53 protein-coding genes and 2 riboswitches (1 of these 55 cut by a window edge) are annotated in these 55810 nt (G+C 69.2%); of the genes, 25 read left to right on the forward strand and 28 right to left on the reverse strand.

From position 1 onward, the window contains the following. A partial coding sequence (locus N1032_RS13730; RefSeq protein WP_259539693.1) for a phosphotransferase occupies window positions 1-1182 on the reverse strand: 1182 nt, incomplete at its 3' end. A 61-nt stretch (window positions 1183-1243) separates the two neighbouring features. Here N1032_RS13730 and N1032_RS13735 point away from each other — a divergent pair. From N1032_RS13735 to arfA, 5 genes are all read left to right on the forward strand, one after another. Further along, window positions 1244-1624 carry a GntR family transcriptional regulator gene (locus N1032_RS13735; protein WP_259539694.1) on the forward strand — a complete coding sequence of 127 codons (381 nt, stop codon included), beginning with the start codon at window positions 1244-1246 and terminating at the stop codon, window positions 1622-1624. Further along, a complete protein-coding gene (locus N1032_RS13740; protein ID WP_259539695.1) occupies window positions 1621-2511 on the forward strand; it encodes an ABC transporter ATP-binding protein in 891 nt (296 codons plus the stop codon). Before N1032_RS13735 ends, N1032_RS13740 begins: the two co-directional genes overlap by 4 nt. Further along, window positions 2508-3293 carry a hypothetical protein gene (locus N1032_RS13745; protein WP_259539696.1) on the forward strand — a complete coding sequence of 262 codons (786 nt, stop codon included), beginning with the start codon at window positions 2508-2510 and terminating at the stop codon, window positions 3291-3293. Before N1032_RS13740 ends, N1032_RS13745 begins: the two co-directional genes overlap by 4 nt. 185 nt (window positions 3294-3478) lie before the next feature. Further along, entirely contained in the window at window positions 3479-4486 is a 1008-nt protein-coding gene (locus N1032_RS13750; RefSeq protein ID WP_259539697.1) for a LacI family DNA-binding transcriptional regulator, read from the forward strand. Between the two features lie 121 nt (window positions 4487-4607). Then, on the forward strand, window positions 4608-6128 hold the full coding sequence (gene arfA / locus N1032_RS13755) for an arabinosylfuranosidase ArfA (RefSeq protein ID WP_259539698.1): 1521 nt from the start codon (window positions 4608-4610) through the stop codon (window positions 6126-6128). Between the two features lie 49 nt (window positions 6129-6177). Here arfA and N1032_RS13760 read toward each other — a convergent pair whose 3' ends face one another. The 3 genes from N1032_RS13760 to N1032_RS13770 all read right to left on the reverse strand — a co-directional run bounded on the left by N1032_RS13760 (window position 6178) and on the right by N1032_RS13770 (window position 9860). After that, window positions 6178-8055 (reverse strand): ABC transporter ATP-binding protein, encoded by a 1878-nt coding sequence (locus tag N1032_RS13760; RefSeq protein WP_259539699.1) that lies wholly within the window; start codon window positions 8053-8055, stop codon window positions 6178-6180. Window positions 8056-8160: 105 nt separating this feature from the next. Then, on the reverse strand, window positions 8161-8376 hold the full coding sequence (locus N1032_RS13765) for a hypothetical protein (RefSeq protein WP_259539700.1): 216 nt from the start codon (window positions 8374-8376) through the stop codon (window positions 8161-8163). An 86-nt stretch (window positions 8377-8462) separates the two neighbouring features. After that, window positions 8463-9860: an MFS transporter gene (locus tag N1032_RS13770; protein ID WP_259539701.1), complete on the reverse strand. Its 1398-nt coding sequence runs from the start codon at window positions 9858-9860 to the stop codon at window positions 8463-8465. A 166-nt stretch (window positions 9861-10026) separates the two neighbouring features. Between N1032_RS13770 and N1032_RS13775 the strand changes: the two genes are divergently transcribed. Beyond that, window positions 10027-10839 (forward strand): ribokinase, encoded by an 813-nt coding sequence (locus N1032_RS13775; RefSeq protein WP_259539702.1) that lies wholly within the window; start codon window positions 10027-10029, stop codon window positions 10837-10839. A gap of 406 nt (window positions 10840-11245) precedes the next feature. On the opposite strand, the gene ribH is transcribed toward N1032_RS13775, so the two are convergent. The 5 genes from ribH to N1032_RS13800 all read right to left on the reverse strand — a co-directional run bounded on the left by ribH (window position 11246) and on the right by N1032_RS13800 (window position 15808). Next, complete coding sequence (gene ribH / locus N1032_RS13780; RefSeq protein ID WP_259539703.1) at window positions 11246-11722, reverse strand: 6,7-dimethyl-8-ribityllumazine synthase; 477 nt, start codon at window positions 11720-11722, stop codon at window positions 11246-11248. Between the two features lie 24 nt (window positions 11723-11746). Beyond that, entirely contained in the window at window positions 11747-13054 is a 1308-nt protein-coding gene (ribA, locus tag N1032_RS13785; RefSeq protein ID WP_259539704.1) for a GTP cyclohydrolase II, read from the reverse strand. Next, window positions 13051-13695 (reverse strand): riboflavin synthase, encoded by a 645-nt coding sequence (locus tag N1032_RS13790; RefSeq protein WP_259539705.1) that lies wholly within the window; start codon window positions 13693-13695, stop codon window positions 13051-13053. The genes ribA and N1032_RS13790 overlap by 4 nt, the downstream gene beginning before the upstream one ends. Window positions 13696-13698: 3 nt before the next feature. Next, on the reverse strand, window positions 13699-14739 hold the full coding sequence (gene ribD, locus N1032_RS13795; protein WP_259539707.1) for a bifunctional diaminohydroxyphosphoribosylaminopyrimidine deaminase/5-amino-6-(5-phosphoribosylamino)uracil reductase RibD: 1041 nt from the start codon (window positions 14737-14739) through the stop codon (window positions 13699-13701). Between the two features lie 79 nt (window positions 14740-14818). Further along, window positions 14819-14980: riboswitch (FMN riboswitch) on the reverse strand. A gap of 66 nt (window positions 14981-15046) precedes the next feature. Beyond that, entirely contained in the window at window positions 15047-15808 is a 762-nt protein-coding gene (locus N1032_RS13800; protein ID WP_259539708.1) for a polyprenol monophosphomannose synthase, read from the reverse strand. A 155-nt stretch (window positions 15809-15963) separates the two neighbouring features. Between N1032_RS13800 and N1032_RS13805 the strand changes: the two genes are divergently transcribed. Next, entirely contained in the window at window positions 15964-16473 is a 510-nt protein-coding gene (locus N1032_RS13805; protein ID WP_259539709.1) for a GtrA family protein, read from the forward strand. 46 nt (window positions 16474-16519) lie between these two features. On the opposite strand, the gene N1032_RS13810 is transcribed toward N1032_RS13805, so the two are convergent. Continuing rightward, window positions 16520-16945 (reverse strand): RbsD/FucU family protein, encoded by a 426-nt coding sequence (locus N1032_RS13810; protein ID WP_259539710.1) that lies wholly within the window; start codon window positions 16943-16945, stop codon window positions 16520-16522. 107 nt (window positions 16946-17052) lie between these two features. Beyond that, window positions 17053-17151: riboswitch (glycine riboswitch) on the forward strand. A gap of 155 nt (window positions 17152-17306) precedes the next feature. On the opposite strand from N1032_RS13810, the gene N1032_RS13815 reads away from it, so the two are divergent. Further along, complete coding sequence (locus tag N1032_RS13815; RefSeq protein ID WP_259540170.1) at window positions 17307-18764, forward strand: L-serine ammonia-lyase; 1458 nt, start codon at window positions 17307-17309, stop codon at window positions 18762-18764. A 97-nt stretch (window positions 18765-18861) separates the two neighbouring features. Further along, entirely contained in the window at window positions 18862-19980 is a 1119-nt protein-coding gene (locus tag N1032_RS13820) for an FUSC family protein (RefSeq protein WP_259539711.1), read from the forward strand. Between the two features lie 27 nt (window positions 19981-20007). Here N1032_RS13820 and trpS read toward each other — a convergent pair whose 3' ends face one another. From trpS to N1032_RS13865, 9 genes are all read right to left on the reverse strand, one after another. Continuing rightward, entirely contained in the window at window positions 20008-21018 is a 1011-nt protein-coding gene (gene trpS / locus N1032_RS13825) for a tryptophan--tRNA ligase (protein WP_259539712.1), read from the reverse strand. A gap of 34 nt (window positions 21019-21052) precedes the next feature. Continuing rightward, entirely contained in the window at window positions 21053-21889 is an 837-nt protein-coding gene (locus N1032_RS13830) for an exodeoxyribonuclease III (protein WP_259539713.1), read from the reverse strand. 52 nt (window positions 21890-21941) lie between these two features. Continuing rightward, a complete protein-coding gene (locus N1032_RS13835; protein WP_259539714.1) occupies window positions 21942-23189 on the reverse strand; it encodes a YihY/virulence factor BrkB family protein in 1248 nt (415 codons plus the stop codon). 105 nt (window positions 23190-23294) lie between these two features. Beyond that, entirely contained in the window at window positions 23295-24170 is an 876-nt protein-coding gene (locus N1032_RS13840; protein WP_259539715.1) for a type IV toxin-antitoxin system AbiEi family antitoxin domain-containing protein, read from the reverse strand. 243 nt (window positions 24171-24413) lie between these two features. After that, entirely contained in the window at window positions 24414-25181 is a 768-nt protein-coding gene (locus N1032_RS13845; protein ID WP_259539716.1) for a succinate dehydrogenase iron-sulfur subunit, read from the reverse strand. Beyond that, window positions 25182-26999: a succinate dehydrogenase flavoprotein subunit gene (gene sdhA / locus N1032_RS13850; protein WP_259539718.1), complete on the reverse strand. Its 1818-nt coding sequence runs from the start codon at window positions 26997-26999 to the stop codon at window positions 25182-25184. A 14-nt stretch (window positions 27000-27013) separates the two neighbouring features. Further along, a complete protein-coding gene (locus tag N1032_RS13855) occupies window positions 27014-27466 on the reverse strand; it encodes a succinate dehydrogenase hydrophobic membrane anchor subunit (RefSeq protein ID WP_259539719.1) in 453 nt (150 codons plus the stop codon). Then, window positions 27466-27885 carry a succinate dehydrogenase, cytochrome b556 subunit gene (gene sdhC, locus N1032_RS13860; protein WP_259539720.1) on the reverse strand — a complete coding sequence of 140 codons (420 nt, stop codon included), beginning with the start codon at window positions 27883-27885 and terminating at the stop codon, window positions 27466-27468. Before sdhC ends, N1032_RS13855 begins: the two co-directional genes overlap by 1 nt. Before the next feature lie 198 nt (window positions 27886-28083). Continuing rightward, the gene (locus N1032_RS13865; protein ID WP_259539722.1) at window positions 28084-29247 is read right to left on the reverse strand and encodes a glycosyltransferase family 4 protein; all 1164 of its coding nucleotides are present in this window, start codon (window positions 29245-29247) and stop codon (window positions 28084-28086) included. Between the two features lie 127 nt (window positions 29248-29374). Here N1032_RS13865 and N1032_RS13870 point away from each other — a divergent pair, with 127 nt between their 5' ends. The 9 genes from N1032_RS13870 to N1032_RS13910 all read left to right on the forward strand — a co-directional run bounded on the left by N1032_RS13870 (window position 29375) and on the right by N1032_RS13910 (window position 39605). Beyond that, window positions 29375-30493: a mannose-1-phosphate guanylyltransferase gene (locus N1032_RS13870; protein ID WP_259539723.1), complete on the forward strand. Its 1119-nt coding sequence runs from the start codon at window positions 29375-29377 to the stop codon at window positions 30491-30493. A 47-nt stretch (window positions 30494-30540) separates the two neighbouring features. Beyond that, the gene (locus tag N1032_RS13875; RefSeq protein ID WP_407933044.1) at window positions 30541-31614 is read left to right on the forward strand and encodes a BMP family lipoprotein; all 1074 of its coding nucleotides are present in this window, start codon (window positions 30541-30543) and stop codon (window positions 31612-31614) included. Window positions 31615-31805: 191 nt separating this feature from the next. Continuing rightward, window positions 31806-32876: a BMP family lipoprotein gene (locus tag N1032_RS13880; RefSeq protein WP_407933045.1), complete on the forward strand. Its 1071-nt coding sequence runs from the start codon at window positions 31806-31808 to the stop codon at window positions 32874-32876. Window positions 32877-32983: 107 nt separating this feature from the next. Further along, window positions 32984-34522 carry an ABC transporter ATP-binding protein gene (locus N1032_RS13885; protein ID WP_259539726.1) on the forward strand — a complete coding sequence of 513 codons (1539 nt, stop codon included), beginning with the start codon at window positions 32984-32986 and terminating at the stop codon, window positions 34520-34522. Continuing rightward, on the forward strand, window positions 34519-35862 hold the full coding sequence (locus tag N1032_RS13890) for an ABC transporter permease (RefSeq protein ID WP_259539727.1): 1344 nt from the start codon (window positions 34519-34521) through the stop codon (window positions 35860-35862). The genes N1032_RS13885 and N1032_RS13890 overlap by 4 nt, the downstream gene beginning before the upstream one ends. Then, window positions 35859-37202 (forward strand): ABC transporter permease, encoded by a 1344-nt coding sequence (locus N1032_RS13895; protein ID WP_259539728.1) that lies wholly within the window; start codon window positions 35859-35861, stop codon window positions 37200-37202. The genes N1032_RS13890 and N1032_RS13895 overlap by 4 nt, the downstream gene beginning before the upstream one ends. A gap of 10 nt (window positions 37203-37212) precedes the next feature. Further along, on the forward strand, window positions 37213-37674 hold the full coding sequence (locus tag N1032_RS13900) for a cytidine deaminase (RefSeq protein ID WP_259539729.1): 462 nt from the start codon (window positions 37213-37215) through the stop codon (window positions 37672-37674). 13 nt (window positions 37675-37687) lie between these two features. Next, complete coding sequence (locus N1032_RS13905; RefSeq protein ID WP_259539730.1) at window positions 37688-38980, forward strand: thymidine phosphorylase; 1293 nt, start codon at window positions 37688-37690, stop codon at window positions 38978-38980. A 106-nt stretch (window positions 38981-39086) separates the two neighbouring features. Continuing rightward, complete coding sequence (locus N1032_RS13910) at window positions 39087-39605, forward strand: DinB family protein (protein ID WP_259539732.1); 519 nt, start codon at window positions 39087-39089, stop codon at window positions 39603-39605. A gap of 114 nt (window positions 39606-39719) precedes the next feature. Here N1032_RS13910 and uriH read toward each other — a convergent pair whose 3' ends face one another. Continuing rightward, window positions 39720-40667 carry a uridine-preferring nucleoside hydrolase UriH gene (gene uriH, locus N1032_RS13915; protein ID WP_259539733.1) on the reverse strand — a complete coding sequence of 316 codons (948 nt, stop codon included), beginning with the start codon at window positions 40665-40667 and terminating at the stop codon, window positions 39720-39722. Window positions 40668-40757: 90 nt separating this feature from the next. Here uriH and N1032_RS13920 point away from each other — a divergent pair, with 90 nt between their 5' ends. Genes N1032_RS13920 through N1032_RS13930 form a run of 3 tightly spaced genes read left to right on the forward strand, consistent with a single transcriptional unit; the run spans window position 40758 to window position 43880 of the window. Continuing rightward, window positions 40758-41954 carry an adenosylhomocysteinase gene (locus N1032_RS13920; protein ID WP_259539734.1) on the forward strand — a complete coding sequence of 399 codons (1197 nt, stop codon included), beginning with the start codon at window positions 40758-40760 and terminating at the stop codon, window positions 41952-41954. 4 nt (window positions 41955-41958) lie between these two features. Continuing rightward, entirely contained in the window at window positions 41959-42762 is an 804-nt protein-coding gene (locus N1032_RS13925; protein WP_259539735.1) for an IclR family transcriptional regulator, read from the forward strand. Beyond that, on the forward strand, window positions 42759-43880 hold the full coding sequence (locus N1032_RS13930) for an adenosine deaminase (protein ID WP_259539737.1): 1122 nt from the start codon (window positions 42759-42761) through the stop codon (window positions 43878-43880). Before N1032_RS13925 ends, N1032_RS13930 begins: the two co-directional genes overlap by 4 nt. Window positions 43881-43997: 117 nt before the next feature. Here the strand turns inward: N1032_RS13930 and N1032_RS13935 are convergent, their stop codons facing one another. The 3 genes from N1032_RS13935 to N1032_RS13945 all read right to left on the reverse strand — a co-directional run bounded on the left by N1032_RS13935 (window position 43998) and on the right by N1032_RS13945 (window position 46497). After that, the gene (locus N1032_RS13935; protein ID WP_259539738.1) at window positions 43998-44405 is read right to left on the reverse strand and encodes a glyoxalase superfamily protein; all 408 of its coding nucleotides are present in this window, start codon (window positions 44403-44405) and stop codon (window positions 43998-44000) included. Between the two features lie 62 nt (window positions 44406-44467). Then, window positions 44468-45289 carry an ABC transporter permease gene (locus tag N1032_RS13940; RefSeq protein WP_259539739.1) on the reverse strand — a complete coding sequence of 274 codons (822 nt, stop codon included), beginning with the start codon at window positions 45287-45289 and terminating at the stop codon, window positions 44468-44470. Beyond that, a complete protein-coding gene (locus N1032_RS13945) occupies window positions 45286-46497 on the reverse strand; it encodes an ABC transporter ATP-binding protein (RefSeq protein WP_259539741.1) in 1212 nt (403 codons plus the stop codon). Before N1032_RS13945 ends, N1032_RS13940 begins: the two co-directional genes overlap by 4 nt. A 60-nt stretch (window positions 46498-46557) precedes the next feature. Here N1032_RS13945 and N1032_RS13950 point away from each other — a divergent pair, with 60 nt between their 5' ends. Genes N1032_RS13950 through N1032_RS13960 form a run of 3 tightly spaced genes read left to right on the forward strand, consistent with a single transcriptional unit; the run spans window position 46558 to window position 48305 of the window. Continuing rightward, the gene (locus N1032_RS13950; RefSeq protein WP_259539742.1) at window positions 46558-47553 is read left to right on the forward strand and encodes a helix-turn-helix transcriptional regulator; all 996 of its coding nucleotides are present in this window, start codon (window positions 46558-46560) and stop codon (window positions 47551-47553) included. A 15-nt stretch (window positions 47554-47568) separates the two neighbouring features. Next, window positions 47569-48036, forward strand: a complete 468-nt coding sequence (locus N1032_RS13955; protein ID WP_259539744.1) for a PTS sugar transporter subunit IIA — start codon at window positions 47569-47571, stop codon at window positions 48034-48036. Further along, window positions 48033-48305: a PTS sugar transporter subunit IIB gene (locus N1032_RS13960; protein ID WP_259539745.1), complete on the forward strand. Its 273-nt coding sequence runs from the start codon at window positions 48033-48035 to the stop codon at window positions 48303-48305. Before N1032_RS13955 ends, N1032_RS13960 begins: the two co-directional genes overlap by 4 nt. 94 nt (window positions 48306-48399) lie before the next feature. Here N1032_RS13960 and N1032_RS13965 read toward each other — a convergent pair whose 3' ends face one another. The 4 genes from N1032_RS13965 to N1032_RS13980 all read right to left on the reverse strand — a co-directional run bounded on the left by N1032_RS13965 (window position 48400) and on the right by N1032_RS13980 (window position 53855). Further along, window positions 48400-49368 (reverse strand): cation diffusion facilitator family transporter, encoded by a 969-nt coding sequence (locus N1032_RS13965; RefSeq protein ID WP_259539747.1) that lies wholly within the window; start codon window positions 49366-49368, stop codon window positions 48400-48402. Continuing rightward, a complete protein-coding gene (poxB, locus tag N1032_RS13970; RefSeq protein WP_259539748.1) occupies window positions 49368-51101 on the reverse strand; it encodes a ubiquinone-dependent pyruvate dehydrogenase in 1734 nt (577 codons plus the stop codon). The genes N1032_RS13965 and poxB overlap by 1 nt, the downstream gene beginning before the upstream one ends. A 52-nt stretch (window positions 51102-51153) precedes the next feature. Next, on the reverse strand, window positions 51154-52914 hold the full coding sequence (locus N1032_RS13975) for a phospho-sugar mutase (RefSeq protein ID WP_259540172.1): 1761 nt from the start codon (window positions 52912-52914) through the stop codon (window positions 51154-51156). Between the two features lie 107 nt (window positions 52915-53021). Continuing rightward, window positions 53022-53855 (reverse strand): purine-nucleoside phosphorylase, encoded by an 834-nt coding sequence (locus N1032_RS13980; protein WP_259539749.1) that lies wholly within the window; start codon window positions 53853-53855, stop codon window positions 53022-53024. Between the two features lie 108 nt (window positions 53856-53963). Here N1032_RS13980 and N1032_RS13985 point away from each other — a divergent pair, with 108 nt between their 5' ends. Continuing rightward, window positions 53964-55400: an NAD(P)H-quinone dehydrogenase gene (locus tag N1032_RS13985; RefSeq protein ID WP_259539750.1), complete on the forward strand. Its 1437-nt coding sequence runs from the start codon at window positions 53964-53966 to the stop codon at window positions 55398-55400. Between the two features lie 72 nt (window positions 55401-55472). Here N1032_RS13985 and N1032_RS13990 read toward each other — a convergent pair whose 3' ends face one another. Then, window positions 55473-55810: the 3' end of an acetyl/propionyl/methylcrotonyl-CoA carboxylase subunit alpha gene (locus N1032_RS13990; protein WP_259539751.1), read on the reverse strand. The gene runs 1456 nt beyond the window's last position; 338 of the gene's 1794 nt are visible here — the last part of the coding sequence; its start codon lies beyond the right edge, outside the window; the stop codon is at window positions 55473-55475.

A 55810-nucleotide genomic window follows, 5' to 3' on the forward strand; every position in this document is an offset into this window, starting at 1 on the left:
GCCGCCATCGGCGACCGCGCCGCCATCGGCGACCGCGCCGCCATCGCCGACCGCGCCGCCACCGCCGACCGCGCCGCCATCCGCCCCCGGCCCTCCGGCGGCCGCCACCGCCAGCGCGCCCCGCAGGTGCGCGGTCAGCACCGGCAGGGGCAGGCTCGTCGCCACGTCGAAGATGCGGTGCTCGTGGGCGAAGTTCGCTCGGGTGTAGCTGTTGTCGGGGTCGGTCGCGGCGGCGTGACGGGCGCTCACCACCAGCATCGTCGCGCGTGCCACCACGAGGGGCCAGAACGCGTCGACCTCGGCGTCGGAGAGCGGGCGCCGAGCGTGGAACGCGCGCACGGCGGGCAACACCGACACCGGCGTCGCGCTGCGGTGATGCAGCAGCGACGAGCAGGTCACCGCGATCTCGCCCACCGCCCAGGAGTGCATCACGTCACCGAAGTCGATGATGCCCACGGGCTCCGGCTGCCCGGCCGGGTTGGTCAGGGCGACCACGTTGTCGTCGGTGAGGTCGCCGTGGATCACCTGGCGAGGCAGGTCGTCGCGCACGGCGCCGATCGCGGCCCAGGCCTCGTCGAACGCCGCCTGCAGGCGCGCGGCGAGTTCCGAGTCGTCGACGAACGGCATCAGGTCGGTGACGAGGCGCTGGGCGTTCCGCAGGTCCCACTCGAGGTCGCGCTCGGTTCCCGGGTGTTCGAACCCGTCGAGCGCGAGCACCGACCGCGCCGCGAACGACCCGAGGGCCTCGGCCGCGGCCGGTCGCAGATACCGCGAACCCGACAGGGGAGTGCCGTGCAAGAATGACAGCAGGCGCACGTGCAACGTCTGATCCGCGAGTTGCACCGAGCTCACGAGTCCGCCGTTCTCGGTGGGCCGGGTGCGAGGAGCCGCGACATCCGGAGTTCTCGACACGAATCGGGCCGCGGCGAGCGACTGCGCCTCGAGCTCGTCGACCCGCGCCGAGGGGTTGGCGAACTTCAGAACGAACCGACCACGGCTGCCCGCGTCGACGAGGAAGTTGGCGTCTTGCTGGCTGCCGAGCGCTGTCACCTCGAGCGACTGCCCCGGGCCCGCGGTCAGGCCGAATTCCTCGGCTGCCACCCGCATCGCGAGCGCGACCGGAACCACGGGCGCGGGCGTGATCGCCACGGCGAACGAGCGGGCGCCGTCTGAGGAGGTCACTCCATGATCATCGCATCCCTTGACAGATCGGCCCAAGCCTGGTTGGTTAGTTACATGAGTAATGAACCAGCCAAGGATCGCCGTCGTGGATGACTCACGGCCGATCTTCGTTCAGATCGCGGAGCTGATCGAGAACGACATCATCGGGGGAGCCCTGCCGGAAGAGACGCAGGTTCCCTCGACCAACGACTTCGCGGCGTTCCACCGCATCAACCCCGCCACGGCGGGCAAGGGCGTGAACCTGCTGGTCGACGAGGGAATTCTCTACAAGAAGAGGGGGATCGGCATGTTCGTCGCCGAAGGAGCCCGAAGCCGGCTCGTGGCCAAGCGCCGCGACCAGTTCCAGAACGAGTACGTGCGGCCACTGGTGACCGAGGCCGGCAAGCTCGGCATCACCGAGACCCAGCTCGTCGAGATGATCAGAGAGGAAGGCGCCGAATGAGCGCGGTAGTCGAGGTCTCGCACCTCACGAAGAACTTCAGAAGCGTCACCGCCGTCGACGACGTGAGCTTCACCGTCGAGGAGAACATGATCTACGGCCTGCTCGGCCGCAACGGCGCCGGCAAGACGACGCTCATGCAGCTGCTCACGGGGCAGGACTTCGCGACCCGCGGCGACATCCGCGTGTTCGGCGAGAATCCAGTCGAGAACGCCCCGGTGCTGCAGCTCGTGAGCTTCATCAAAGAGAGCCAGAAGTACCCCGACGATTTCAAGCCCAAGCACGTGCTGAAGAGCGCACCGTGGTTCTTCCCGTTCTGGGACGCCGACTTCGCCGAGCGACTGATCGACGACTTCCGGCTGCCGCTGAACCGGCGCATCAAGAAGCTCTCGCGCGGGCAGCTCTCGTCGATCGGCGTCATCGTCGGTCTGGCGTCACGCGCGCCGCTCACCTTCTTCGACGAGCCCTACCTCGGGCTCGACGCGGTGGCCCGGCAGATCTTCTACGACCGCCTGCTCGAAGACTACGGCGAGCACCCCCGCACCGTCATCCTGTCCACGCACCTGATCGACGAGGTCTCGAACCTGCTCGAACACGTGCTCGTGATCGACGAGGGCAAGATCATCGTCGATCAGGATGCCGACACCCTCCGCGGCTCGGCTACCACCGTGGTCGGCACCCGAACGGCGGTCGACGCCTTCGTGGCCGACCGCGAGGTGCTGCACCGCGACTACGTGGGCGGACTGGCATCCGTCACGGTCGGCCGCCTCGGCCAGGCCGAGCGCCTCGAGGCGGCTGACGCCGGCCTCGAGCTCTCGCCGGTGTCGCTGCAGCAGCTGATCGTCAGAAAGACGAACGTCTCCCAGAAGGAATTCGAGCAGAGCGCATGACCATTCAGACCGAACCCACCGCCCCCGCGGCATCCGATCGCCTCGGCGGCAGCCGCATCATCGCCGTGCTGCGGCTCAACTTCGTCAACCGGTTCGCCGTTCTCGGGCTGCCCTGGATGATTCTCGGATTCATCTTCGTGGTGAACCTGGCTATCTGGTGGATCATCTTCTCGTCGGTCAGCGACCCGGCCGACCGAGCGGATGTCTCGGAGGGCCTGCAGTACAGCGGCGCATCGTTCTACATCTTCGTCTACATGGCCGTGGTGGGGGTGCAGGCCATCGCCATGACCTTCCCGTTCGCCCTCGGCTACAGCGTGACCCGGCGAGACTTCTGGCTCGGCACGGCGCTCACCTTCGTGGTGCTGTCGGCCCTCTACAGCGCCGGCATGACGCTGCTCGCCGCCATCGAGGTCTGGACGAACGGCTGGGGCTTCGGCGGCCGCATGTTCACGGCGCTCTACTTCGGCGGCACGGAGGCGCCGTGGTTCGAGCGGTTCTTCCTGTTCTTCGCGGCGTTCTTGTTCTTCTTCTTCGTCGGCGCCGCGATCGCCGCCATCTATCAGCGGTGGCGCGTGAACGGCATGGTGGTGTTCACTGCCGTGCTCACGCTGGCGCTGGTCGCGGTGGTCGGCGTGATCACCCTCAGCAACAGCTGGCCGGCGGTGGGCGAGTGGTTCGCGGTGAACGGGCCGGCCGGAGTGGTGGCGTGGAGCCTGCTGCCCACGGCGGTGTCGGCGCTCGCCGGGTTCCTGCTGCTGCGCCGGGCGACGCCGAAGACCTGATGCGGTTAGCGGATGCAGAAATAACGAGGAGCGACGTCGAAGAGGGCGTCGCTCCTCGGTATTTCTGCATCGGCTAACCGAATGAGGTGGTCGCGGTGCGGCGGGCGGGCGATTGCAACGTTGTAGACTCCCGATCGAGCGATCGAGCGATCGAGCGATCGAGCGATCAAGCGAGAGGGGCCGCCGTGACCGTGACCCTGCGCGAGGTGGCCGCGGCCGCAGGGGTGTCGATCAAGACCGTCTCCAACGTCATCAACGGCTATGCCCACATCAGCGCCCGCACCCGCGAGGCCGTCGAGAAGGCGGTCGCCGACCTCGGCTACCAGCCCAATCTTTCGGCCCGCGGCCTGCGCTCGGGCCGCACGGGGGCGATCGGCCTCGTCATCCCCGACCTCAAGAACCCCTACTTCGCCGAGCTGGCGGGCTCGGTCATGCGGGCCGCCTCGCAGCACGGGCTCGCCGTCTTCGTCGAGCAGACCGGCGGCGACCGCGCACAGGAGCTCGCCGTTCTCGCCAGTCCTCGCATGCGCATGGCCGACGGCATCCTGTTCAGCGTCACCGGCCTCGATCAAGCGGATGCCGCCACCGTCGCCTTCCCCGTGACCACCGTGCTGCTCGGCGAGCGTATCTTCGGCGCCGGGGCCGACCACGTGACCATGAAGAACGTCGAGGCCGCCCGCGCCGCGACCGAGCATCTCATCGAGCTCGGCCGCTCGCGGATCGTGGCGCTCGGAGCTCGCCCGCACGAGGTGTCGGGGTCGGCCGGGCTGCGACTGCGGGGCTACCGCGAGGCGCTCGAGGCAGCCGGCATCCCTTTCCGTGACGAGCTCGTGGTCGACGCGACCCCGTGGCACCGCGCCGACGGTGCGCGCGCGGTGCGCGAGCTGCTCGCGGCGGGCACGGGCTTCGACGCGGTGTTCGCGTTCAACGACACGCTCGCGTTCGGCGCCATGCGGGCGCTCGGCGACGCCGGCCTCGGGGTGCCCCGCGACGTGGCGATCATCGGCTTCGACGACGTCGACGAGGCGCGCTACTCGATGCCCGCGCTCACGTCGATCGACCCGGGGCGCGACGAGATCGCCGAGACGGCGGTGCGCTTGCTGGCCGCCCGCATCGGAGGCGACAGCACGGAGCCGTTCGTGCTGCACGAGGCGGCGTTCCGGATCGTGACGCGCGAGTCCACCGGCGGTTGAGCGGTCTTGACAGCGTCGGCAGCGGCCGCCATCATCGGTTTACAACGTTATAGGTAAACGTTGTAAACACGCGAAGCCGCGACTCCCGGCTCGCCGATCGACCACGAAGGGCGCGGACGACATGCCGGAAGCCACCATCCTCCTCGACCCCCTGCACGCCGTCGGGCCGGTGCGGCGGCGCACGTTCGGGTCGTTCGTCGAGCACCTCGGGCGATGCGTCTACGACGGGCTCTACGAGCCGGGGCATCCCACGGCCAACGACGACGGGTTCCGGCTCGACGTGGTCGAGCTGGTGCGCGAACTCGGGTCGAGCACCATCCGCTACCCCGGCGGCAACTTCGTGTCGGGCTACAAGTGGGAAGACGGCGTCGGCCCCCGTGAGCAGCGCCCGGTGCGCCGCGACCTGGCCTGGCACTCGCTCGAGTCGAACCAGGTCGGCACCGACGAGTTCGCCCGCTGGTGCGCGCTCACCGGTTCCGAGCTCATGCTCGCGGTCAACCTCGGCACCCGCGGCACGGCCGAGGCGCTCGACCTGCTCGAATACGTCAACCACCCCTCGGGAACGGCGCTCAGCGACCAGCGCATCGCGAACGGAGGCACCGAGCCCTACGGCGTGCGCATGTGGTGCCTCGGCAACGAGATGGACGGGCCGTGGCAGGTCGGCCACCTCTCGGCCGACGACTACGGCAAGATCGCGTCGCGCACGGCGTCGGCGATGAAGATGGCCGACGACTCGCTCGAGCTCGTGGTGTGCGGGTCGTCGGGCTCGTCGATGCCGACCTTCGGCGAGTGGGAGCGGGTGGTGCTCGAGCACACCTACGACAGCGTCGACTACATCAGCTGCCACGCCTACTACCAGGAGCGCAAGGGCGACCTCGGGTCGTTCCTGGCGTCATCCGTCGACATGCAGTTCTTCATCGACACCGTCATCGCCACCGCCGATCACGTGAAGCACCGGCTGCGCAGCACCAAGACGATGCTGCTCTCGTTCGACGAGTGGAACATCTGGTACCTCGACGAGCACCAGGCCTCCGACGAGGTCAACGACGAGTGGCGCTTCGCTCCCCGCCAGCTCGAAGACGTGTACTCGGCCGCCGACGCCGTGGTGCTCGGCTCGCTGCTCATCACGCTGCTGAAGAACACGGACCGGGTGGCGTCGGCGAGCCTCGCCCAGCTGGTGAACGTGATCGCGCCCATCATGACCGAGCCCGGCGGCGACGCCTGGCGGCAGACCACGTTCCATCCGTTCTCGATCACGAGCCGGCTGGCCGCCGGAACGGTGCTGCGGCCCGTCATCGACAGCCCGCGCTACGACACCGCCGTCTACGGCGAGGTCGACCTGATCGACTCTGTCGCGACCTGGGATGCCGCCACCGGGCGAGGCGCGGTGTTCCTCGTCAATCGCGACCAGACCTCGGAGCGCACGGTCACGATCGACGCGTCGAGCCTCGGCGCCGCACAACTCGTCGAGAGCCTCACCCTCTCCGACGACGACGTCTATGCCAAGAACACGCTCACCGACCAGAACCGCGTCACCCCTCACCCCAACGCGACCGCAACGCTCAGTGCCGGCATCCTCACCGTGACGCTCCCCCCGGTCTCCTGGACCGCCCTCTCCTTCCGCCGAGTTGCGCCAAAGTGACCACTTCCCCTGCGGGGAAGGTCACTTTGGCGCAACTCGGCGAGGGGGGTTAGACGAGGAGCTGGTGCTTTGCGAGGTCGCGGTAGAGCGGGGTGGATGCCACGAGCTCCGAGTGCGTGCCCACGCCCACGACCCGGCCGTGGTCGACCACCACGATCTGGTCGGAGTCGACCACCGTCGACAACCGGTGTGCGATCACGATCAGCGACCGGTTCTCGGCCACGGCGTCGATCGCCCCGCGGAGCATCTGCTCGTTGAGCCCGTCGAGCGACGACGTCGACTCGTCGAGCAGCAGCACCGGGGGAGCCGACAGCAGCGCGCGGGCGATCGCCAGCCGCTGGCGCTCGCCGCCCGAGAGCATGACCCCGTCTTCACCGACCGCCGCCGAGAGCCCCTCGGGCGAGCGGGAGAGCACCTCGCCGAGGTTGACGGCGTGCAGCACGGCGATGCACTCCTCGTCGGTCGCCTCGGGCGACGCGAGCAGCAGGTTCTGCCGGATGCTGCCGGCCAGCACCGGCGCATCCTGCTCCACGTAGCCGATCTGGGCCCGCAGCTCGGTGCGGTCGAGCTGCCGCACGTCGACGCCGCCGAAGCGCACCGCCCCTGACGTGGGGTCGTAGAAGCGCTCGATCAGCGCCAGAATGGTCGACTTGCCCGCACCCGACGGCCCCACGATGGCCGTGCGCTTGCCGCGGCCGGCCGCGAAGCTCACGCCGTGCAGCACGCCGGTCTCGACCTCTTCGGCCACGCTGTCCTGCGACGACGAGTCGCCCGGCTTCGCCTCTTCGTCATAGGCGAAGTGCACGTCGACGAACTCGATCGCCGGCGCATTCGGTGACGCCGAGCCCGGCGCCGCGAGGGCGGCCAGCGCCCGGTCGTCCTGCCCCTCGACGGGCAGGTCGATGATCTCGCGGATGCGCCCGAGCGCGCCGAGCGCCTGGTTCACCGAGTTGAGGGCGCCGAACGCCTGGCCGAGCGGCATGATCATCATGAACAGGAACAGGATGAACGACACCAGGCTCGCGATGGTGATGGCGCCCGACGCCACACGGAACCCGCCGACTCCCAGCACCACCAGCAGCGACACCTGCAGCGCGATGCCCGAGATCGGCACCACGAGGGCCGAGATCTTCGCGACCTTCACGCCCTGCTCCCACGCGCCCTGGGCGTCTTTCTCGACGGCCGCGATCTCGCGCTCGGTGGCGTTCGACGCTCGCACCGTGCGGATGGCGCTGATCGAGCGCTCGACGGCCGCCGCCAGGTCGCCCACCTTCTCCTGCTGCTTGCGGCTCGCGGTGCGGATGCGGCCCGAGATGAGCACCACGGTCACCACCGAGATGGCGATCACCAGCACGGTGAGGCCGAGCAGCACCGGGTCGATGATGAGCATGGCCACCAGCGCGCCGATGAACACCAGCGACCCGCCGATCGCGTCGACGAGACCCTGCGTGATGACGGCGTAGAGCAGGGTGGAGTCGGAGCCGACGCGCGACACCAGGTCGCCCGTGCGCCGGGTGTCGAACTCGCTGATCGGCAGGCGCAGCATGCGCCGCACGAGCTGCTGGCGGGCCGAGAGCACGACGCTGGTGCCGGTGCGCTGCAGCAGGTAGTGCTGGAACCCGCTGATGATTCCGGATGCCACGACCAGCGCCACCAGGGCCCACACCAGCATTCCCAGCGGCTCGTTCTGCTGCACGACCGTGATGACCTGGCTCACGAGGAGCGGTTGGGCGAGGCTGGCGGCCGCGCCGATGATGCTGAGCACGATGACCACGCCCAGCACCTTCTTGTGCTCGAGCAGGAAGGGCAGCAGCTGGCTGAACTTCGCGCGCGGCCCGTCGTCGGGTTTGCGGCCGCGGCCGAACGGGCTGCGGGAGCGCGCCGGCTTGTCGGCTTCGCGCGGGGCGGGCGACGTGGTGGTGGTCATGCTCTTCTCTCTGTGGGTTTCTCTCTGTGGGTTCCGGAGCTTCGGGGGGTTCGATGCGGTCAGGGACGGGGCACGGATGCGCGCCAACCGGCGCGGTCGCCGGGCTCAATGCCGGCCGTAGCGCTTGTGCACGGCCTGCCGCGAGACTCCGAGGGCCAGGGCGATCAGCTGCCAGGAGGCATTGGCGTTGCGGGCGCGGCGAACGGCGACGGCCTCGACCCGGTCGAGTTCGCGGCGCAGACCGGCGACCGCGCGCAGCGCGACGATCGGGTCGTCGCTGCCCGCCGCCGCGGCCAGGGTGTGTACGTCGGTGACATCCATGTCGTCAACCGTAGTTGACAAAAACGGCCCTCGTCAACTCAGGTTGACGAGGGCCGTTCCGCCGCGAGCGAACGCGGTCGTCGAGCTCAGTTCAGGTTGTTGTCGAAGTCGACGTCTCGGGTCTCTTTGCTGATGAACAGGGCGCCCAGGGTGATGAGCGCCATCAGCGACAGGTAGTTGCCCACGAGAGCGGGGCTGCCGTCGGCGGCCTGCCAGAGCGCCACCGCGATGAACGGCGCCACCGCCGCACCGAGGATCGACGCCACGTTGTAGCTGATCGCCGACCCGGTGTAGCGCACGTTGGCGGGGAACAGCTCGGGCAGCTCGGAGCCCATGGGCCCGAAGGTCAGTCCCATCAGGGTGAACCCGATGATGAGCAGCGCCATCACGCCGACGAAGCCGCCGCCGAACAGCGGCACGAACAGCAGGCCGAAGGCGGCGATGCCGATCGTGGTCCAGATGAGGGTGTTGCGGCGGCCGAAGCGCTCCGCCAGAGGGCCCGCCACGAGGGTGAAGATGCCGAAGAACACGCAGCCGACCACGAGCATGATCAAGAAGTCGTTGCGGCCGTAGCCGAGGCCGGGAACGAAGGTCGACGGGTCGAACGGCTTGCCCGCGGCATCCGCTGCCGCCTGCGCGGCCTCGACCGACGAGGCCGTGGTGCCGAAGGTGAGGGTGAACGTGGTCATCAGGTAGAACAGCACGTACGTGGCCAGCATGATGAAGGTGCCGAGGATGAGCGGGCGCCAGCTGGTCTTGAAGACCCGGGCGAGCGGCAGCTTGGCCACCTCGCCCGCGTTGACGACCTTCGTGAACGCCGGGGTCTCGACGAGCTTGAACCGCACGTAGAGGCCGATGATGACGAGCACGGCGCTCGCGAGGAACGGCACCCGCCAGCCCCAGGCCAGGAAGTGCTCGGGGTCGAGGGTGGTGCTCAGCACCAGGAAGACCACGTTCGCGATGATGAAGCCGATTGGCGCGCCCAGCTGCGGGAACGTGCCGTAGATGGCGCGCTTGCCCTTCGGGGCGTTCTCGGTGGCCAGCAGCGCCGCGCCCGACCACTCGCCGCCGAGGCCGAGGCCCTGGCAGAAGCGGAAGAGCACGAGCAGGCCCGGCGCGAGGATCTCCCAGCCCGGGGTGAGACCGGTCGGCAGGGCGCCGATGAGCACGGTCGCGATGCCCATGGTGAGCAACGACGCGACGAGCGTCTTCTTGCGGCCGATGCGGTCGCCGAAGTGGCCGAACAGGATCGAGCCGATCGGGCGGGCGACGAACGCGACGCCGAACACGGCGAAGGACTGCAGCAGCGAGATGGTGGGGTCGGCGTTTGCGAAGAACAGGGTGGGGAACACCAGCACGGCGGCGGTCGCATAGACGTAGAAGTCGTAGAACTCGATCGAGGTGCCGATGAGGCTCGCGAGGATCACCCGCCCGCGGGTGTTGCTGGGAGTGGCGGGAGGGGCGTCGAGCACGGTGGAGGACATAGGCGTAAGGGCTTTCGGATGGCAGAAGTCGGAGCCGCTCAAGCGAAGTGGCGCCGGTCGGGCACAGCAGGGCGTCGGCGTCGGCAATGATCGCGAGGATCACTCGCAAACCGTCAGTTTACGCTGCCTTAGGATGCTCTGGGAACGTCTTTCGAAGGAGCAACGCGTGGGCAGAGTGGTCGTGGTCGGTTCGCTGAACATCGATTCGGTGGTCGAGGTGGCGCGGCATCCGCTGCCCGGCGAGACGCTGCTCGGAGGAGACCTCGTGAAGCACTTCGGCGGCAAGGGCGCGAACCAGGCCATCGCGGCCGCTCGCGCCGGCGCCAAGGTGGCGTTCGTGGGCCGGGTCGGCGACGACGCCGACGGCGACGCCTACCTGCGCCGGCTCACCGGCTACGGCATCGACACCACGCACCTCTCACGCACCGCCGGGGTCGCCACCGGACACGCGGCGATCGCCGTCGACGCCCACGGCGAGAACACCATCATCGTGTCGCCGGGCGCGAACGGGCGCGTCACCGTGGCCGATCTCGCGTCGCTCACCACCCTCTCGCCCGATGACGTGCTGCTCGCCTCGCTCGAGGTCGACACGGATGTCGTGGCCGAGGCCGCGCGCATCGCCGCGTCTCGGGGAGCCCGCGTCATCCTGAACCTCGCCCCCTACGCCGGGCTGCCCGGCGACGTGCTCGACCTCGCCGACCCGGTGGTGGTGAACGAGCACGAGAACGAGCTGCTCGCCGCCGACGGTTACACCCCGCGGTCGGTGCTCGTCACCCTCGGCTCGCGGGGATCGCGCTGGGGCGACACCGTGGTTCCGGCGGGTGCCGTGACCGAGGTCGTCGACACCACGGGCGCCGGCGACTGCTTCTGCGGCACCCTCGCGGCCGGGCTGGCGGCGGGTCTCGCGGCCGCCGACGCGATGGAGGCGGCGTCGGCCGCCGCGGCGCTGTCGGTGGGGTGGGTGGGGGCGCAGGGCTGAGTTTGCTGCCGCGGGCGCCGTGCTTCGCGCGGCGTCCGCGGGCGGCGCCGGTCCCTGCCCGGCGCCGCGCGGCATGTGAGCGCGCGGTCGCTGCGCGGCCACGCGCTCACCTTGGGTCGTCGAGTGGGGCCTGTTGCGGGCGCCCTCGTCCCCCCGTACTTCCGCTGCGCGTCGCCTTGACGCGCGCCCCGTGCGCTCGCGCGGCCCGTCCCCTCCCCTCCCCTCCCCTCCCGCGAGTGGGCACTATTGGCGCCAAGAGCGACGTTTTGTCGCCATTAGTGACCACTCGGCGGAGGGGCCTTCTCTGCGAGTGGGCACTTTTGGCGTCAAGGACGGGGTTTTGGCGCGGAAAGTGACCACTCGCGGGAGGGGAGGGGAGGGGAGGGGTAGTGCCAGGCGCGGGGCGTTAGCGGGGGGTGCGGAGGTGGCGGAGGGTGAGGGCGGTGGCGATGGCGGCCTCGGCGGCTTCGCGGCCCTTGTCTTCTTTCGAGCCGGGGAGGCCGGCTCGGTCGAGGCCCTGTTGTTCGTCGTCGAGGGTGAGCACCCCGAAGCCGACGGGCTTGCCGGTGAGGATGCTGACCTGGGTGAGACCCGAAGTGGCGGCATCCGACACGTATTCGAAGTGCGGGGTGCCGCCACGGATGATGACGCCGAGCGCCACCACCGCGTCGGCCCCGGCCTCGAGGGCGGCCTTCGACACGACGGGCAGCTCGAAGCTGCCGGCCACGCGCACCTCGCTCACCGTCACGCCGGCCTCGGCCAGGGTGCGGCGGGCGCCGGCCAGCAGTCCGTCGGTGATCTGCTCGTGCCACGAGCCGGCGACGATGGTGATCGCGAGTCCGGTGCCGTCGAGGTCGAGGCTGGGTGCTCCTGCTCCGCTCATTGCGAGGGGTTCCTTTCGTGTGGTTCAGCGAGCGGCCGAGGGCAGCATGTGCCCCATGCGGTCGCGTTTGGTGGCGAGGTAGTTCTCGTTGAAGCTCGAGGCGCCCACGATGAGCGGGATGCGCTCGGTCACGACGATGCCGCGCTCTTCGAGCTGACGCACCTTGTCGGGGTTGTTGGTGAGCAGCCGGATGCTCGACACGTTCAGGTCGTCGAGAATCGCGACGGCCGCGCCGTAGTCGCGCGCGTCTTCGGGCAGCCCGAGCGCGAGGTTGGCGTCGAGGGTGTCGAGCCCGTCTTCCTGCAGACGGTAGGCGCGCAGCTTGTTCACGAGACCGATGCCGCGACCCTCGTGGCCGCGCAGGTAGACGACCACGCCGCCGTGCTCGGCGATGAGGTCGAGCGAGGCGTCGAGTTGCGGCCCGCACTCGCACTTGAGCGAGCCGAAGGCCTCGCCGGTCAGGCACTCGGAGTGCACCCGCACGAGAGCGCCCGGCGCCGTGGGGTCGCCCGACACGATGGCCACGTGGTCGCTGCCGGTCTCGAGGTCGCGGTAGGCCCGCATGCGCAGCGGGCCGTGCGTGGTGGGCACGGTGGTCTCGACCTCGAACTGCACGCGCGGGGCGGCAGGGGCGTCGGTGCCGGCGGTCCCGGAGGTGCCGTCGGTCCCCGAGGCGCCGTCGATCCCGGAGGTGCCGTCACCGGCATCCGTCGCCTCGATGCCGTCGAGCTCGTTCAGCCACTCGATCAGCAGTTCGATCGTGGTCACCGGCAGCGAGTCGCGCTCGCCGGCCCGGATGAGCTCGTCCATCTTCATGGCCGAGCCGTCGTCGGCGATCATCTCGCCGATCACTCCCACCGGGGGCAGCCCCGCCGCCCGCAGCAGCTCGACTGCCGCCTCGGTGTGGCCCGCCCGCTCGCGCACGCCGCCGGCGACGGCGCGCACCGGAAGCACGTGTCCGGGCCGGATGAACGACGCCGGGGTCGACTCCGGGTCGGCCAGCAGGTTGAGCGTGCGAGCGCGGTCGTGGGCGCTGATGCCCGTCGTGACGCCCGACGAGGCGTCGACCGTGATCGTGTAGGCGGTGCGCCGGGTGTCTTCGTTGTTGACGACCATCGGCGGGAGTGCCAGCCGGTCGGCGAGCTCGGCGGGCATCGGCGCGCACAGGAAGCCGGAGGTGTTGCGCACCATCCAGGCGATCCACTCGGGGGTCGCGAGCGCGGCCGACATGATGGCGTCGCCCTCGTTCTCGCGGTCGGCGGCATCGGAGACGATCACCGGGCGGCCGGCGCGCAGGGCGTCGAGCACGTCGGAGATGGGGGAGAGCGTCATGAGTTGCTCCTCTCGCTCTCGGGGATGAGGTTGCGGGTGGTGAGGGAGTAGAGGCGTTCGACGTGGCGGGCCAGGATGTCGGTCTCGATGTTGACCCGGTCGCCCACCGTGAGGGCGCCGAGCGTCGTGGCGACGAGTGTCTCGGGAATGAGCGACACCTCGAACCAGTGCGACCCGTCGGCCTCGTCGCCGAGGCCCGACACGGTCAGCGAGACGCCCGACACCGAGATCGACCCCTTGTCGACGACGAGCGGCGCGAGCTCGGGCTCGAGCGAGAAGCGCAGCACGCTCCACGCCTCGCCCGGCGTGACCGAGAGCACGGTGGCGGTGCCGTCGACGTGGCCCTGCACGAGGTGGCCACCGAGGCGGTCGCCCACGCGGGCCGCGCGTTCGAGGTTGACGCGCGAGCCGGCGCCGAGCGCGCCCAGGGTCGACATCGAGAGCGTCTGGGCCATGACGTCGGCGGTGAAGGTGTCGGCGGTCCGGCCGACGACGGTGAGGCACACGCCCGAGACCGAGATGGAGTCGCCGTGCTTGGCGTCGCTCACGGCGAGCGGTGCCCGAACGGTGATGACCGCCGCGTCGGGGGTGACGTCGAGCGCGAGCACCTCGCCGACTTCCTCGATGATTCCGGTGAACACGTATTACTCCTTCGAGGGCGAGGGGTCGCCCGGTCGTGCGACGATCCTGATGTCGTCGCCGAGTTGCGAGATGTCGGTGATGCGCAGGGCGCGCTGGTCGGCGATGGTGCCGACCCCGACGTCGGTGAGGGCGGTTTTCGGGCCGCCGAGCAGGGTGGGTGCGAGATAGACCACGAGCTCGTCGGCGAGTCCCGCGGCGATGAACGCGCTGGCGAGCGTCGGGCCGCCCTCGACGAACACCGAGCGCACCTCGTCGTCGTAGAGCTCGGCCAGCACCGAGGCCAGGTCGTGGGTGGTGAAGTGACGCAAGGGCTCCGGATGCCGCCGAACTCGCGCTCTCTCGGGCACCTCCGTGCGGCCCACGACCACCGGTGCCGGCTGATGAGGCGCGAGGCCCGACCCGTCGCGAGCTGTGAGGGCAGGATCGTCGGCGAGCACCGTTCCCGTGCCCACCACGATCACGTCGGCCTCGCTGCGGCGGCGGTGCACGTCGGCGCGCGCGGCCGGGCCCGTGATCCACTGGCTCGTGCCGTCGGCGGCCGCGGCGCGGCCGTCGAGGCTCGACGCCCACTTGACCGTGACGAAGGGCCGGCGATGGCGGGTGGCGGTCAGCCACGGACGGATGGCGTCGTCGATCGCGTCGGCCTCGAGGCCGGACTCGACGTGGATGCCCGCCGCGCGCATCCGTTCGCCGCCGCCGGCCGATCGCACGCCCGGGTCGGCGACCGCGTAGACGACGCGGGCCACGCCGGCGTCGATGAGGGCCACGCTGCACGGCCCGGTTCGGCCGTGGTGGTTGCACGGCTCGAGGGTCACCACGGCGGTGGCGCCGATGGCGAGCGCGGGCACCTCGAGGGCGCTGAGCGCGTCGATCTCGGCGTGCGGAGTGCCGGCGCCGCGGTGCCAGCCCTCGGCGAGCACGTCGCCGTCGGGGGAGAGCAGCACGCAGCCGACCTGGGGGTTCACGCCGTGCCGCGGGCCGCGGAGGGCCAGCTCGAGAGCGCGGCGCATCGCGTCGTGCTCGGTCAGGGCGGTGGTGGTCATCCGGTCGATCCTCGTCTGCTGACGTGGCTCCGGGGGTGCGCTCGAGAACGCCGACGGAGGTCGCAGAGTCGACCGACCGCCCGTGCATCCTCCCATCCGGACTGAGGCGGGTCTGACGACCTGCCATTACCGTCGGTTCTGGAATTTCACCAGATCAACCGCCGACTCCCTGCGAACAGGGTGCCGTTGGCTCGCGGACTATCACCGCCGGTTCAGAATCTCACTGACCCCGGAGCACGTTTTCTTATGTTCAGTTATACCTCAACGCGCCGACGGCCGAACTATTCCCGGGGCCGCGAGGGGCCGATCAGCGGGAGGTCGCGCCCGCGGCGGGCAGGCTGAGGCGCTCGGGCGCCCGGCCGAACGCGCTGGCGAGACCCCAGCCGGTCACCTTCGTGAGGGCTTCGACCACGATGCCGGTCGACATCTTCGACACACCCTCTTCGCGCTCCACGAACGTGATCGGGAACTCGCCGATGCGACCGCCGGAGCGCTCGAAGAGCCAGGCGAGCTCGATCTGAAAGCAGTAGCCCTGCGAGTTCACGGTGCCGAAGTCGATCAGGCGCAGCGAGTCGGCCCGAAAGCCGCGGTAACCGCTCGTGAGGTCGTGCAGCTTCGACTGCAGCAGGATGCGGGCGTAGGCGGTGCCGGCGCGCGAGATGAGCTTGCGGTAGGCCGGCCAGTTCTTGATGACGCCACCGGGAATCCAGCGGGTGCCGATGGCCATGTCGGCGCCGCCGTCGAGCAGGGCGATCAGGCGGGGGAGCTCTTCGGGCTGGTGGGAGCCGTCGGCATCCATCTCGACGATGTAATCGAAGTCGCGATCGAGAGCCCAACGAAACCCGGCGGCGTAGGCGGCACCCAGCCCGTTCTTCTCGGAGCGGTGCAGAACGTGGATGCGGGGGTCGCTCTCGGCCATGGTGTCGGCGAGGTCGCCGGTGCCGTCGGGCGAGTTGTCGTCGACGATGAGCACATCAGCAGACGCGACGGTGCGCAGCACCCGCTCGGTCACGGCCGAGATCGAGCGGATCTCGTTGTAGGTGGGTATCACCACGACAGTTTTCGCCACAGTTATCCTCAATCGATCTGATGTTGCCAAGTCTGGACGCGCTGGAAAGCGTACCGATGATTTCTGTTCATTTTCCCCAGTTACGCTCAGCATTCTCCGGGAGGATACGAAAAGTTCTCCACCCTGGTTTCGCACGTCAGAAACGGTCTTCATCCATGAGCAGTTCCACCGCGTCGCCGTCGCGCCTCCGTCTTCTCATCGGGGAATTCATCCGCTTCGGCCTCGTCGGCGGCCTCGGGTTCATCGTGGATGTCGGCGTCTTCAATCTGCTTCGCACCACGGTCATGGATCCAGCGCACATGCACGAGGGTCCAGTGATCGCGAAGCTCATCTCGACCGCACTCGCGATTCTCGTCAACTGGCTCGGCAACCGGTACTGGACGTTCAAAGACCGCCGGCGCACCGACATGTTCCGCGAGAGCGTCGAGTTCTTCGCCGTGAGCATCGCCGGCATGGGCATCGGCCTGGCCTGCCTGTGGGTGTCGCACTACGTGCTGCACTACACGTCGCTGCTGGCCGACAACATCTCGGGCAACGTGATCGGGCTCATCCTCGGCGCCGTGTTCCGCTTCGTGCTCTACCGCGTGTGGGTGTTCGGCGAGCACCGGCTGCGGGTTCCGGCGCCCAACGTCGAGGCGGCCGGCAAGACGACGCTGCTGCCGTAGGCGCGCCCTTCGTCAGACCGCGCGCTTCGTCAGACCACGCCCTTCTTCAGACGACGCCCTTCGTCAGCACGAAGACGCAGTAGGGAGCGGTCTCGAGCGTCTGCACGACCGCGAAGGCGTTCTTGGCCCGGGCATAGACGTCGAAGCGGGGGATGACCTCGAACTCCGTGACGTGCGGGTTGGCCTGCTGGGCCACGGCGAGCACCTGCTGCTGGGTGGCGTTCTCGAGCGAGGCGTCGTCGTCGATCTCCATGCGGCCGAGCGGATGCGTCACGAACGTGTCGAGCGGAAAGACGCTCAGGATGGCGGTCGCCGCGCGCACCACCCCCGACTCGCCGAGCCAGATCACGGGGCGGCCGGCCGAGTGGGCCGGAAAGTTGCGGTCGGCGAGCACGAGCTCGTCGCCGTGGCCCATCTGGTCGAGCACCTTCAGAAGGTCCCCGTTCAGCAGCGGATCGATTCCCTTGAGCACGCGTCCTCCTTCGTCGTCGGGCCCAGCCTACTGGCGCCCGGGTAGCGGATCGACTAGGTTCTGGAGCAGTCAACTGAACACGCCTCAGCGGTCGCTCGCGGCCGCTGGCAACAGCAGCGGGAGAGTCCTCCCGAGATCCATCGGGTGGCGCCGTAGGAGCAATTCCTCTCCGGGAAACTCTCAGGCCCATGCACCGCTGCCGTTGGGCGACTCTGGAGAGCGAACGCGCGGCCACCACGCCGGCGTTCCACCGACGGGGCAAGCGGCCGATCGCCGCGGAATCTCTCAGGTCAGGTACAGAGCGGAGAGGGAATCCTACGACGCCGCCGCACCGGTGCGCCGTGCAGCATTGGAGCCCCCCATCACCCTCAGCATCTTCGACCTCTTCTCGGTCGGCATCGGGCCGTCGAGCTCTCACACCGTCGGGCCCATGCGCGCCGCCGCGTCGTTCGCCGACGCGCTGGCGCTCGACGAGCTGCTGCCGCAGGTCGCGTCGGTGACGGTCGATCTCTACGGATCCCTGGCCGCGACCGGCGTCGGGCACGGCACTCCGGGCGCCGTTCTCCTCGGGCTCGAGGGCTACCAGCCCGAGACGATCACGCCGAGCGAGGTCGAACAACGCGGCGCCGCCATCACGTCGAGCCGCTCCGTGCTGCTCGCGGGAGCCCGCCCGGTGAGCATGCCCGAGAACGCGATTGTGATGCATCCGCTCACCCTGTTGCCGAGGCACAGCAATGGCATGCGATTTTCGGCATACGACGCATCGGGCGCCTTGCTCCTGACCGAGACCTACTACTCGGTGGGCGGCGGCTTCATCGAGCGCGAGGCTGCGCCGACGGATGCCGCGGCCGTGGCGCCCGGGGCCACCGGCAGTTCGGCACCTCCCGTTCCCTTCCCGTTCCGCACCGCTGCCGAACTGCTGGAGCACTGCCGCACGACGGGGCTCTCGTTCTCGGGAGTGATGCTCGCCAACGAGGAGGTCTCGCGAGATCGCGCCGAGATCGTCGATCGCATCCTGGCCATCCGTCGGGTGATGGACGAGTGCGTCGCCACGAGCGTCGCCCGCACGGGACTGCTGCCCGGCGGCCTGTCGGTGCGCCGGCGCGCCCCGGAGTGGCGGGCGCGACTCGAGCGCGAAGACCCCGACCGCAGCCCGGAGTTCTGGCAGGAGTGGGTGAACCTCGTCGCCCTCGCGGTGAACGAGGAGAACGCGTCGGGCGGGCGCGTGGTGACGGCGCCCACCAACGGCGCGGCCGGCATCATTCCGGCGGTGCTGCACTACGCGCGGCACTACCTCAAGGTGGTCGACGGTCGAGAGGTGACCGGCGCTGCCGGGGGAGCCGACGGCCGCGCTGCCCTGACCGGCCTCTCCGACGAAGACGCCGTGTCGGTGCGGTTCCTGCTGGCGGCCGCGGCCGTGGGCGTGCTCTACAAGGAGCAGGCATCGATCTCGGGCGCCGAGGTCGGCTGCCAGGGCGAGGTGGGATCCGCGTCGTCGATGGCGGCCGCGGGGCTCGCCGAGGTGATGGGCGGCACGCCCGAGCAGGTCGAGAACGCCGCCGAGATCGCGATGGAGCACAACCTCGGCCTCACCTGCGACCCGATCGGCGGGTTGGTGCAGATTCCCTGCATCGAGCGCAACGCCATCGCGGCGTCGAAGGCCATCAACGCCGCGAAGATGGCGCTGTGGGGCGACGGCAGCCACCACGTGAGCCTCGACCGGGTGATTCTCACGATGCGCGAGACCGGGCGCGACATGAGCGACAAATACAAGGAGACCTCGCTCGGCGGCCTCGCCGTCAATATCGTCGAGTGCTGACTGCCCCGCCGAGTTGCGCCAAAGTGACCGTCCCGCGGTCGCGGGAGGTCACTTTGGCGCAACTCGGCGGGCGGGGCAGCCGCATTACTGTGGAGTCGTGAGTTCGAACTCGAGCGAGAGCACGGCGGGCGGCCCGGGCGGCCGCTGGGCGCGCATCGCGCGGGCGTCGCTCGCACCGGCGCGCGCCTTTCAGACGTCGTCGCGCACGCCGCTGTTGCAGGTGCTGAAGACCGCGGTCGCCGCGGTGATCGCCTGGATCGTGTGCTCGTTCATCGCCCCGCAGCAGGTGCCTGTCTTCGGCGCCATCGCCGCCATCATCGTCGTGCAGCCGAGCGTGAACCAGTCGTTCACGCGGGCGTTCGAGCGGTCGATCGGTGTCATCGTGGGCGTCGTCGTGGCCGAGGCGGCGGCGTTCGTGTTCGGCTCGCCGGGCTGGTTGATCCTCGCCGCCATCGTGATCTCGCTGCTCGTCGGCTGGGCCCTGCGCTTTCCGCAGTCGTCGACCGTGCAGATTCCGATCAGCGCGATGCTCGTGCTCTCGATCGGCGCCCAGACACCCGGCTACGCGGTGGAACGCATCATCGAGACCATCATCGGCGCACTCATCGGGGTGGTCATCAACTGGCTGATCGTGCCGCCCGTGGCCTTGAAGCCGGCGCACGACGCGGTCGCGTCGCTCGGACGTGAGGTGGCCGCCATCATGGAGGGCCTCGCACGGGTGCTGAGCGAGCCCACCGATTCGGCCTCGCGTCAGCTGCTGCTCGTCGAGGCGCGACTGCTGCGGCCGATGCAGGCGAAGGCGCAGGCGGCGGTCGACCTCGCCGAGGAGAGCCTGCGCTTCAACCCCCGGCGCTCGTCGCACCGGGCGGAGCTGGCGACGGATGCCGCCCTGCTCACCATGCTCGGAATCGTCGTGACCCGCGTGCTCGGCATGGCACGGTCGCTCAACGACCACTTCGACGAGAGCCTGCACGAGGAGCCCACGGCGGCGGGCATCGCCGAGGAGTTGCGCCGGGCCGCCCACGACCTGCGGCTGGTGATGCAGAACGCCGCCCTGCCGGTGGCCGAGGTGGAACTGCTCGGCGACGAACCACCCGCGCTCACCGCGCCCCTGCAGGCCCTCATGCCGAGCCCCGAGCACTGGATCGTGATCGGCTCGCTGCTCGAAGACCTCCGGCGCGTGCGCGAAGAGATCGTCGGCGCGATCGACAAGTAGAGCGCGGCTGCAGCCCCGAACTGCCGGCTACCGGCGCGGCAGGAAGCCCACCCGGTCGTAGACGGTCTTGAGCGTCTGCTCGGCCACGGCATTCGCGCGATCGGCGTTGTGCGACAGGATGCGGTCGAGCTCGGCCGGGTCGTCGAGCAGCTCGAGCGCGCGCGCGCGGATCGGGGCGACGGTGCCGACCACGACCTCGGCCAGCGCCTTCTTCAGCGTGCCGTAACCGCCGCCCGCGAACTCCTCCACCACCGACTCGATCGACCGGTTGGCCAGGATCGCGAAGATGGTGAGCAGGTTGGCCAGCCCCGGTTTCGTCTCGCGGTCGAAGCGCACCTCGCCGTCGGCATCCGTCACCGCGCGCATGATCTTCTTCTCGGTGACCTTGGGGTCGTCGAGCAGCCAGATCAGGCCGGCGGTCGACTCGGCCGACTTCGACATCTTCGCCGTGGGGTTCTGCAGGTCGAAGATCTTCGCGGTGTCTTTGAGGATGTAGGGCTTCGGCACCGTGAAGGTGTCGCCGAAGCGGGAGTTGAACCGCGTCGCGAGGTCACGGGTGAGCTCGACGTGCTGCCGCTGGTCTTCGCCCACGGGAACATCGACCGCCTGATAGAGCAGGATGTCGCCGGCCTGCAGGATCGGATAGGTGAACAGACCCACGGATGCCGCGTCTTGACCCTGCTTGCCCGCCTTGTCTTTGAACTGGGTCATGCGGGCGGCCTCGCCGAAGCCCGTGATGGTGTTGAGCACCCAGGCGAGTTCGGCGTGTGCCGGAACGTGGGACTGCACGAACAGGGTGGACTTCGACGGATCGATGCCCGCCGCGATGTACTGCGCGGTGGTGCGGCGGGTGTTCTCGAGCAGCTGCGCGGGGTCTTGCGGCACGGTGATGGCGTGCAGGTCGGCGAGGAAGAAGAAGGCGTCGTGCGTCTCTTGCAGAGCCTTCCAGCTCAGCAGGGCGCCGATGTAGTTGCCGAGGTGCAGCGAGTCGGCCGAGGGCTGCATGCCCGAGAGCAGGCGGGGCTTTTCAGTAGTCATGAGTGTGTGTCAACCAGAGCTAGAAGGTGGGGGATCAGAGGGCGTAGTCGACCACGACGGGGGCGTGGTCACTCCACCGGGTGTCCCAGGCCGAGGCCCGGTCGATCGCGTAGTCGGCGACCGTGGCCGCGAGCTCAGCGGTGGCGAGCTGATAGTCGAGCCGCCAACCGGTGTCGGTGTCGAACGCCTTGCCGCGCTGCGACCACCAGGTGTAGGGACCCTCGACCTCACCGGCCCAGCGGCGGCCGACGTCGACCCAGCCGAGCCCCGCGCCGTTGTTGTAGGCGGGATCGTCTTGAGCGCCGACGAACCTGTCGAAGTAGGCGCGCTCTTCGGGCAGGAAGCCGGCTTTCTTCTGGTTGCCACGCCAGTTCTTGATGTCGAGGGTGCGGTGACCGACGTTCAGGTCACCGAGCACGAGCGACAGGGGGTTGTGCTCCTGCAGCAGCGGCAGATGCTTCAGCATCGCGTCGAGGAAGGTGAACTTCTCGACCTGCTTCTGCGTGCCGACCTCACCGGAGTGCACGTAGGTCGATACCACGGTCACCAGTGTGTCGCCCCATTCGTAGTCGGCCTCGAGCCAGCGCCCGGCGCTGTCGAAGTCGTCGGGGCCGAAGGTCACCCGGTGGATGTTGGCGCGATCGCGACTGGCCAGCGCCACGCCGGCCCGCCCCTTGGCGGTGGCCGGGTCGTGCAGGATGTTCCAGGCGGGCCCGAGCAGCCCCTCGATGTCTTCGGTCGACGCGCGCACCTCCTGCAGGGCCAGGACGTCGACCCCGCGCCCCTCGAGCCACTCGCCCATGCCCTTGCGATAGGCGGCACGGATGCCGTTCACGTTCACGGTGGCGATTCGGAGGGGCTTCGACGGCATGCCGCCCAGTTTACCGGCGGCCGCCGACGCTGCCCGCGCCGCTCCCGCCGCGTCAGCGCTTCTTCGCCAGGCGGAGGGCCGCGGCCTGATCGAGTTCGTCGAGCCGCTTGAGCTCTTTGGCCACCCGGCGCCGCCGGAAGCCGCGTGCGTTCGCCAGCTCGGCCTCGAGGCGCTCCCGCTCGGCCGACACCAGAACGTCTCGCGCATCCGCGATCTTGCGCTCGCGTTCGTTCTCGATCTCTTCCGGCGACAACGATCGCGGGTCGATGCCCGCGTCGTCCATGCCCACCGCGATCCAGGTCGCCGAGATGAGGATGACCCGGCACACGAGGTTCAAGAAGATCATGATGCCGATGATCACGGCGAACGAGGCGAGCAGCGGATTGCTCGTGGCACCGCCCAGAAGGGCCGACCCGAGGATCTTCAGCACCCCGAGCGCCGCGCCGCCGATGAGAGCGCCCGCGATCAGCCGTCGCAGCGGGATCTTCACCCCTGAGAGCACCCGGAACGCGGAAGCCAGCACGAAGCTGTCGAACGCGAACACGACGAGCACCCCCACCAGCCACCCGACCACCGTCGCGAACGGCGACGCCGTGTCGATGCCGAGCAGGTCGAAGGCGAGCGACAATCCCTGGCTGCTGATCAGGCTCACCGCCGACGACAGCACGATCGCGATGCCGAACGCGAGCGCCAGCCCGAAGTCTTTCAGCTTCAGCAGCGCGAAGTTCGTGGTGGGCGGCGCGAGCCGGAAGATGCGGCGGATCGAGTCGCGGGTCGATGCCAGCCAGCCCACCGCGGTGAGCACCAACCCGACGAGAGCGATCGCGCCTGTCCACCCCAGGATGCGCGCTGACGCCAGCTGGTCGGGGTCGATGGCGCCGCCCTTGCCGATCAACCCGGGAATGGCCTTGCTCAACTGGTCGACCACGGCATCCATCAGGTCGGGATTGCCCGCCAGCACGATGCCGAAGATCGAGAAGCCCACCCAGATGCCCGCGAAGATGGCGAACACGGCCTGGAATGACATGCCCGAGGCCATGATCTCGCCACCACTGGCTGAGAATCGCATGAAGACGCGCACCGCTCGAAGCGCCATCACCCAGGCGATCAGCTTCTGGATGCCGGTCTTCGGCTTCTCGGGAGCTTCCGCCTTCGCCTCGATGTCGATGGCGGGCTTGCCCCCTGCCGAATCGGACTTCGTGGTGGCACGATCGTCGGCAACCGCCGTCTTCTCGACGCCGTCGGCGCCCTCGCCACTCGGGGAGGCCGCATCCGTCGTCTTGCCCCGCGCATCGCTCATGGCACAAGCCTAGGCACGCCGGAGGACCTGCCGCTCGAAACTCCCGCGCGCCGCGGGCACGCGTGGTCGCCGCGCGCGCTCGGCGCCCCTCGGCCGTGCGCATGTTCATGCCCGGCCGAACGCGTCGCGGCCGGCGAACAGCACCGATCTGGTGGCCGCGAGCACCGTGCTCCAGTCGGACATGACCTGGTGATAGTCGAAATGGAGCAGCCCGAACCCCCGCAGCACGACCTCGGCGTCACGCCGGTAGTCGCGTGAGGAGGCGTCGGCCGAGCCATGCGACTCGCGGCCGTCGAGCTCGATCACGAGCCACCCGTCGATGAGCAGATCGACGCGGATCTTCGGTGCGATCCAGACCTGCGGCGTGCACTCGAGGCCATCGGCGGTGAATCGCACGCGGGCGATGGACTCGATGCCCGACTCTGCACGTCGATCGGCGTCGGCCAGCAATCGCTGCGCGCGCGACGACCCTTCGAACGTCGCGGCGAGTTCGCCCCGGCTGATCAGACGTCGATGCAACACGGAGTCGAGGGCGGCGACCGCCTCGTGCGGCGCCCACGAGGTGGCGGCGCCTCGGAGCGCAGCGGCGAGCGGTGCCACTCCCGGGTAGGCGAGACGGTCGCGAGGCGCCAGTGCGCGGCTCCAGTGCGCGACGACGTCGTCACGCGCACGCAAGGGTTGCCCGGTGTCGGGGTCGCGAGCGCGACCGAACGAGTGGGGCAGTTGCACGTGAAGGCGTGGGTCGGGGCGACTCCACGCTCCGTGAAGACGGAGGGCCGAGACATCCGTGAGTCTGCCGCCGATGCGTGCGGCCCGCACGAGATCGTTCGGCGCGCCGGCCGTGACGAAGACACCGCGGCGAACCCTCGTCAGCCGGCCCGACTCCGTGAGCGCCTGGATGCCGCCGGGCGACGCGCCGCGCTCGAGGAGTTCACGGGTGGTGATGACGGCCGGGCGACTGAACGAGAACGAGCTGGACATGCCACCAGCGTGGCCGAGGGCGACGGCGGGGAAACGGGTCGGGCGGCTTCTGTGGAGAATTCGGGCGGGGGCGTCATCCGGGGTGGAGAAGACGAGTCGAGGGCCCGTGAACGGGAGGTCACAGCGGTGGTCTTGCGGGTTCGGGAGGCCAAAACGGCCTCCCGAACGACGAACGGCCTCCCGAAGCACCCTCGAGGGCGCTCGGGAGGCCGAACGAAACCGACCGGCAGACCGGTCCGCAGCCTACGGCTTGCCGCGCATGATCGCCTGCTTCACCTCGGCGATGGCCTGCGTCACCTGGATGCCGCGGGGGCAGGCATCCGTGCAGTTGAAAGTGGTGCGGCAGCGCCACACGCCCTCTTTGTCGTTGAGGATGTCGAGGCGGGTCTGCGCCTGGTCGTCGCGCGAGTCGAAGATGAAGCGGTGCGCGTTGACGATGGCGGCGGGGCCGAAGTATTGACCGTCGGTCCAGAACACCGGGCACGACGAGGTGCACGCGGCGCAGAGGATGCACTTCGTGGTGTCGTCGAAGCGGGCGCGCTCGGCGACCGACTGCACGCGCTCCTTGCCCTTGGGCGGCACCGAGGCCGCCTGCAGGAAGGGCTGCACGTCGCGGAACGACTCGAAGAACGGGTCCATGTCGACGATGAGGTCTTTTTCGAGCGGCAGGCCCTTGATGGCCTCGACGTAGATCGGCTTCGTGATGTCGAGGTCTTTGATGAGCGTCTTGCAGGCAAGACGGTTGCGGCCGTTGATGCGCATCGCGTCGGAGCCGCAGATGCCGTGCGCGCACGACCGGCGGAAGGTCAGCGAGCCGTCCTGCTCCCACTTGATCTTGTGCAGCGCGTCGAGGATGCGGTCGGTCGCGAACATCTGCACGTCGAAGTCCTGCCAGCGCGGCTCGTCATCGACATCCGGATCGAACCGGCGGATGATCAGCGTGACGGTGAAGGCCTCGATCGGCGCTTCGGGCGCGGGGCCCGAGGCGGGGGCGTCGGCTACGAGTGTCATCTAGTACTTCCTCTCCATCGGCTGGTAGCGCGTGATCACGACGGGCTTCCAGTCGAGCCGGATGTGGTCGGCGGCATCACTCGAGTGCGGGTCTCCGGAGAGATAGGCCATCGTGTGCTTCATGTAGGTGTCGTCGTCGCGCTTCGGGTAGTCGTCGCGCATGTGGCCGCCGCGGCTCTCCTGGCGGTTGCGGGCCGAGTAGACGACCACCTCGGCCAGGTCGAGCAGGAACCCGAGCTCGATCGCCTCGAGCAGGTCGGTGTTGAACCGCTTGCCCTTGTCCTGCACCTGGATGTTGCGGTAGCGATCGCGCAGCCCGTGGATCGTCTTGGTGACCGAGGCGAGCGACTCGTCGGTGCGGAACACCTGGGCGTTCTTGTCCATCTCGTCTTGCAGCTCTTTGCGGATGGCCGCGATGCGCTCGGTGCCGGTGGAGTTGCGAAGGGACGCGACGAGGTCGACGATCGCCTTCGCAGGCGAAGGGGGCAGCGGCGTGAAGTCGACGGTCTGCACATAGGCGGCGGCGTTGTTGCCCGACCGCTTGCCGAACACGTTGATGTCGAGCAGCGAGTTGGTGCCGAGACGGTTGGAGCCGTGCACCGAGACGCACGCGCACTCGCCGGCGGCGTAGAGGCCGGGCACCACGGTGTCGTTGTCGCTCAGCACCTCGGCGTTGTTGTTGGTGGGGATGCCGCCCATCGCGTAGTGGGCCGTCGGCATCACCGGCACCGGCTCGACCACCGGGTCGACGCCCAGGTAGGTGCGGGCGAACTCGGTGATGTCGGGCAGCTTCGTCTCGAGCACTTCGGCGCCCAGGTGCGTGCAGTCGAGCAGCACGTAGTCTTTGTGCGGCCCGGCGCCTCGGCCCTCGGCCACCTCCTGCACCATGCAGCGGGCCACGATGTCGCGCGGTGCCAGGTCTTTGATGGTGGGGGCGTAGCGCTCCATGAACCGCTCGCCCGACGCGTTGCGCAGGATGGCGCCCTCGCCTCGCGCTCCCTCGGTGAGCAGGATGCCGAGCCCCGCGAGCCCCGTGGGGTGGAACTGGAAGAACTCCATGTCTTCGAGCGGCAGGCCCTTGCGCCAGATGATGCCCACGCCGTCGCCGGTGAGGGTGTGCGCGTTCGAGGTGGTCTTGTAGATCTTGCCGAAGCCGCCCGTGGCGAAGATGACGGCCTTCGCCTGGAAGACGTGGATCTCACCGGTCGACAGTTCGTAGGCCACGACGCCGGACGGCTTGTCGACGCCGTCGACCGACGTCATCACGAGGTCGAGCACGTAGTACTCGTTGAAGAAGTTGATGCCGAGGCGCACGCAGTTCTGAAACAGCGTCTGCAGGATCATGTGACCGGTGCGGTCGGCCGCGTAGCAGGCCCGGCGCACGGGCGCCTTGCCGTGGTCGCGGGTGTGGCCGCCGAAGCGCCGCTGGTCGATCTTGCCCTCGGGCGTGCGGTTGAACGGCAGGCCCATGTTCTCGAGGTCGATGACCGCGTCGATGGCTTCTTTCGCCAGGATCTCGGCGGCATCCTGGTCGACCAGGTAGTCGCCGCCCTTGACGGTGTCGAACGTGTGCCACTCCCAGTTGTCTTCTTCGACGTTGGCGAGCGCCGCCGCCATGCCGCCCTGGGCCGCGCCCGTGTGGGAGCGGGTGGGGTAGAGCTTCGAGATGACCGCGGTCTTGGCCTTCGGCCCCGCCTCGATCGCCGCGCGCATGCCGGCGCCGCCGGCCCCCACGATCACGATGTCGAACTGGTGGTAGTGCACGCCGTCGATCACGGCGCCGTCTTCGAACTGGGGCGCGGAGTTGCTGATAGGCACTGAAGAACTCACTCTTACTGGTTGACGGGGCAGAACGAGGGCAGGAGGTCTGCCGGCGAGCCCACGGGGCACGGGTCGAAGGTGTAAATGACGAGCGTGCCGAGCACGATCTCGGCGACGACGGCGACCAGGATGCCGGCGAGCAGGATCTTGCGCGTCAGCGGCCGGGTGGCGTAGTCGTTCACGATCGTGCGCATGCCGTTGCCACCGTGGATCAGCGCGAGCCAGAGCATCAGGGTGTCCCACACCTGCCAGAACGGGTCGCTCCACTTGCCGCCGATGAAGGCGAAGTCGATGGCCGAGATGCCGTCGCCGACCAGCAGGTTGACGAAGAGGTGGCCGAAGATGAGGATCAGCAGCACGACGCCCGAGGCGCGCATGTAGATCCAGCCCCACTTCTCCCAGTTCACACCGCGGTTGCGGCGAACGGTGTGCGGGGCGCGGGGGGAGTCGATCGTCGTGGCCATCAGGCACCGCCCATCGCGTGGGTGAAGACGTTGATCAGGTGGCGGGGCGCGAAGCCGAGCATCGCGACCACCCAGAGGCCGATCACGATCCAGAACATCACGCGCTGGTATTTCGCGCCCTTCGACCAGAGGTCGATCAGGATGATGCGGATGCCGTTGAACGCGTGGAACACGATCGCGGCGACGAGGGCGGTCTCACCCAGCCCCATGATGGGGTTCTGGTAGGTGGAGATCACCGCGTTGTAGGCCTCGGGAGCGACACGCACCATCGCGGTGTCGAGCACGTGCACGAGTAGGAAGAAGAAAATCGCGACGCCCGTGATGCGGTGCAGAACCCACGACCACATGCCTTCACGGCCGCGATACAGGGTGCCAGCTGGCCGCCTCGGCGTCATCGTTCCTGCCGAATTCTCAGGCATGAACAACCCTCCTTGGCTTCAGTTGAGTTCGCGTCGCCCGCACCGTCGGATAGTGCGCACTCGATCCACGACCGCTGTCAGTCTACGCGCAGAATTCCGCGGTCGCTTGTTAGGCGCACCTTATCTGTATACAGACTGGCTGAGTCGCCGCTCCCGCGAAAACACGCGGCGAGACGGCTCCTGAATACCCTGTTGTATTCACGCGTGTGAGCCGGCTGGAGTGCGCCGGCGCGCTCGGGCCGACACCGGCGCCGCGGTGATGACCGACGCGTAGTGCGCCATCAACTCGTCACACAGAGCCTGCCACGACTTGCCGATCACGGCCCGTCGCCCGGCTTCTCCCATGCGCGACCGCAGAGCCGGGTCGGCCACGAGCGAGCGGATGCGCCGGCGCAGGTCATCGGGGTCGTCGGGGTCGAAGAGGTAGCCGTTCTCGCCGTGCCGCACGATGTCGATCGGGCCTCCCGCCGCCGGGGCGACCACGGGCAGCCCGCTCGCGTGCGCCTCCTGCAGCGTCTGGCCGAAGGTCTCCTCGGTGCCGGTGTGCACGAACACGTCGAAGCTGGCGTAGGCGTCGGCGAGCTGCTCGCCCGAGAGCCGGCCGAGGAAGGTGGCCGGGGTTCCGCGCAGCAGCCCGCGGATCTGGTCGTCGCTCGGCCCGTCGCCCACGATCGCCAGGTGCAGCCCCGGCAGCCCGTGCAGCCCGGCCAGACGCTCGAGCCCCTTCTCCGGGGCGATGCGGCCCACGTAGCCGACCACGGTGTCGGCGCCCCGAGACGACAGCAGCGAGCCGAGGGCGCGCGCGGTCGGGCGCATCCGGTTGTTCGGGTGGTAGCGCGTCAGATCGACGCCGCGCCCCCAGAGCTCGATGCGCTCGACGCCGGCGCTCTCGAGATCGGTCTTCGAGGCCCGTGAGGGCGCGAGAGTGAGGTCGGCGCCGTCGTGCACCCACTTCACCAGCCGCCAGGCCAGTTTCGAGGCCGAACCGAGGCGGTTGCGCCGGGCATACCCCGCGACATCCGTCTGGAAGATGGCGACCGAGGGGATGCCGAGCCGGTTCGCAGCGGCGATGGCCTGCGCCCCGAGCAGGAAGGGGGAGGCCGCGTGAACGACGTCGGGGGCGAACCGCCCGATCAGGCGGGCGACCTGGGCGTTCGGGATGCCCACCGGGAACTGGCGGTAGGCGACGGCCGGCACCTGGTGCACGGGAAAGCCGCGGTAGTGCGACGGCGACCCCGCGGCCGGGGCGATGACGATGGCGTCGTGACCGTTGTCGGCCAAGTAGTCGAGAACCTTGCAGACGCTGTTGGTGACTCCGTTGACGGTGGGAAGAAAACTCTCGCTGACGATCGCAACTCGCATGACGTGCCTCCGCAGTCGTGCGACCTCATCGGGCCGCGCTTCGACGCTAAAGACGCCAGATGGCGGGAGAGTGACGCCGAGGTGGCGGCGGAGTGATCGTTCGGCTTCCATCGCTAGGCTGTGCCACATGAATGCACCCTCCGCGATCGATCGGCTCTACAGCGTCATTCCCGCCGGGGGGATCGGTTCCCGCCTCTGGCCTCTCTCGCGCGCCGATGCGCCGAAGTTCCTGCACGATCTGAGCGGGTCGGGCCAGAGCCTGCTGCGCGACACGTGGGACAGGCTCGCGCCGCTGTCGGGCGAGCAGCGCATCATGGTCGTGACCGGCCGCGCGCACCGTGCCGCCGTCGAGGAGCAGCTGCCGAACCTCACCGACCTGAACGTCGTGCTCGAGAGCGAACCCCGCGACTCGACCGCCGCCATCGCGCTCGCCGCCGCCATTCTTGAACAGCGCGAGCCCGGGGTCATCATCGGCTCGTTCGCCGCCGACCACGTCATCGCCAACCCGGAGCGGTTCCGGGCCGCCGTCGTGCAGGCCGTCGCCGTGGCCGACGCCGGGTTCATCGCCACGATCGGCATCACCCCCACGGATGCCGCGGTCGGCTTCGGCTACATCCGCTGCGAGAAGCCGCTCTCGATCGAGGGCGCCCCGTCGGCACTGCGCGTCGACAACTTCGTCGAGAAGCCCGACCTGCCCACCGCCAAGCGCTACCTGACCTCGGGCAACTACCTCTGGAACGCGGGCATGTTCATCACCCGCGCCGACAAGCTGCTCGAGCAGCTCGGCGCCTCGGAGCCCGAGCTGCTCGCCGGCGTGCTCGAGCTCGCCGAGGCCTGGGACACCCCGCGCCGCGGCGTCGTGGTCGACCGGGTGTGGCCGACGCTCAAGAAGATCGCGATCGACTACTCCGTGGCGGAGCCCGCGGCCAAGCAGGGCGTTCTCGCCGTCATCCCGGGCGACTTCGATTGGGACGACGTGGGCGACTTCGCCTCGATCGCCAAACTGCACTCCACCGGGCGGGGCAGCGAGCTCGCCATCCTCGGCAAGAACGCCCGCGTGCTCTCCGACTCGTCGAGCGGCATCGTGGTGTCGCAGTCCAAGCGCGTGATCAGCCTCATCGGCGTGCGCGACATCGTGGTGGTCGACACCCCGGATGCGCTGCTGGTGACGACCAGCGAGCACGCCCAGCGGGTGAAGTCGGTCGTCGACGCGCTGCGGGCCGGCGGCTCCGGAGATGTGTTGTAACCCAGAGGTGCCGGTATCCTGACGGTTCACTCTCGTCGAGGAGGAGCATCGTGAGCACACGCGCACGCGTCACAACCGGACTGCTGATCGGAGCGATCGCGGTCGCCCTGGCGGGGTGCGCTCCGGCGCCGACACCGGCGACGGATGCCGCCACCGGTGGTGCGGGCGACTATTGCGCGCGCATGGTGACGAACTCGGGCGGGTTGAACGACCGGTCGTTCAACCAGTCGAGCTGGGAGGGCATGCAGCAGGCCGAGCAGGAGTTCGGCATCGGCGCCGAGGTGCTCGTGTCGACCGGCGAGACCGACCTCGCGCCGAACGTCACGCAGGCGGTCGACAGCGGCTGCCAGTTCGTGCTCACCGTCGGCTTCGAGCTCGCCGACGCCACGCTCGCCGAGGCCACCGACAACTCCGACATCCACTTCGCCATCGTCGACGAGACCGTGGATGCGCCCAACGTGAAGCCGATCCTGTTCGACACCGCGCAGGCCTCCTACCTCGCCGGCTACCTGGCCGCGGGGGTGTCGAAGACCGGGAAGGTCGCGACCTTCGGCGGCGGCAACCAGCCGCCGGTCACGCTGTTCATGGACGGCTTCGTCGACGGCGTCGCGAAGTACAACGAGGCCCACGGCACCGCCGTTCAGGTGCTCGGCTGGGACAAGCAGGCGCAGGACGGCGTGTTCACCGGCGACTTCGAAGACATCAACAAGGGCAAGACGGTCACGCAGGGTTTCATCGACCAGGGTGCCGACGTCATCCTGCCGGTCGCCGGCCAGGTCGGCGAGGGGGCGGCATCCGCAGCTCTCGAAGCCGGCGGGGTGTCGCTCATCTGGGTCGACAACGACGGCTACGAGACGCTGCCCGACGAATACCAGCCGATCGTGCTGACGAGCGTGATGAAGAACACCGGCGACGCGGTGGTGCAGATCATCGGCGACGACATCGACGGCACCTTCTCGCCCGACCCCTTCGTCGGAACACTCGAGAACGGGGGAGTGGCCCTCGCGCCGTTCCACGATCTCGCCGCGTCGGTGCCGGCCGAGCTGAGCGCCGAGATCGACGCCCTGAACGACCAGATCGTGGCCGGCACCATCACCGTCGACTCCCCGTCGACCCCGTGAGCGTCGCCGTCTGTTTCAGGCGTATGCAGTGGACATTTCGGGCAGATTACGACGTGATCGCGGCTTTGTAACGCTTGCGCGGCGAACCAGGCCAGCCCCTGCCGCGGGTCGTAACTTTCGGTAACGTGTCTCACACACAGCCCCTGCGCGCCTTGCAGGGCAGCATCTTGGAGGACAACTTGGGCATCAACATGCGCCGCGCCGGTCTGGCCGGCTTCGCCACCCTGGGCGTGGCAGCTCTTCTCGCCGGGTGTGCATCCGCACCGTCGGACACCGCATCGACCAGCGGCGGAGACGCCGCGAGCGACTTCATCCCCTGCATGGTCTCCGACTCGGGCGGATTCGACGACAAGTCGTTCAACCAGGCCGGCTTCGAGGGCATCACCGAGGCCGCTGACAAGCTCGGCGTCGAGCCCATCACGGTCGAGTCCTCCGCCGACACCGACTTCGCCCCGAACATCGACCAGCTCGTCTCGGGCGGCTGCAACCTGATCATCTCGGTCGGCTTCCTGCTCGCCGACGCCACCAAGGCCGCGGCCGAGGCGAACCCCGACGTCGACTTCTCGATCATCGACGACTCGTCGATCGAGGCCGACAACGTCAAGCCCATCGTCTTCGACACCGCGCAGGCCGCGTTCCTCGCCGGCTACGCGGCGGCGAGCTACAGCAAGTCGGGCACCGTCGGAACCTTCGGCGGCATGCAGATCCCGTCGGTCACCATCTTCATGGACGGCTTCGTCGACGGCGTCAACTACTTCAACCAGCAGAAGGGTGCTGCCGTCAAGGCCATCGGCTGGGATGTCGCCTCGCAGACCGGTTCCTTCACCGGCGGCTTCGCTGCCGGCGTCGAGGCCAAGACCGCGGCCCAGGGCCTCATCGACCAGGGTGCCGACGTCATCCTCCCCGTCGGTGGACCGATCTTCCTCTCCGCTGGTGAGGCGATCAAGGACTCCGGCAAAGAGATCGCCCTGATCGGTGTCGACTCCGACAACTACGAGACCGCTCCCGACCTGGCCGACCTCTTCCTCACCTCGGTGCTGAAGGGCGTCAAGGCCGGTGTGGTCGACGTGACCGACACCGCCGCAGCCGGCGACTTCGACGCGACCCCGTTCGTCGGAACCCTCGAGAACGACGGCGTGGGCATCGCACCGTTCCACGACTTCGAGAGCAAGGTCTCGCCCGACCTGCAGGGTGAGCTCGACGCCATCACGGCGGGCATCATCGACGGCTCGATCGAGGTCGAGTCGCCCTCGACCCCGTAAGGCACCGGCGTTCTCGAACGCTTTCCGGTCGGGGGGATCAGCGCTGCTGGTTCCCCCGACCTCTTTACTTAACGAACCCCATGACGCGGAGTAGGTAGATTGACTTTATGAAGCTCGAACTTCGGGGCATCACGAAACGATTCGGTGCCCTCACCGCCAACGATCACATCGACCTCACCGTCGAGCCGGGCGAGATCCACGCGCTGCTCGGCGAGAACGGGGCCGGCAAGTCCACGTTGATGAACGTGCTCTACGGCCTCTACCAGGCCGATGAGGGCGAGATCGTGCTCGACGAGGTCGTGCAGCACTTCGCGGGCCCGGGTGACGCCATGAACGCCGGAATCGGCATGGTGCACCAGCACTTCATGCTCATCCCCGTGTTCACGGTGGCCGAGAACGTGATGCTCGGCCACGAGCAGACCGGGTTCGCCGGCCAGCTCGACCTGGTGGCCGCGCGCAAGGTCGTGCGCGAGATCAGCAACCGGTTCGGGTTCCACGTCGATCCCGACGCCCTGGTCGGAGACCTCCCCGTCGGCGTGCAGCAGCGGGTCGAGATCATCAAGGCCCTCTCGCGCGACGCGCGCGTTCTCGTGTTCGATGAGCCCACCGCCGTGCTCACGCCGCAGGAGACCGACGAGCTGATGGCGATCATGCGCCAGCTGAAAGAATCCGGCACCTCGATCGTGTTCATCACGCACAAGCTGCGCGAGGTGCGCGAGGTCGCCGACCGCATCACGGTCATCCGGCTCGGCAAGGTGGTGGGCGAGGCCTCGCCCACGGCCACCAACGCCGAGCTCGCCTCGCTCATGGTGGGCCGCGCCGTCGAGCTGACGGTGCAGAAAGACCCGGCGAAGCCCGGGGCCGCCGCCCTCGTGGTCGACAACCTCTCGGTCATCGACCCGCGTGGCCAGGTGGTCGTGCGCGACGTCTCTTTCGACGTCAAGGCCGGCGAGATCCTCGCGATCGCCGGCGTGCAGGGCAACGGCCAGACCGAGCTCACCGAAGCGCTGATGGGTTTGCAAGACCGCGTCACCGGCGAGATCACGCTCGACGGCAAGACGCTACGCGGCCTGAGCGTGCGCAAAGTGCTCAACTCGGGCGTCGGCTTCGTTCCTGAAGACCGCAAAGAAGACGGCCTCGTCGGCGAGTTCACCATCGCCGAGAACCTCATGCTCGACCGCGCCGACGGCTCGCCGTTCGTCAAGGGCGGCGGTCTGCAGCTGTCGTTCCTCAACACCTTCGCCGAAGAGAAGTCGAAGGAGTTCGACGTGCGCTCCCAGGGCATCCAGACCGAGGTCGGCCGCCTCTCCGGCGGCAACCAGCAGAAGGTCGTGCTCGCCCGTGAGCTGAGCCGCACCCTGCGCCTGTTCGTCGCGGCCCAGCCGACCCGAGGCATCGACGTCGGATCGATCGAGTTCGTGCACAAGCGCATCGTCGCCACCCGCGACGAGGGCATTCCCGTGATCGTGGTGTCGACCGAGCTCGACGAGGTCGTCGCGCTCGCCGACCGCATCGCGGTGATGTACCGCGGAGGAATCGTCGGCATCGTTCCGGGCGACACCCCGCGCGACGTGCTCGGCCTCATGATGGCGGGCGAGGTGCCCGCCGGGGTGCTGCCCGCCGACCCGGAAGGAGCAGCCGCGTGAGCGACTCGCCCGTCACGCCTGGCTCCCAGGCGCCCGTCACCCCCGCGTCTTCGGCCGCGGCATCCGGTTCGCCCGCGTCGGGTTCCCCCGCGTCGGGGCCCGCCGTCGAGCCGCCCTCGCGGTGGCGCAAGGCGTTCAACGAGATCATCGGCGGCAGCGTGATGATCTCGGTGCTCGCCGTGGTGCTCGCGATCGTCGCGGGCGGCATCCTGATCGCCGTGACCGACGAGAACGTGCAGAAGGCCGCCGGCTACTTCTTCGCCCGGCCCGGCGACACCTTCGCCGAGATCTGGAAGTCGGTCTCCGGCGCCTACGTCGCCCTGTTCCAGGGCGCGGTGTTCAACCCGAAGCGTCCCGAGTTCGTCGACCAGATCAAGCCGATCACCGAGACCCTCACCTTCGCCACCCCGCTGATCGCGGCGGGTCTCGGCGTGGGCCTGGCGTTCCGCGTCGGCATGTTCAACATCGGTGGCCGTGGCCAGATGCTGATCGCCGCCGCGTGCGCCGGGTGGGTGGGCTTCACCCTGCACCTGCCGTGGGGCATCCACCTCGTCGTCGCCATCCTCGCCGGTGTCATCGGCGGTGGCATCTGGGGCGGCATCGCGGGCCTGCTGAAGGCGCGCACCGGCGCCCACGAGGTGATCGTCACGATCATGCTCAACTACGTGGCGTTCTACCTCGTCTCCTACCTGCTGCGCACCCCGGTGCTGCAGGCGCCCGGATCGAACAACCCCAAATCGCCGCCGATCGACGCGACCGCTGTGCTGCCCGACCTGCTCGGTCCGCAGTTCAACCTCCATCTGGGGTTCATCATCGTGATCGCCGCGACGGTGTTCGTGTGGTGGCTGCTCAACCGGTCGTCGCTCGGCTTCAAGTTCCGCGCCGTCGGGCTCAACCCGAACGCCGCGCGCGTTGCCGGCATCGACGTCAAGAACATGTACGTCTACGCCATGCTGATCTCCGGCGCGCTGGTCGGCCTCGCGGGCGTGTTCCAGGTGCTCGGCACGGTCACCACCGGCTTCTCGTCGGGCATCGACGCGGGCATCGGCTTCGATGCCATCACGGTTGCCCTCCTCGGGCGGTCGAAGCCGTGGGGCATCTTCGTCGCCGGCATCCTGTTCGGCGCGTTCAAGGCCGGCGGATTCGCGATGCAGGCCTCGCAGGGCATCCCGATCGACATCGTGCTCGTCGTGCAGTCGCTGATCGTGCTGTTCATCGCGGCGCCGCCGCTCGTGCGGGCCGTGTTCCGGCTGCCCGACCCGGCGAACCCGAAGAAGCCCAAAGCGCCCAAGACCCCGAAACCCGCAGTTGAGACCCGAGAGGCGGTGGCGGCGAAATGAGCGACCGGCTTCCTGAGAACGTCACCACCAACGGACTGGCCGGCGGCAGCGGGCTGCCTCCGACCGAGCACAACCACCCGGATGCCGCGATCGATGCACCGCCGACCGTGCTCGTCAAGAGCTGGAAAGCGCCCATCGCCTTCGGCTTCTTCGCGCTCGGAGCGATCGTGCTCTTCATCGTGTTCGGGCGTGACGGCGACAGCACCTTCCGTCTGTCGACCGACTCCGATCTGATCCAGCTGCCGGCCGTCGTGCTGCCGACCAGGGCCACGGGCATCGTGCTGTCGATCGTGCTCGTCGTGCTCGCGGCCATCTCGGTCTGGTTCGTCGCGACCGACCGCAAGATCAGGGTCTGGTTCATGGCCGTGTTCGCGGTCGTGTTCCTCATCGCCTTCCTCACCTGGGCCTCGGCCGGCCAGACCATCCCGCTGCCGGGCCTCTTGATCGGAACGGTGTCGCTCAGCGTGCCCCTGATCTTCGGCGCCCTGGGTGGCGTGATCTCGGAGCGCGTCGGTGTCGTGAACGTCGCGATCGAGGGCCAATTGCTCGCGGGCGCCTTCGTGTCGGCGGTCGTGGCATCCGTCACCGGCAACCTCTTCGTGGGGCTGCTCGGCGCCGTGATCGCCGGAACCCTGGTGTCGTTCGTGCTCGCGGCGTTCTCGATCAAATACCTGGTCGACCAGGTCATCGTAGGTGTCGTGCTGAACGTGCTGGTCACCGGCCTCACGTCGTTCCTCTACTCGCAGGTGCTGACCGCCAACCCCGACCTGCTCAACTCGCCGCCGCGCTTCGACCGGCTGCCGATCCCGCTGCTCTCGGAGATCCCCATCATCGGGCCGACGCTGTTCCGGCAGACGATCGTGGTCTACCTGATGTACATCGCCGTGGCGGTGGTGTTCTACGGCCTGTTCAAGACCAAGTGGGGCCTTCGCGTGCGCGCCGTGGGCGAGCATCCGCAAGCCGCCGACACCGTCGGCATCAAGGTGAACTCCACCCGGTTCTGGAACGTGCTGCTCGCCGGCGCCATCACCGGGCTCGGCGGGGCGTACTTCACGCTCGGGTCGGTCGGCCAGTTCAACAAGGAGATGACGGCGGGCGCGGGCTACATCGCCCTCGCGGCGGTGATCTTCGGGCGCTGGGATCCGATCCGCGCGACGCTCGCGGCGCTGTTGTTCGGGTTCGCCACCAACCTGCAGTACGTGCTCGGCGTGATCGGTTCGCCGGTGCCGTCGGAGTTCCTGTTGATGCTGCCCTACCTGATCACGATCTTCGCCGTGGCGGGGCTCGTCGGGCGGGTGAGGGGCCCGGCGGCCGCCGGTAGACCCTATGTGAGCGCGTGAGGTGGGTTCGATGAGTTCTGCTGGTGCTGCCGCTTCCGGTGCCGCTTCTGCTGGTGCTGAGTCGGTCGACTGGGCGGCTCTGCGGGCGGTCGCCCTCGAGGCGATGGAGAAGGCCTACGTGCCCTATTCGAAGTTCCCCGTCGGGGTCGCCGCCATCGTCGACGACGGCCGGGTGATCTCGGGCTGCAACGTCGAGAACGCTTCCTACGGCCTGACGCTCTGCGCCGAGTGCACGCTCGTGTCGAGCCTCACCATGACCGGTGGCGGCAAGCTCGTGGCGTTCACCTGCGTCGACGGGCACGGCAACACCCTGATGCCGTGCGGCCGCTGCCGGCAGCTGCTGTTCGAGCACTCGGCCGAGGGCATGGTGCTCGACACGGTGTCGGGGTTCAAGACGATCGACGAGGTGATCCCGGATGCGTTCGGGCCGCGCACCCTCGTCGCCTACCGCGAAGAGTCACTCGCGGAATAGAAAGGTTCCACCCATGGCCACCGAGCAGTTCGACGTCGTCGACCTCATCCGCACGAAACGCGATCTCGGCACCCTGTCGACCGCCGAGATCGACTGGCTGATCGACGCCTACACCCGCGGGTTCGTAGGCGACGAGCAGATGGCGGCCCTCGCCATGGCGATCCTGTTGAACGGGATGTCGCGAGACGAGGTGCGCGACCTGACGCTCGCGATGATCGCGTCGGGCGAGCGGATGAGCTTCGCCGACCTCGGCAAGGTGACCGTCGACAAGCACTCGACCGGCGGCGTCGGCGACAAGATCACGCTGCCGCTGATGCCCCTGGTGGCGTCGTTCGGGGTGGCGGTTCCCCAGCTCTCGGGCCGCGGGCTCGGACACACCGGTGGCACGCTCGACAAGCTCGAGAGCATTCCCGGCTGGCGGGCGTCGCTCACCAACGACGAGATGTTCGAGCAGCTGCGCACGGTGGGCGGCGTGATCTGCGCGGCCGGTTCCGGGCTCGCGCCGGCCGACAAGAAGCTCTATGCGCTGCGCGACATCACGGGAACGGTCGAGGCGATTCCGCTCATCGCGTCGTCGATCATGTCGAAGAAGATCGCCGAGGGCACCGACTCGCTCGTGCTCGACGTGAAGTTCGGTTCGGGCGCGTTCATGCAGGACATCGCGAAGTCGCGCGAGCTCGCCCGCACCATGGTAGACCTGGGCAACGACGCCGGAGTCGCCACCACCGCGCTCCTGACGAACATGAACGTGCCGCTCGGCCTCGCGATCGGCAACGCCAACGAGGTGCGCGAATCGGTCGAGGTGCTCGCCGGCGGCGGGCCCACGGATGTCGTCGAACTCACGCTCGCCCTCGCATCCGAGATGCTCCGGCTCGCGGGGCAGCCCGACGCCGACGTCGAGGCGGCGCTGCGCGACGGTCGCGCCATGGACACCTGGAACCGCGTCATCCGGGCCCAGGGCGGCGACCCCACCGCGCCCCTGCCGGTCGCTCGCGAGACCCACACGGTGCTCGCGCCGCGCTCGGGCGTGCTGCTGCGTCAAGACGCCCTGCCGTTCGGTGTGGCCGCGTGGCGACTGGGGGCCGGTCGCGCTCGCGCCCAAGACGCCGTGCAGCACGCCGCCGGCATCGACCTGCACGCCAAGCCCGGCGACACCGTCGTGGAGGGTCAGCCGCTGTTCACGCTCTCGGCCGACGAGGCCGAGCGCTTTCCGCGGGCCTTGGCGGCGCTCGACGACGCGTACTCGATCGGTGACGCCGGCGAGTACGTGCCCACCGGCCCGTTGGTGGCGGAGCGCATCTCGTAGGTCGCGGAGCGCACCGCATGTCGGAGGTCGCGGTGTGGCAGGAAGTGCCGGGAGCGTGGCGGGAATGCGGTGGCTCGCGCCTGGTCGGTGCACCTAGGCTCGCGTCATGGCGATAGTTCCCGACACCAAGAACTGGACGTGGGTGCTCGAACGCGAGTGCCCTGAGTGCGGTTTCGACTCGTCGGCCACCGAGGCCGGTGCCGTGCCCGCGTTGCTGCGCGCGAACGCCGCCGCGTGGCCGGCGGTGCTCGAGCGCGACGACGTCACGGTGCGACCGGATGCCGCCACCTGGTCGAACCTCGAATACGCCGCCCACGTGCGCGACGTGTTCCGCATCTTCCGGGTGCGACTCGGCCTGATGCTCGACGACGACGACCCCGAGTTCGCCAACTGGGACCAGGACGCCACGGCGGTGGAAGACCGCTACAACGAGCAAGACCCGGCGGTCGTCTCGGCCGAGCTGACCGCTGCCGCCGAAGAGCTCGCGACGGCGTTCGAGCAGGTTCCCGACGACGCGTGGCAGCGGCGGGGCTTTCGGGGCGACGGCTCGGTGTTCACGGTCGATACGTTGGCGCGCTACTTCATCCACGACCCGGTGCACCACCTGCACGACGTGCGGGGCTGATCCGCCGGCGTCTCCCGCCCCGGGGTGGTCGGGGCCGCGCCTCCAGGGGCCCGCGGTGGTCCGAATGCGTGCAGTCATTCGGCCCGCCGCCGGCTTCTGGAGCGGCCCCGGGCATCAGGCGACCGGTTCGCCGATGCGCTCGAGGGCGTCGACGATCAGGTTCCAGAACTTCTCGTTGTCGAGCGCGACCGCGACCTGGGTGGTGCAGTCGTCGGGAGCGGGTGCCCGAAAGTCGGCGACGGTCATGCCGAGCGTCAGAGCTCCGCTGAGTTCCACGTCGAGCGGGGCGCGCCGCACCGTCATCACCGACGGGTCGATCACGCGCGCGACCGCACACGGGTCGTGCACGGGCGGATGCTCGAAGCCTTGGGCCTCGAGGTAGGTGCCGCCGAAGAACTCGAGCAGTTCCACCACGAACTGCGCGGGCGATGTGCCGAGAGACCGGATGCGTTCCACGACATCCGGAGTCGCGAGCGCCTGATGGGTGAGGTCGAGGCCCACCATGGTGAGCGGCCACGACTCGTTGAACACGATGTGCGCGGCCTCGGGGTCGATGATGATGTTGAACTCGCTGGTGGCGCTCCAGTTGCCGCCGTGGTAGCCGCCGCCCATGAGAACGACCTCCTTCACCCGGGGCACGATGCGCGGCTCCCGGCGGGCCGCGAGTGCGATGTTGGTGAGCCCTCCGGTCGGCACGAGCGTCACCGTGCCCGGTTCGTGCGCCATGATCGTCTCGATGATCAGGTCGACGGCGTGCCGGGGGTCGAGCGAGATCACGGGATCGGGCAGCGCGGGCCCGTCGAGCCCCGATTCACCGTGGATGTCAGGGGCGACTGAGATGGTTCGCACCAGAGGCCGGGCGCACCCGGCCGCGAAGGGAACGCCGGTGATGCCGGCCACCCGCGCCACCGACAGCGCATTGCGCGTGACCTTGTCGAGGGTCTGGTTGCCCACCACGGTGGTCACGGCGAGCAACTCGATCTCGGGGTTGCCGTGAGCGAGCAGCAGGGCGATCGCGTCGTCGTGGCCGGGGTCGCAATCGAGGATGATCTTCTGCGGCATGGTTCTCCGTTCGAGGGGGAGCACCATCTTGACATCATTTCGAGTGAATTCATATATGAAATCGAGATTCATCTGTGCAATGATGTCGTCATGACCTCGACCGACTCCTCGTCCTCCGCCCTCGCCTCGCGCGGCGCCGCTCGTCTGGAATGGATCCGTTCCCGCATGCCGCTGCTCGCGGGTGCCCGTGCCGAGCTCGCGGTGACCCAGCCGTTCGCCGGGCACCGCATCGGTATGTCGCTGCACCTCGAACCCAAGACCGCCGTGCTGCTCGAGACGCTGGCCGCGGGTGGCGCCGAGATCGTCGGCACCGGCAACCACGGCTCCACCCAAGACGACATCGTGGCCTTCCTGCGCGAACAGGGCATGACCCTGTTCGGCACTCGCGACGATTCGCTCGACCAGCACCACCAGAACGTGCTGAGCGTGCTCGACGCGCAGCCGACGATGCTGCTCGACAACGGGGGCGACCTGGTGGCCGGCGTCGTCGCGCGCGGCGCCACCGCGGGCATCCTGGGTGGCACCGAGGAGACCACTTCGGGGGGCGATCGGCTGCGCCGCGAACTCGCGGGTGCGGTGCCCTTCCCGGTCATCGTCATCAACGACAGCCTGCTGAAGGCGATCGGCGAGAACAAGCACGCGGTCGGTCAGTCGGTGGTCGAGAGCTTCATGCGCATCACGAACCTCATGGTGCCCGGTCGCCGCTTCGTCGTGCTCGGCTACGGCTGGTGCGGGCGCGGCGTCGCCCACTACCTGCGCGCTCTCGGCGGCAAAGTGGCGGTCGTCGAGGTCGACGAGCTGAAGGCCTTCGAGGCGGCTCTCGACGGGTTCCGGGTGTCGACCGCGGTCGGCCTCGCCGAGTGGGGCGACGTGTTCATCACCGCGACCGGGCACGCCGGCGTTCTCACGATGGAGGCCATCGAGCGCATGCACGACGGCGCCGTGCTCGCGAACTGCGGCCACTTCCCCTGGGAGATCGACACCGACGGTCTTCGCGCCGCCGCGACGGGCAGCCGCGAGATCGACGAGGCCATCGAGCGCTTCGCCCTGCCCGACGGCCGTCACGTCGTGCTCATCGCCGGCGGCCGCATGTTCAATCTGGCCGGGCGCGAGCCCAAAGGAAACTCGATCGAGTCGATGGATCTGGGGTTCCTGCTGCAGACGCTCTCGCTCGAGCGCATCGCGACGGGGGCCGCGACGTTGACGCCGGGAGCGCAGCCCGTTCCGGATGACGTCGACCGCACCATCGCGCGGCGCATGCTGCTCACCATGAACGCATCGGAGTGACGCCGTGATCGCGCCGATCGCCTCGCCGAGCGACGATGTCGCCGGCCGGCCCCTGAAGTCGGCTCCCGACTACTCGGTGCCGGCCCTCGACAAAGCACTCGACATCCTCGAACTGCTCGCCGACCGAGGCGACGGGTTGAGCCAGCTCGAGATCGCTCAGGCGATCGAGCGCTCACCGAGCCAGATCTTCCGCGTGCTGACGACACTCGAACGTCGCGGCTTCGTCTTCCGCGACCGATCCGGTCTCTACGTCCTGTCACTGCGGCTGTTCGATCTCGCACACCGCCACGAGCCGTTGCGGTCGTTGACCGCCGCCGCGCTTCCGGTGATGCGCGAGCTGGCGGGCGACATCCAGCAGTCGTGCAACCTCTCGGTGCTCGACGCCGAGCGGGTGCGGGTGATCGCCCAGGTCGAGAGCCCGGGCGACTTCGGCTTCAGCGTGCGGGTCGGCGCCCTGTTCTCCGTCACCGAGACGGCGACCGGCATGGTGCTCGAGGCGTTCAGGCCCGAGGTGCCGGCCGACGGAGGGTCGGCGCTCGAGCGTCTGCTGGCCGAGAGAATCCGGGGCGACGGCTACCTGGAGCGGCCGGATGCGCGGCAGCCGTCGATCACCGACGTCGTGTTCCCCATCCTGCGTGCCGATTCGACCGCGGTGGCCGCGCTGACGGTGCCCTACGTGGCCACGAGCCTGAGCGCCGAGGCACCCGAGGTCGTCATCGGCCGGGCCCGTGACGCCGCCGCCGAGATCGGTCGATCGCTCGCACTGGCACCCGGTGCCGAGGCCCGAGACCCTAGGCTGGAGCCATGACTGCAGCGCCAGAGGAATACCTCGTCCCCGGAACCGGAATCAGCTTCAACTCCCTGCCGAAAGTGTCGCTCCACGACCACCTCGACGGAGGTCTCCGGCCCGCGACCATCATCGAACTCGCCGATGCCCTCGACCTGGCTCTGCCGTCGACCGACGAGGTCGAGCTCGGCGACTGGTTCGAAGACAGCGCCGATTCCGGCTCGCTGCCGAGCTACCTGGCCACCTTCGACGTCACCATCGCGGTCATGCAGACCCGCGAGGGCCTCACCCGGGTCGCCCGGGAGTTCGTCAACGACCTCGCCGCCGACGGCGTGATCTATGGCGAGGTGCGCTGGGCGCCCGAGCAGCACCTCAGCAAGGGCCTGAGCCTCGACGAGGTCGTGGAGGCCGTGCAAGAAGGCATCGAGCAGGGCGCCGACGACGCCCGGGCCGACGGCCGCAGCATCCGGGTCGGTCAGCTGGTCACCGCCATGCGTCACGCGAACCGCGGTCTCGAGATCGCCGAGCTCGCCGTGCGCCACCGCGACCGCGGCGTGGTCGGCTTCGACATCGCGGGCGCGGAGCTCGGCTTTCCCCCGAAGAACCAGCTCGCGGCATTCGACTATCTGGCCCAGAACTTCTTTCCGGTCACGGTGCACGCGGGCGAGGCCGACGGGCTCGAGAGCATCCGCGGCGCGCTGTTCGACGGGCGAGCCCTGCGGCTCGGCCATGGCGTGCGCATCGCCGAAGACATCGAGATCGAGCGCCAAGACGACGAGAACACCTACGTCACCCTCGGTCTGCTGTCGCAGTGGGTCAAAGACCGCGAGATCGCCCTCGAACTCTCGCCGTCGTCGAACCTGCAGACCGGCGCCATCTCGGAGTGGGGCGACGAACTCGTCGATCACCCGTTCGACCTGCTCTACCAGCTCGGCTTCCAGGTGACGGTGAACACCGACAACCGGCTGATGAGCAACACCACCATCAGCCGCGAGCTCGCGCTCCTGACCGACGCGTTCGGCTACGACCTCTCCGACATCGAGGTCTTCCAGCTCAACGCGGCAGCGGCGTCGTTCCTGCCGATCGAAGACCGCGAAGACCTCGCCGATGCCATCTCGGAGGGCTTCGAAGAGGCCTGATCCGCGAGCGGAACGCTCGACGAGAAGAGCGGATGCCGCGCGGCCGGGTGGCTCGCGGCATCCGCTCTTCTCGTGCGACGCGTGGGTGTCGGCGTCGGTCGGCGTGGTGCGTCGGCGTCAGCTCGCGGCGGCGGGGTCTGCCTGCTGGTTCGCGGGTGCCCACTCGGGCAGCTGCTGCAGGGCCCAGGTGTTGCCGTCGGGGTCGGCGAAGTAGACGAAGCGGCCCCACGGCTGCTCGTCGATCTCGCTCGCCTCGACATCGTTGGCGAGCAGCTGCGCCCGGGCCGCCTCGGCGTCGGAGACCACGATCTGCACTCCGCGCTGCGAGCCGGGTGCCATGTCGGTGATGCCCGTGCCGAGCACGATCGAGCAGGCCGAGCCGGGCGGGGTGAGTTGCACGAAGCGCAGCTGGTCGCTCACGACGTGGTCGTGGTCGGCGTTGAAGCCGACCTGGTCGACGTAGAAGCTCTTCGCGCGGTCGACGTCGGTCACCGGGATGGCGACGAGTTCGATCTTCCAGTCCATTGCAGTTGTCCTTTCGGGGGTGATTCCATGGTGGCTTCGGGTGTCGGTGTTCTCAAGCATCGTCAGTGCGCCTTCTTCATGGCCCGGATGCCGACCGCGAGGCCGATCGCCGCGAGCACGACCGCCGCGACGAAGCCCCACAGCACGGCTGGGGAGCCGAGATCGCCGGCGAACAGCGCGCGCTCGGCCGAGACGACGTAGCTGATGGGGTTGAAGCCGGCGGCGACCTGCATCCAGGCCGGACCGTCGTCGAGCGGCAGGAGCATGCCCGAGAGGATGAGCAGCGGAAAGATCGTGGCCTGCTGCACGCCCCAGAACATCCAGTCGCGATTGCGGCTGGCGAGCGCCAGGGCGTAGCTCAGCGACCCGAAGCCGAGGCCGAAGACCGCCAGCAGTGCCAGTCCGATCAGCATGCCCACGGGGTTCGCGCTGAAGCCGAACGGAATGGTCACGAGAGCGATCACGGCCGCCTGCACGATGATCGGGGCCATCTCCTTCAGCGCTCGCCCGACCAACAGCGACGAGCGGGCGATCGGGGCCACCAGGGTGCGTTCGTGCGATCCGGTCTGCATCTCGAAGAGCAGATTGGAGCCGGTCGTGCCGGTGCCGAACAGGGCGATCATCACCAGGATGCCGGGCACGAACCACTGCAGCGTGACGCTCGCGGGCTGATCGGAACTCGCGACGAGCAGCGGCCCGAACAGCCCGAGGAACACCAGCGGCTGCAGCAGGCTGAAGATGAGCGAGAACGGATCGCGCACGACGGGCCGCAGCTCGCGGATCAGCACGTTCCAGGTGTCGCGAACGAGCGAGGTGGGGCGCGTGACCCCGGCGGCGGACGGGCCGGCGGTGGCGCGGGGCGGGAGTGCGGTGGCGGTGCTCATGCGGAGACCCTTTCTGAGGAGGTGGTGCCGGGGTTGGAGGAGGTAGGAGCGGACGAAGCGGGGGCGCCGGTGGCGGTGCCGGTGCGGGTGTCGACGCTCGACGACGTGGGGGCGGCGGCCGAGGCGCCGGTCGAGCCGGCGTCTGACGACACCTCGTCGCCGCGGCCCTTCGCGTCGGCCGACTCGGTGGTCTCGCCCTCGTCACGCAGGCTGCGACCGGTCAGGGCGAGGAAGACGTCGTCGAGCGTCGGCTGCCGAAGCGTCGCGGTGACGACGGGCGCCCCCGCGGCATCCAGTTCGCGCAGCAGCACGGGCAGCACGCGTTCGCCGTGATCGACCACGAGCTCGAGAGCACGGCCGTCGTCACGCCGCGACACCGGAGCCGAACCGGCGCCCCCGCCGGCACCCTTCCCCGAGTCGCCGCGAGGGTTCGAGACGCGCGCCGCCACCCCCCGTGCCCGCGTCGCGTCATCCGCCGATGCGAAACCGAGGGTGATGACGTCGCCGGCCAGCGTCGACTTGAGCGACGAGGCGGTGTCGTCGGCGATGACGCGGCCGTGGTCCATCACGAGCACGCGTTCAGCGAACTGGTCGGCCTCGTCGAGGTAGTGGGTGGTGACGAAGACGGTGGTGCCGTGCTGCTCGCGCAGATCGAGGATGTGCCGCCAGAGGTTGGCGCGGCTCTGCGGGTCGAGGCCGGTCGACGGCTCGTCGAGAAAGAGCAGCGCGGGGGAGTGGATGAGGCCGAGGGCGATGTCGAGCCGGCGCTTCTGGCCGCCCGAGAGCCCGAGCACCGGGCGCTTGGCCAGCGGCGCGAGATCGAGCGACTCCAAGAGTTCGCCGGCCCGCCGGGCGGTGTCGGCACGGCTCATGCCGTAGAACGCGCCCTGGCTGAGCAGTTCGTCGCGCACGCGCTGGTTGTTGCCCGCGCTCGTTCCCTGCCCGATGTAGCCGATGCGCCGGCGCACGGCCGCCGGGTCGGTGGCGATGTCGTGCCCGGCCACGACCGCCGTGCCGCGCGTCGGTGGCAGCAGCGTGGTCAGCATGCGCAAGCTGGTCGACTTGCCCGCTCCGTTGGGGCCGAGGAAGGCGACGAGTTCGCCCGTGGCGACGTCGAGGTCGAGGTCGGTGACGGCGTCGACGGTGGCGCGTTTGACGGTGAACTGCTTGGTCAAACCGCGAGCGGTGATCATCGTGTCGTTTGTCATGGCACCACGGTACGAAGACATCAGGTCACTTTCTGTCCTGAATACGAGAGAATATCGACCATGGCCGAAACGACCTCGCGCATCCTCTCTCTGCTCAACCTGTTGCAGACCCACCGCCAGTGGCCGGGCGCCGAGCTCGCCGAGCGCCTCGGGGTCACCGAGCGCACGCTGCGGCGCGACGTCGAGCGCCTGCGCGAGCTCGGCTACCAGGTCGCGGCGACGCGCGGCGTGGCAGGCGGCTACCGGCTCGAGGCCGGCTCGCAACTGCCGCCCCTGCTGCTGACCGACGACGAGGCCGTCACCATGGCCATCGGGTTGCGGGTCGCCGCCACGCAGGGCCTGGCCGACGGCGAGCAGACCACACTCACGGCGCTGGCCAAGTTCGAGCAGGTGCTGCCCTCGGCGCTCCGGCACCGCGTCAACGCCCTCGCCGGCTTCGTGCTGCCGCAGACGCCACGTTCACAGGGCTCCCCGGTCTCGCAGGAGCTGCTCGGTCAACTCGCGCTGGCCTGCCGCGACCGCGAGCGCATCCGGTTCCACTACGAGGCGGCGAACGGCGCCGAGACCGATCGCGTCGTCGAGCCGCACACGCTCGTCGCGGCATCCCGCAGCTGGTTCTTCGTCTGCTGGGACCTGCAGCGCTCCGACTGGCGCACCTTCCGCGTCGATCGCATGAGCGGCTTCTTCGGCACCCGCCTGCACTTCGACCCCCGCGAACTGCCGGCAGCGGATGCCGCGCAGTTCGTGCAGACCGCGCTCTCGTCGCTGCACCGTCGGCTGACGGCGGAGGCCCACGTGCGTCTGCCCGTCGACGTGATGCGCGAGCAGTTCGGCGGGTGGGCCGCCGAAGCGGAGCCGATCGACGCCGAGACCACGCGCTGGCCGATCCGCGGCGAGAGCTTCGAGACCATGCTCACCTCGGTGATGTGGATTCCCGCCGGCGTCGAGTACACGCTGCACGGGTCGCCCGAGTTCCTCGCCTTCGCCGCCGAGACGGCCGCGCGCATGCGATCCGCGGTCCCAGCCAACTCCCCGCTATCGCCCACGCCGGGCTGACATGATTCACGGGAGATGTCGTTCACGCCCCCTCCGCTCGACCAGCTGCCCGATTCGGCCATCGCACTGAACGCGATCGCGCCGGACTGGCGGTCGGCCGTGCGTCTCGCGGCCGAGGCGCTCGCGGCGGCCGGCTACTCCGACGTCGGCTACGGCGACCGCATGATCGCGCTCGTCGAGGAATACGGCCCCTACATCGTCATCGCGCCCGGCCTCGCCATGGCGCACGCCCGCCCGGGGTCCGACATTCACGCCCCCGGCCTCGCCATCGTGACGCTCGCCGAGCCGGTGTCGTTCGGCCACGCCCACAACGACCCCGTGTCGGTGGTGATCGGGCTCGCCGCCACCGAGAGCGACCAGCACGTGGCATCCGTCGCCACCCTGGCCAACGTCTTCAACGACGCCTCCGTCATTCCCGGGCTCGCCGCGGCGACCACGAAAGACGAGGTCAGGCAGCTGCTCGGCCGTATCCTGAAGCCATGAAGATCGTCGCCATCTGCGGTGCCGGAATCGGCACGTCCGAGATTCTGCGCGTGAACGCCACGCGCGCTCTCGAGCGGCTCGACATCGAGGCCGAGGTCACGGCGACGGATGTCGCGAGCGTGGGGGTCGCGGCCGCCGACGCCCAGGTCATCCTCACGTCGCAGGAGCTCGTGGGCGCGATCGGCCCCACGAACGCCGACGTCGTGGTGATCGACAACTACTTCGACCTCGAGGAGATCACGGCGAAGCTCGAGATCGCCGTCGGCTGACCGACCTGGTTGACGGATGCCGAAATTTCGATGAGCGAGGTCATATACGGCCTCGGTCGTCGAAATTTCCGCATCCGTCAACCGAAGGCGCCGCTCAGACGACCAGATCGCGGTCGCCGGGTGCCGACAACGTGAGCACGGCCTCGGCCACCCGTTCGTCGCGCTCGAGGTCGTTCTCGATGGTGCGCAGCGCCACCGCCACGTCGCGCTCGGTGCGGTTGCCCACCACGTCGACCGCCGCGACCAGGAACACGGCGCCCGGCCCCGTGTACTCCAGGTGCAGGTAGGTGATGCGGTCGATGTCGGGCCGCTCGAGCAGCTCGCGCAACACGGCGCGGCGGGTGTCGTCGTCGACGACCTGGCCGAGCAGGAAGCGGCGGTTGCGGTTGATCAGCACGATCGCCACGATGCCGAGCAGCACGCCGACGAGGATCGATCCGGCCGCGTCGAAGTAGGCCGAGCCCGTGAGCTGGTGCAACAGCACGCCGAGGAACGCCAGTCCCAGCCCGATCAGGGCCGCCGCGTCTTCGGCGAACACGGCCCGCAGGGTGGGGTTCGAGCTCGCGAGCACGTGCGAGAGGGTGCCCGTCATGCGCTCCTCGGCCGCCTTGTGGGCCTGGCGGTAGGCGCGCAGGAACGAGACGCCCTCGAGCACGAACGAGAGCGCGAGCACGATGTAGGCGATGAAGTAGTCGCTCGCCGGTTCCGGGTCGAAGAACTCCTGAACGCCGTGCTGGATCGAGACCACCGCGCCGGCCGTGAACAACCCGAAGGCCGCGAACATCGACCAGATGTAGGCGTCTTTGCCGTAGCCGAGCGGATGCGCCGGGTCGCGTCGCCGCTTCGACCGGCGTTCGGCGATGAGGAGGAAGATCTCGTTGCCCGTGTCGGCCCAGGAGTGCGCCGACTCGGCCACCATCGACGCCGACCCCGTGAGCATCGCCGCGATCGTCTTCGCGATGGCGATCAGCAGGTTCGCACCGAACGCCGTGATGACGGTGAGCAGACTCTCCGAGGCGCCGCCGGGCTCGGGCGAAGCCTCTGCGGTGCCCCCGCCCGCCATCAGTCGAACAGCCGTCGGAACACGTTCGTGTCGGCCAGGTCGACCAGCTCGTCGCCGCGGCCCGACACCACCGTGCGGAGGGCGTAGAGGGTGAACCCCTTCACCTGCGCCGCGGTGATCGCCGGCGGAATGGACAGCTCCTGGCGGGCCGTGACCACGTCGATGAGCGCGGGGCCGTCGTGCGCGAACGCCGCGCGTATCGCCCCCTCGAGGTCGTCGGGCTTCTCGACCCGTTGACCGTGAATGCCCATCGCGTTGGCGACGTCGGCGAAGTTCGGGTTGTCGAGACCGGTGCCGAAGTTCACGAACCCGGCCGCCTTCATCTCGACCTCGACGAAGTTGAGCGAGGAGTTGTTGAACACCACGATCTTCACGGGCAGCTCGTTCTGCCGGATGGTCAGCAGCTCGCCGAAAAGCATCGCCAGCCCGCCGTCACCGGCGAGCGCGATCACCTGCCGGTCGGGAAAGGCCGATTGTGCGCCGATCGCGTGCGGCACCGCATTGGCCATCGTGCCGTGGCTGAACGACCCGATCAGCCGGCGCGACCCGTTCATGGTGAGATAGCGGGCGGCCCAGACCACGGGGGAGCCGACATCCGGAATGAATACCGCGTCGTCGGTGGCCAGCTCGCTCACCAGCCGCGCGACGTACTGCGGATGGATCGGCTCACGGTTGCGGTCGTTGTCGGCCAGCCCGTCGAGTTCTTTGCGCGTCTTCGCGTAGTGCGCGGTCGACGAGTCGAGGTGGCGGCTGCTCTTCTTGGCATCGAGGAGCGGCAGTAGGGCGTCGACGGTGTCGCCCACGTCGCCCACGAGGCCGAGATCGATCGGGGTGCGCCGGCCGAGGTTCTCACCCCGGATGTCGACCTGCACGATCGTCGCCTTCGACGGGTAGAACTGCGGGTAGGGAAAGTCGGTGCCGAGCATCAGCAGCGCGTCACAGCTCTCCATGGCCCGGTAGCCCGACGCGAAGCCGAGCAGCCCCGTCATGCCGACGTCGTAGGGGTTGTCGTATTCGAGGAACTCCTTGCCCCGCAGCGCGTGCACGATCGGCGCCTTGAGCTTCTCGGCCAGCGCCACCACCTGGTCGTGCGCGCCTTCGGTGCCGGCGCCGCCGAGGATGGTGACCTTCTTCGCCGAGTTCAGGATGCCGGCCGCCCGCGCCAGCTCGCTGTCGACCGGCCGCACGACGCTCTTGGTCGCGACGATCGGGGCCGACTTCTTGCGACCGGCAGAGTCGGCGAGAAACACCTCGCCCGGAACCACGACCACGGCCACGCCGCGCCGCTCGATCGCCGTGCGCATCGCGATCTCGAGCACCCGCGGCAGCTGCTCGGGAATGCTCACGAGCTCGCAGTAGACGCTGCACTCGCGGAAGAGCTCTTGCGGGTGGGTCTCCTGAAAGTAGGTGCTGCCGATCTCGGCCGTGGGAATCTGCGCGGCGATGGCGAGCACCGGCACCCGGCTGCGGTTGGCGTCGAAGAGCCCGTTGATCAGGTGCAGGTTGCCCGGGCCGCAGCTGCCGGCGCACACGGTCAGGTCGCCGGTGAGGGCCGCCTCCGCCGCCGCGGCGAACGCCGCCGCCTCCTCGTGACGCACGTGGGCCCACTCGACGGTGTCGGCGCGGCGGATGGCGTCGGTGAAGCCGTTGAGTGAGTCACCCGGCAACCCGTAGACCCGCTCGACGCCGGCATCCGCGATGATCTCGACGATGGTGTCGGCGACTGTCGCCATGGCTGCCTCGATTCTCTCGACCTGCCACCACGCTAGTCCCGCGACGGCCCGCTCAGGAGATGTGGTCGCGGATGCCGCCCTCGAGTCGCTGCAGGGTCTCGGTGACGGCGTCGCGGCGCTCGCCGAGGCCGCCGGCGGTGCTCCAGGCGTCGAGGTAGATCTTGAGCTTGGGTTCGGTGCCGCTCGGCCGCACCATCACCCGGGCCCCCGGCAGCGAGAGGCGCAGCACGTCGCTCGGCGGAATGCCGGCCCCGCCCTGGGCCAGGTCGTCGATGCGCTCCACCGGAACGCCGCCGAGGTCGGCGGGGGGTGCGGTGCGCAGGCGCTCCATCACGTGGGCGATCTGGGCGAGGTCGCTGACGCGCAGCGAGATCTGCACCGAGCCGTAGTGGCCGAAGCGTTCGCTGAACTCGTCGAGGCGGTCGGCGACGGTGCGACCGGATGCCGCGAGCTCGTCGGCGAGCGAGAGGAATGCGATCGCGGCCGAGATGCCGTCTTTGTCGCGCACCGTCTCGGGGTTCACCAGGTAACCCAGCGCCTCCTCGTATCCGAACACGAGGCCGGGCGTGCGCGAGACCCACTTGAACCCGGTGAGCGTCTCGGCGAAGCCGAGACCGTAGGCGCGGGCGACGACGCCGAGTGCGGGCGACGACACGATCGAGCAGGCCAGTGCCGACGACGCCGCGCGGCCGGCGGCCTGGGCCGCTTCGGCGGCCCGCCAGCCGAGCAGCTGGCCCACCTCGTTGCCGGTGAGCCGGCGGTAGCCCGACTCGAACGCCGCGTCGGGGAGGGCGATGGCGAGCCGGTCGGCATCCGGGTCGTTCGCAATGATGAGGTCGGCACCGGCGGCCCGGGCCGCCTCGTAGGAGAGGTCGAGGGCGCCCGGCTCCTCGGGGTTGGGGAACGAGACCGTCGGGAACGCGGAGTCGGGCTCGATCTGCGCCGACACCAGCTCGGGGCGGGCGAACCCGGCGGCATCCAGCACCCGCGCGAACGTCTCCCACCCCACCCCATGCATCGCCGTGTACACAACCCCCAGGCTCCCGGCTCGCCGAGTTGCGCCAAAGTGACCATCTCCCGTTCCGGGAGGGTCACTTTGGCGCAACTCGGCGAGCGGGGAGGGAGGAGTGGCGATCGCGGCGGTGACGGCGACATAGCGGTCGACCACGGTCTCGTCGGCGATCTCGTAAGAGTCGGAGCGGGGCACGTCGGGCAGCTCGACCGTCGCCGCGACGCGGTCGATGGCGGCCGCGATCTCGGCGTCGGCCGGCGGGATGATCTGCGACCCCGCGTCGGCGTCGCCGAGGTAGACCTTATAGCCGTTGTCGCGCGGCGGGTTGTGCGAGGCGGTCACCATCACGCCCGCACTCGTGCCGAGGTCGCGCACCGCGAACGCCACGAGCGGCGTCGGCAGCAGACGGGGCAACAGGATGGCGCGCACCCCGGCGCCCGCCATGATCTCGGCGGTGTCGGTCGCGAACACGCGGGAGTTCTTGCGCCCGTCGTAGCCGATCACGATCGAGGGGCGGGTTCCGGGCTCGGCGCGCTCGAGCAGGAAGGCGGCAAGACCCGCGGCCGCTTGCCCCACGAGCACGCGGTTCATGCGGTTGGGGCCCGCGGCGAGTTCGCCTCGGAGGCCCGCCGTGCCGAACGCGAGCCGCGAGCCGAACCGCGAGCGCAGGTCGGCCACCGCATCGGGGTGACTCGCGCCCACCCGGCGGAGCAGCATGTGCAGCTCGTCGTGGGTCTCGGGGTCGGGATCCTGGTTGAGCCAGGCGACGGCCTGCTCGACGAGCACCTCGACGTCGTTCATCGCCTCGCCGTCGTCGACACCGATGCCGCCGGGACCGTCGGCGGCAGCGCCCCCGTCGCGCCCGTCGTCAGCCCCGCCGATGCCGCCGCTCTCGCTCACCGACGGGCTCACAGTGCGGAGACGACCCGGGCGAGCAGGTCGCCGATGACGCCCTCGGCGTTCTTGCCGGCCTCGATCACCTCGGCGTGACTGAGCGGGGTCTTCTGGATGCCGGCCGCGAGGTTCGTGATCAGCGAGAAGCCGAGCACCTCGAGCCCTGCCTGGCGCGCCGCGATCGCTTCGAGCGCGGTCGACATGCCGACGATGTGGCCGCCGAAGGTCTTCGCCATCTGCACCTCGGCGGGCGTCTCATACTGCGGGCCGCGGAACTGCACGTAGACGCCGTCGTCGAGCGAGGAGTCGATCGACCGCGCCACGTCGCGCAGGCGACTGGAGTAGAGGTCGGTCAGATCGACGAACGTCGCCCCCTCGAGCGGCGAGTCGCCGGTCAGGTTGATGTGGTCGCTGATGAGCACGGGGGTGCCCGGGGTCCAGGTCTCTTTGATGCCGCCGGCCCCGTTGGTGAGCACCATCACGGTGGCACCGGTCGCGGCGGCGGTGCGCACGCTGTGCACCACGTGGCGCACGCCGTGGCCCTCGTAGTAGTGGGTGCGGGCGCCGATCACGAGCGCGCGCTTGCCGTTCGGCAGCAGGATGGAACGCAGGGTTCCGACATGGCCGGGCACCGCGGGCATGCTGAAGCCCACGACATCCGTCGCCGGGATGTTCGCGACCGTCTCGCCGAGCAGATCGGCCGCTTTGCCCCATCCGCTGCCGAGGGTGAGGGCGATGTCGTGGTGAGCCGCGCCGGTGAGTTCGGCGATCTGCGCGGCCGCCTCGCGGGCGACGTCGAAGGGATCGGTCTCGGGGATGTCGAGCGGGTTGGTGCTGGTGGAGGCCATTCATCCACTCTATTCAACGGATGCCGCTCGTGCCGAGTCACGGGGGGTGCCTCGCGTTCACGCAGCATTGGTTTGGTCGGCGTGCGGCTTACCGGGAGAATGGGCGGCATGGCCTATGAGTTCGAGCGCAAGCAGAGAGTCGCCGTCGTCGGGGGAGGCCCCGGAGGCTACGAGGCGGCGATCGCCGGAGCACAGCTCGGCGCCGACGTGACCCTCGTCGAGCAGGTCGGCGTGGGCGGCTCGGCCGTGATCACCGACGTGGTGCCGTCGAAGACGCTCATCGCCGTGGCCGAGGCCACCAACGCCATCGGCGAGGCCGCCGATCTCGGGGTGCAGTTCTTCAGCCGCAACGAGAACGGGCGGCCGGTGCGGCCCGAAGTGGCGGTGAACCTGGCCCAGGTCAACAAGCGTCTGCTGGGGCTGGCTCGTCAGCAGTCCGAAGACATGCGCGCCAACCTCATCCGCGCGGGCGTCAAGATCATCTCGGGTCACGGCCGCCTCGACGGCCCCGACTCGGTCGTGGTGTCGACCTCGGCGGGCCCCGAGGGCACCGATTTCGACCAGGTGGATGCCGACACGATCGTGATCTCGGTGGGCGCGAGCCCCCGCATCCTGCCGTCGGCGGTGCCCGATGGTGAGCGCATCTTCACCTGGACCCAGCTCTACAGCCTCACCGCCGTGCCCGAGCACCTGATCGTGGTGGGGTCGGGTGTCACCGGTGCGGAGTTCGCGTCGGCCTACACGGCCCTCGGTTCGAAGGTGACGCTCATCTCGTCGCGCGATCAGGTGCTGCCGGGCGAAGACGCCGACGCCGCGGCCGTGATCGAGAACGTGTTCAAGCGCAACGGCATGACCGTGCTGTCGAAGTCGCGCGCCGACTCGGTCGAGCGCACGGCGGCCGGTGTCGTGGCGACGCTCTCCGACGGCACCAAGGTCGAGGGCACGCACTGCCTGATGGCGGTCGGTTCGATTCCGAACACGAAGGGCATCGGCCTCGAGGAGGCCGGCATCCAGTTGTCGGATTCCGGGCACATCCGCGTGAACCGCGTGGCCCGCACGAGCGCCCCCAACATCTACGCGGCGGGCGACTGCACGACGTTCCTGCCCCTGGCCTCGGTGGCGTCGATGCAGGGGCGCACGGCGATGTTCCACGCCATGGGCGACGCCGTGAACCCGACCGAGCTGCGCAACGTCGCCTCGAACATCTTCACGCAGCCCCAGATCGCCACGGTGGGCTGGACCCAGCGCCAGATCGAGGAGGGCATCGCCCAGGGCGACATCTACAAGCTGCCGCTCGCCTCGAACCCGCGGGCGAAGATGATGGGCATCAAAGACGGCTTCGTGAAGCTGTTCGCCCGCACCGGTTCGGGCACCGTCATCGGTGGGGTCGTCGTGGCGCCGAACGCCTCGGAACTCATCTTCCCGATCGCTCTCGCGGTCGAACACCGCCTCACCGTCGACCAGGTCTCCCGCGCCTTCACCGTCTACCCGAGCCTCTCGGGCAGCATCTCGGATGCCGCGCGGGCCATGCACATCGTGCTCTAGCGTCGAAAAAGCTGCAAAAAAAGAAGACCGAGGGCGTATAGGCCCTCGGTCCGTCTTATTTGCAGCTTTATTTCACGCCGAGATGTCGAGCAGCACGTGGCCCGACGACACCGTCGACCCCACGATCGCCGAGATGTTGGCGATCGTGCCGTCTTTGTGGGCGGTGATGGGCTGCTCCATCTTCATGGCCTCGAGCACGAGCACGAGGTCACCCTTCACGACCTTGTCGCCGTCCTCGACCGCGATCTTCACGACGGTGGCCTGCATCGGGGCCTTGACCGAGTCGCCCGTGGCGGTCGACTGGCCGGCCGACGAGGCGCCGCGGCGACGAGGGGCGGCGCCGGCGGTGCTGCCCGCACCTCCGCCGTGCGAGGCGGCGCGGGCGCCGGCCGCCACGAGGCGAGCGGGCA

The sequence above is a fragment of the Herbiconiux daphne genome, from assembly GCF_024979295.1.
Classification (GTDB): Bacteria; Actinomycetota; Actinomycetes; order Actinomycetales; family Microbacteriaceae; genus Herbiconiux; species Herbiconiux daphnes.

What these genes read in the sequence shown, in the direction of transcription:
- N1032_RS13955 (WP_259539744.1), top strand. Translation starts at nt 47,569, where the DNA reads ATGTCGTTCACGCCCCCTCCGCTCGACCAGCTGCCCGATTCGGCCATC.
- N1032_RS13960 (WP_259539745.1), top strand. Translation starts at nt 48,033, where the DNA reads ATGAAGATCGTCGCCATCTGCGGTGCCGGAATCGGCACGTCCGAGATT.
- N1032_RS13735 (WP_259539694.1), top strand. Translation starts at nt 1,244, where the DNA reads ATGAACCAGCCAAGGATCGCCGTCGTGGATGACTCACGGCCGATCTTC.
- N1032_RS13940 (WP_259539739.1), bottom strand. Translation starts at nt 45,289, where the DNA reads ATGAGCACCGCCACCGCACTCCCGCCCCGCGCCACCGCCGGCCCGTCC.
- N1032_RS13905 (WP_259539730.1), top strand. Translation starts at nt 37,688, where the DNA reads ATGGCCACCGAGCAGTTCGACGTCGTCGACCTCATCCGCACGAAACGC.
- ribH (WP_259539703.1), bottom strand. Translation starts at nt 11,722, where the DNA reads ATGAGCGGAGCAGGAGCACCCAGCCTCGACCTCGACGGCACCGGACTC.
- sdhC (WP_259539720.1), bottom strand. Translation starts at nt 27,885, where the DNA reads ATGCCTGAGAATTCGGCAGGAACGATGACGCCGAGGCGGCCAGCTGGC.
- N1032_RS13950 (WP_259539742.1), top strand. Translation starts at nt 46,558, where the DNA reads ATGGCCGAAACGACCTCGCGCATCCTCTCTCTGCTCAACCTGTTGCAG.
- N1032_RS13840 (WP_259539715.1), bottom strand. Translation starts at nt 24,170, where the DNA reads ATGTCCAGCTCGTTCTCGTTCAGTCGCCCGGCCGTCATCACCACCCGT.
- arfA (WP_259539698.1), top strand. Translation starts at nt 4,608, where the DNA reads ATGCCGGAAGCCACCATCCTCCTCGACCCCCTGCACGCCGTCGGGCCG.
- N1032_RS13930 (WP_259539737.1), top strand. Translation starts at nt 42,759, where the DNA reads ATGACTGCAGCGCCAGAGGAATACCTCGTCCCCGGAACCGGAATCAGC.
- N1032_RS13835 (WP_259539714.1), bottom strand. Translation starts at nt 23,189, where the DNA reads ATGAGCGATGCGCGGGGCAAGACGACGGATGCGGCCTCCCCGAGTGGC.
- N1032_RS13760 (WP_259539699.1), bottom strand. Translation starts at nt 8,055, where the DNA reads ATGACCACCACCACGTCGCCCGCCCCGCGCGAAGCCGACAAGCCGGCG.
- ribA (WP_259539704.1), bottom strand. Translation starts at nt 13,054, where the DNA reads ATGACGCTCTCCCCCATCTCCGACGTGCTCGACGCCCTGCGCGCCGGC.
- N1032_RS13770 (WP_259539701.1), bottom strand. Translation starts at nt 9,860, where the DNA reads ATGTCCTCCACCGTGCTCGACGCCCCTCCCGCCACTCCCAGCAACACC.
- N1032_RS13965 (WP_259539747.1), bottom strand. Translation starts at nt 49,368, where the DNA reads ATGGCGGGCGGGGGCACCGCAGAGGCTTCGCCCGAGCCCGGCGGCGCC.
- N1032_RS13880 (WP_407933045.1), top strand. Translation starts at nt 31,806, where the DNA reads ATGCGCCGCGCCGGTCTGGCCGGCTTCGCCACCCTGGGCGTGGCAGCT.
- N1032_RS13945 (WP_259539741.1), bottom strand. Translation starts at nt 46,497, where the DNA reads ATGACAAACGACACGATGATCACCGCTCGCGGTTTGACCAAGCAGTTC.
- N1032_RS13980 (WP_259539749.1), bottom strand. Translation starts at nt 53,855, where the DNA reads ATGGCCTCCACCAGCACCAACCCGCTCGACATCCCCGAGACCGATCCC.
- N1032_RS13900 (WP_259539729.1), top strand. Translation starts at nt 37,213, where the DNA reads ATGAGTTCTGCTGGTGCTGCCGCTTCCGGTGCCGCTTCTGCTGGTGCT.
- N1032_RS13765 (WP_259539700.1), bottom strand. Translation starts at nt 8,376, where the DNA reads ATGGATGTCACCGACGTACACACCCTGGCCGCGGCGGCGGGCAGCGAC.
- N1032_RS13935 (WP_259539738.1), bottom strand. Translation starts at nt 44,405, where the DNA reads ATGGACTGGAAGATCGAACTCGTCGCCATCCCGGTGACCGACGTCGAC.
- N1032_RS13985 (WP_259539750.1), top strand. Translation starts at nt 53,964, where the DNA reads ATGGCCTATGAGTTCGAGCGCAAGCAGAGAGTCGCCGTCGTCGGGGGA.
- trpS (WP_259539712.1), bottom strand. Translation starts at nt 21,018, where the DNA reads ATGACTACTGAAAAGCCCCGCCTGCTCTCGGGCATGCAGCCCTCGGCC.
- N1032_RS13895 (WP_259539728.1), top strand. Translation starts at nt 35,859, where the DNA reads ATGAGCGACCGGCTTCCTGAGAACGTCACCACCAACGGACTGGCCGGC.
- N1032_RS13805 (WP_259539709.1), top strand. Translation starts at nt 15,964, where the DNA reads ATGAGCAGTTCCACCGCGTCGCCGTCGCGCCTCCGTCTTCTCATCGGG.
- N1032_RS13920 (WP_259539734.1), top strand. Translation starts at nt 40,758, where the DNA reads ATGACCTCGACCGACTCCTCGTCCTCCGCCCTCGCCTCGCGCGGCGCC.
- uriH (WP_259539733.1), bottom strand. Translation starts at nt 40,667, where the DNA reads ATGCCGCAGAAGATCATCCTCGATTGCGACCCCGGCCACGACGACGCG.
- N1032_RS13910 (WP_259539732.1), top strand. Translation starts at nt 39,087, where the DNA reads ATGGCGATAGTTCCCGACACCAAGAACTGGACGTGGGTGCTCGAACGC.
- N1032_RS13855 (WP_259539719.1), bottom strand. Translation starts at nt 27,466, where the DNA reads ATGGCCACGACGATCGACTCCCCCCGCGCCCCGCACACCGTTCGCCGC.
- N1032_RS13975 (WP_259540172.1), bottom strand. Translation starts at nt 52,914, where the DNA reads ATGAACGACGTCGAGGTGCTCGTCGAGCAGGCCGTCGCCTGGCTCAAC.
- ribD (WP_259539707.1), bottom strand. Translation starts at nt 14,739, where the DNA reads ATGACCACCACCGCCCTGACCGAGCACGACGCGATGCGCCGCGCTCTC.
- poxB (WP_259539748.1), bottom strand. Translation starts at nt 51,101, where the DNA reads ATGGCGACAGTCGCCGACACCATCGTCGAGATCATCGCGGATGCCGGC.
- N1032_RS13830 (WP_259539713.1), bottom strand. Translation starts at nt 21,889, where the DNA reads ATGCCGTCGAAGCCCCTCCGAATCGCCACCGTGAACGTGAACGGCATC.
- N1032_RS13745 (WP_259539696.1), top strand. Translation starts at nt 2,508, where the DNA reads ATGACCATTCAGACCGAACCCACCGCCCCCGCGGCATCCGATCGCCTC.
- N1032_RS13885 (WP_259539726.1), top strand. Translation starts at nt 32,984, where the DNA reads ATGAAGCTCGAACTTCGGGGCATCACGAAACGATTCGGTGCCCTCACC.
- N1032_RS13865 (WP_259539722.1), bottom strand. Translation starts at nt 29,247, where the DNA reads ATGCGAGTTGCGATCGTCAGCGAGAGTTTTCTTCCCACCGTCAACGGA.
- N1032_RS13870 (WP_259539723.1), top strand. Translation starts at nt 29,375, where the DNA reads ATGAATGCACCCTCCGCGATCGATCGGCTCTACAGCGTCATTCCCGCC.
- N1032_RS13740 (WP_259539695.1), top strand. Translation starts at nt 1,621, where the DNA reads ATGAGCGCGGTAGTCGAGGTCTCGCACCTCACGAAGAACTTCAGAAGC.
- N1032_RS13845 (WP_259539716.1), bottom strand. Translation starts at nt 25,181, where the DNA reads ATGACACTCGTAGCCGACGCCCCCGCCTCGGGCCCCGCGCCCGAAGCG.